The sequence below is a fragment of the Halalkalibacter kiskunsagensis genome, from assembly GCF_037027555.1.
GTDB classification, from domain to species: domain Bacteria; phylum Bacillota; class Bacilli; order Bacillales; family Bacillaceae_D; genus Halalkalibacter; species Halalkalibacter kiskunsagensis.
Map to the genome: position 1 here is coordinate 1 of NZ_JAXBLX010000016.1, position 57,671 is coordinate 57,671.

Genomic DNA, 57,671 nt, shown 5'->3' on the forward strand with positions numbered 1-57,671 from the left:
CTTGGAACAAGAGGGTTAGCTTGGTCAATTTCGTCAGCTGCTAAAAGTGGTGATTACCCAAGAAGCCCCCACTTCAAACAACCCGTAAGGGTGGTAAGTGGTGGGTAGTTCACATCGGTCATGTTCCAACCGCCATTTCTCGATACCATATGCCCTAGAAATGCCCACTGAATCTCAGGAAACTTTTGATAGAAATTAAGATATGCTTGTGTCCGTGTAAAATTATTGCTATTTCTGATTGCTGTTTGTTTGTTAATGTTATTGATGATTTTTTCTTCCTCTTTTGATATAGTTGCGGCATTAATCGAAAAATCAGGCAATCTAGTTAATTCTATTTTTAATTTCTTTAGCTCGGGAGTTATTTTTTGACTAAAGAACAACTTTTTTAATAAGCAGTTCCATCCCATTTTTTCACCTCTATAAATCGATATTTATGTAATAGAGCAGGGATTATGAGTGTAAACAAACGATTTAACTTCTAATTTAAATCTCATAGTTACTATAGAAAACTATACTTAATAACGTATGGTTAATTAATTTTATAAAAATTCACTACTTTCAGAGATATATAACAATCATCTATAATTGATTATGAAAGGGCTTTATTTGTGAAAATTAATGGGAGGTTGTTTTATGAATAAGCGAAAACTAGGTCGAACAGGCCTTGAAGTGTCTGAAATTGGATATGGTTCATGGGGAATTGGAAAAACAAGTTGGATAGGAGCTGATGATTAGGAATCATTAAAATCCTTACATAAATCAATAGACCTTGGCTTGAATTTTATTGATACAGCACTAGGTTATGGGAATGGCCATAGTGAACGACTTATTGGACAAGTGTTAAAAGACCGTTCAGAGCCAATCTATGTCGCAACGAAAATTCCTCCTAAAAATAGACAGTGGCCAGCCCAAGGAGGAGTATCTGTTGAAGAAACGTTTCGAGGAGACCATGTTATCGAAAGTACTGAGGAAAGCCTAAAAAATCTAGGGGTAGAAACGATTGACCTTCAACAATTTCACGTTTGGTCAGATGAGTGGGTCAACCAAGGTGATTGGCTTGAAGCAATTGAGAAACTGAAGAAGCAAGGGAAAATTCAGCATTTTGGGATTTCAATTAATGATTACCAACCAACCAATGCAATAAAGTTAATTGAAACAGGCCTCGTTGATTGCGTTCAAGTAATCTACAATGTTTTCGATCAAAGTCCAGAGGATGAACTTTTCCCAGCTTGTCAGAAACATAATGTTGGAGTGATTGTCCGTGTGGCACTTGATGAAGGTGGGTTAACAGGCAGGATTACCCCTGAAACGATGTTTGCTGAGGGAGATTTCCGAAACAATTATTTCAGTGGAGATCGAAAACAAGAGCTTATAAAACGTATTGAACAAATTACATCTGATTTAAATATTACAAACGAGCAAATGGCTGAAACGGCGTTACGGTTTGTATTAAGTCATCCAGCGGTATCGACCGTTATCCCAGGAATGCGTTCGATACGGAATGTAGAAAGAAATTGTCAAATTGGCGATGGACAAGGGCTTCCACAAGAACTAGTGCAAAAATTAAGAAAGCACCGTTGGGTTCGAAATTTCTATTTAGCAGATTAAGAGAATACGGTTCTGATCAATTGGTATTATTAGTGCAAAAGCATATGGAGGGATAATATGAACAATCGTTATTTAGGAAAAACAGGCTTAGCGGTAAGTGAATTATGCCTTGGTACAATGACATTCGGGCGAGAGACAAGTGAGCAAGATAGCTTTCGTATCATGGATCATTTTGTTGATGCTGGTGGGAACTTTTTAGATACTGCAAATGTGTATACAACGGGAGTTTCTGAAGAGATTGTTGGAAAGTGGCTTCAAACAAAAAAACGAGAGGATTTCGTGATTGCTACGAAGGTTCGTTTTGGGATGGGACAAGGACCAAACGAAGTCGGACTTAGTCGCAAACATATTCTGTCAGCGGTAAAAGACAGCTTACAACGATTAGGCACAGAGTATATTGACCTTTATCAAGTTCATGCATGGGACCAAGCTACCCCTCTTGAAGAAACGTTAAGTACGCTAAATGATCTAGTACGTGAGGGACTTGTTCGGTATATCGGAGCAAGTAACTTTAAAGGGTGGCAGTTGCAAAAAGCTATTGATGTAAGCAAACAGCATGGCTGGGAATCGTTTGTCAGTTTGCAGCCTCAATATAATTTGCTTTCGCGTGCAACTGAATGGGAATTAATTGATGTATGTGTGAATGAAGAATTAGGTGTCATGCCATGGAGCCCGTTACGCGGTGGCTGGCTAAGTGGTAAATTTACACGAGATATGAACAAGCCTCCAGCAGATACTCGCATTGCTCAAGCAGAAGAACATGGGTGGGGTGAATCATGGAGCAAATACAACAACGAGAATACGTGGCGAGTTCTTGATGTACTATATGATGTTGCGAAGAAAGTTGAAAAAACACCTGCGCAAGTAGCGATTAATTGGTTGCTGCAATCACGTGGGGTAACGGCTCCAATTATCGGGGCACGAACGATGGAGCAGCTTGAAGCCAATCTCGGCTCTTCTGGCTGGGCATTAACGAAGGAACAGATGGATCAGCTAAATCAAGCGAGTGACTTGTTTGTCACTTATCCATACAATCTAGAGGCTGAGGAACAACGAAGCAAAGGGAGATTTTAAAGTAGGGAGGAAAGTGAAATGTCAGTTGAAAAAATAGAGCATGTTGGAATTATGGTTACTGATTTGGAAGTGTCTATTGCTTTTTATCGTGATGTTATTGGATTAGAGTTACTTGATTCACTAACATTAGATAACGGTACCCATCTTGGTTTTCTAGGATTTGCTAATGCACAAGAAACAGTAGTTGAGTTAGTTTGTAAAACTGACAATGAACTTCTAGAAGAAGGACGAGTTCATCATCTCGCATTTACTGTAAATGGATTGGAAGCTGAAGTTGAACGTCTAAAATCTATGGATATTTCTTTTGTAAATGAAAGCATCAGTACACTTCCTAATGGATCAAAACTTATCTTTTTTTATGGACCTGATAGGGAAAGAATAGAATTTTTCGAGCCAGGAACAAAATAGGGGGAGTGTAATAATGATTGAGCACCTTGTTTTATTTCAATTTAATGAGTTGATTACTCCTGAAAAGGAAGAGGAGCTTGTACAAAAGCTCCTTTCTTTTAAAGGGCAGATTCCAGGTCTTGTTGAAATCACTGCAGGACTTAATGTAACCGAGGAAGTAGACAAAGAACAAGGGTACAGGCTGGCGCTTAGAGCAACCTTTGAAAGTCAAGAAGCGCTAAGAGAGTATGCGACTCATCCGGTTCATGAGGAATTCAAACAAATGCTAAAAGATGTAGTCGAAAATGTGATTGTAGCGGATTATCCAATTTTATAGCATCGAAAGGACCCTTGTTTACTTAAACAAGGGTCCTTAAGTATGAACAAACTCCTTTATTATTTCTTTTTAATTGTTCTTATTTCTCCATTCAGTGGCCACTTTATCTGTCTCATCAAATTTATCCATTACAACGTGTAAATAAAAAGGTTGATAGCGCTTTACATAACGTAATAGTTGTTATAGAAAATAGTAATCATTTCCTTGATACAGAATATGCTGTATCAAGGAGGAGAGGAAAATGAACCTGTTCAGGAGTTTGATAACTTGGTTTAGTGAAAGTCTGAATTCGAATGATCTTAATTATTTTGAAGTGATGCACTTCAAATCAACAGGGTATACAGAATTTCAGAAAAGTTATTTATGGAAGTAAAAAGCAGGAGCACTTCTTGGTGTTAATCATTCCTATTAATAATAGTATGTTCTAGCTTACTTAATGGACGAGTAGAGTAAGCATTTTTTGTTTGGTTGGAATTTGTTTAAAATTAAATCGAAAGGACGATAGATATGTTCGATATAAATTGGATAGATTTAGTGATTTTAATTCTTGCTTCTTATAGACTTACGCGATTAATTGTATTCGATGAGATTACTTCCTTTTTTCGCAAACCATTTTTATCTGTTACCTATCAAGAGAATGAGGCCGGACAATTAGTTGAAAGCGTTGAAATTAAAGGGGAAGGGTTACGTTATTGGTTTGGAATACTTCTTAGCTGTTACTGGTGTGTCGGTATTTGGTCCAGTCTTGGAATCGTTCTGTTATATTTTTATTTTCCTTCATTAAATATATTGCTCGTAATTCTCGCTGTAGCAGGAGCAGCAGCATTTCTCCAGTCAAAAACGGATTATTAATGAAAGTTTATAACAATAAACAAAAATAGGTTTGAATGGTTGATTTTAGTAAGCTGAAGTCTAAGCATATTATAAATTAACTGAATATGTTAAAGAGAAGAAGAAAGTCAATTGTTAGAAGATCGAATCAATTAAACTCAAAAGCTCCTGTTAAATATAGCAAGTACACTTTGAGAAATTAGGAGTGATGTAAATGAAATCTCATCAACCGATAGTAATTAATAGACCAGTAAAGAATAAAAAGAAATTAACTATGAATAATTCCAATAACGAAGTAGCTTCATCAAAAGGATACTTTAAAAAGAAAACGAAAGTAAAGGGAGGGTGTTGTTTAAAAGGAAAGCTTTCGTAAGCAGCCAATTATTCTGATTAGGGGCATAAGAAATGGAAGAAGACCTTAACCAGCGATTTGAATAAAGTGTGAAAATTAAGGTCTTCTTCATGTGAATACGTGTGTTTATTAAGATGGAAAACATAAAAATGGACAAGAGTACAAAAGTAAATGCAGTAAAATCGCTACATGGATATATTATATAAGTTTCTTAAGTGGTCAACTCAGAATCATCGGTATTTGTTTCAGTTTCTTGTTGGAAACTGCTTTGAATTTCTTCAATTTCATTCGTTAGTTCCGTTAATTTATTTTCTAGTTCATTAATGAGAAGAAATTTTGAATCTAATTGTTCCTCATAATCAAATGATTGTTCTAAGAGTTCTTTAAATTGATGTTCTACCTGTTTCAAAATATCTAGTTCATGAATATCAGTGGTATCAGTCATTAGGGAACTGTTATTTGTGAACATAGAATTAGAGTCCCAATTAGAATCATTAAATTTCACATAAAGCTCATTTAGTTGATCTTGTGACGATTGCATTTCTTGTTTAAGTTGTTCATGTGTTTCTTGCAAGGAGGAATAACTTTCACTATCTTTTTGCAAAGCTGCAATATTTTCTTGAAATTTCTGATTCAGTTTTTTATTTTCTGTTAACTCTTCCTCAAGCTGAGTGGTCTTTGAAATAAAATTACTTTTTTCTTCATTTAAGTCGGAAATTGTTTTTTCGTATTGATCATGTTGTTGTAAAGCCTCTTCTAATTGGGCTTTATATTGATTAATTTGCACTTTGAGCTCAGCAACAGTTGTTTCCTCCAGTTTTGTAATTACAGCTTTTAGTTCATTAATTTCTTCATATAAATCATGGTTTTCATTTTTGAGCTGAGTTCTAGTTTCATTCGAATTATGAAGCTCTTGATGAAGACTTTCCATTTCTTTAACGAGTTTCTTTTTTTGAGCATTTTCTGTATCTCTATCTTTAGTAAGACGATCAATTTTTAATTTCAACTCTTCTTCAATCGTTTTTCTTTCTTTTTTTAGTTTTTTAATTTCCTGTTGCTTTTCAGTTAGAGAGGAATTGAATAATTCTTCTTGCTCTGTATATGTGTCTAATTGATTTTTTAAGTCTTTAATCGTTTGTTCGTAGTCTTCTTTCATAGTTAGTAACTCAGAGGATAGATCATTCTTTTCATCTACTAATTGAAAATTCTCTTCTTTTAATTTCTTTAACTGAGAGTAGTGATAATTATTTTCATAATCTTTCACTCTCGCTTGATACTTTGCAAGTTCTGCTTTGAAATAAATAATTTTTTGTTGAAGCTGGATCGTATCGGTCATTCTAATATTAGTTGATTGCAATTTTGTAACCTCCTGTAAATACATTGTATTTCATTACAATCCGTTGCTGGAATGTACAATAATTATATGTTGAAAGAATGTATGGGTTACATGTCTATATGTCCTTATTCTTATTAGTGGATTAAAATTTAAGTACCATCTTTTAACTGGTTAATAATTTCTTCAAATTTATCTTTATTTTGGTTGATAACGGTATTCAGTTCTTCAAGAATCTCTTCTGGAACAGAGTCAATGGTAGAGCTATTTACAGATTCATTTCTGTTTTTTACATTCATATTCATCAATAAATAAACAAGCAGGATATTTAAAGTAGTGCTTTCTAAATAAACAAAACTTTTATTTTTATCTGGTTTGTTCCCCTTTAGTTGTTCAAGCTGATCTTGTAAAAAATGACGAGTTAATTGTTTGAAAATTAGTTCTTGTTCTTGATCTTCATGATTATTCATAATATTCACCTCATTTCACGAACCATTGACATAAATTTGGTTTACAGCATGAATGCCTTCTTGAAATTCATCACAATAGGTAAAACCAAATATACTTCCTGCGTATGATTCCTTTGGAAGCCATTTTACCTGGAAATTTGGAAACGAAAGGATTTCTGAAGGTTCAATCACTTTTTTGCTAATTGGTTTAAGCCAATATTCATGTTTATCCGTTTGTTCATTCAGCCTTTCCCACGTATCTGGTGTTATTGAGAGGTTTGATTTTTTGTTTACGTATTTTCCAGAAAAGGTAAAGGGAGAGTCTTGTGAAAGTTTTATACAAATATATGGATTTGAAAGTAATTTATTCCCTAAGTTCTGAATATGATAAGTACCAATAAGCAAGCTATCCTGATCGTTTTGGTGGGAGATGCTGAATGAATATGTAAAATAGCTAACAATGCTTAACTTTTGCTGTTGTTTAATAGTAGATACTAAATCCTTCATTTCTGTTAGATAAGAAGTTGTATCATTGTTTAGTTGCAAGATTAATTGCTTTAATTCAGATACATTTTTATTAGTCATTTATATCACCTCTTAAAAAAATAAATGAGAGGAGTGATTTCTCCTCTCATTATCTGTATGCTTTAGGATTAATCCTCATCACCATTAGTTGGGAAAAGAACTGGGCATTGAGGCGGAATTGTAGGAGTAGGGCATACAGGTGTAAATGGTAAAATATCTCTAGGTTGACAGAAGTCAGCTACTAACTCAAGTGTAACGTCAAATACTGATTGAATACTTTGACATAAACGAACTGTTATGCCAAGTTCTAGAGATACTCCAGGAGTTACATCTTCACAATTAAACACACAAACAAAACAATCTAAATCTGTGTAAGTTACTTCAACATCAGTGCCATCTGGAGCACATAAAATAACTTGTTCACAACGTGTGAATGATTCAGTTGCAATTGGTGCAGTAATCCCATTAACAAAAATGGATACATCAAAATTTTTCTGAATAGTCACCAATTGAAGTGTAATGGGAGAGCCATCAATCATAAAAGGTCGATCTTCACGGTTTAAAATTACAAATGGATTAACTTCATCTGGTGTAACTTCGCACGTAATGTCTAAATCATCACATGATATACCATTTGGTAGTTCTACATCATCTAAAGTTAAATTCAAATCAAACGTCGCCTCGTTAATGATCCAATCATAAACCTTTTGCGTATTAATACAAAGGAGCTCTTGGCCCCCTTTTAAATTTTTCGCTTGCATTTAGCAAACACCTCCGAATAAGATTAATTTCTTTTCACTTGTAGCATATGATAATAAATAAAGATGGTTACATGTTTAGTAGGTTTTTTGAAAAAGCTGATAATAGCCTATTTATCAGCCTCATTATAGATAAAAGCATAAAATCCAATCGAATGTTTTCTAGAACGTACAGTATTATTTTGAATTGCATACATGTACACCTTAACGTATTTTTTATTACACATTATAGAAAAAAGAAAATATTCTGGAGATACATTTCATAGGAATAATCAACAAAGCATGGTATAGGTACTTTTTGGTATGAATTGTATTGCCCACTCAGATTTGTCACGTTTCAAGAGGAAAAATCTAAAATGCTTTAGAAGGGTGATGAGTATGGAACAGTCTAGGTATAGCAGCACTCAAGATATAGATACCTTGAAGCAAAAGCTTGTTGCGTATAAGAAAACGTTAGAAGCATTAAAGGGTGGAGGTGTAATTGAAGATTATCTTCTGCCTAAAAAGGAATATGAAGAGTTAAAAAATCAAGTTTCAACATTAAAAGGAGAAATCAAAACAATGAAGGACAAACAAGATGTGCAGATTCATGAATATGAAAAGAAGGTTGAAGTTATGACAACTCATGTGGAATTAGTTAATAATACGATGCGTGACTTAAAACAGGATGTAAGTTTGTTAATGAGCAAAGTTAGTAATATTGATTTTTCGGATATATTAAAAAAAATAGATAAAATGGTTGACATTCAATATGCTTCAATCTCTTCTATAAAAGATGGAAACAATGAATTAAATGTACTAAAAGAAGAAATCGCTCAATTGAAACAACAAACTAATAATCAAGCTACAGCAAATACAGATAATGTAAACCAAAATATGAAAACAAAACCATCTAGCTATAGACAACTACAAAACATTCTTCAATCTTCTAAGAGTATTCAACCTTACTCAAATGGAGGGAATAGGATGGTACCTTTGCGTAAAGATCCTATTCAACAAATGCAGCGACAAGGAATTCCTCCTGAAGTTAAGCAGATTAAACGAGGATCAATGAATGCTGGTGTCCCGATACAACCGCGAGAGTTTAATGTGAAGAATCAATTGCAAAATAAGACTAGCAAAGGTAATAAATCTTCCTATTCAATTCCAGGACAACAAAACTCAATAAATCCAATAACTCCAAATCAAAAGGCTCATAGATCAACTAATAAAGCCAAGTCCCAAATTAAACAGACAAACAACGAAGCAATAAATAATTCTGAGAATAAAGAAGATAATTAGAGAAGAAGTAATAAACCTAACACTTTTTTCGAGGGGGAGGTTTATGGAATATGGTAAGATTATTATTCCTGCTAGCTATTATAAAGAAATAGTTGAACATGGAAAATTAAACCTTCCCTATGAAGTGTGTGGTTTATTAGCTGGAATAAAAGATAAAGTTCAGTCTGTGTGGCCGTTGGAAAATGAAATTAAATCAGATAGACGTTTTTTTGTAGGGGAGAAGAAAATAGAAGAAACTATAAAGCTCATTGAAAAGCAAGGGGAGAAGATCTTAGCTGTTTTTCATTCACATCCTACTACAGCACCATTGCCTTCAAGTTATGACATTGAAAATCATTTCGATGAACATGTACTTATGGTCATTATTTCTTATAAATCAATGAATCCAAAAGTGAAATGTTATCGTATCAAGAATGACTCTTATAAAGAATGTCCAATTTTAATAAAACCAACATCATAGTCTAACCCTTTTCGGAGAGGATGCATAAAATGAGAAATATAATGAAAAGGAGATGTTGGTTTTGAAGAAAAAAAGAGTGATTCAACAATCAAATCTTAAACCTGTGAAAACAACTATGAAACCTACTGTTATAACCTCTAAACCGAAACTACAGAAAGTGATTAAAAAAGGTGGTTGCTGCGGGCGGAGTAGCTAGATCATACCGTTAACATTCATGGAACCTTATTGAAGTCATAAATCTTACACATAGTGATAAACTTTAGAAGTATCAAAGACTTAAGTGTTCTTGGTACTTCTTTTGAATTTAAGGGAATAAAGGAAGATCAAATTTTGTAATGAAATAGCCTTTGTATCATGTAAATACCTTTAGCGCATTTATAAAATCTTGAGCAGAACGATATCTCTTTTTTTTTGTTGGTTTAATGGCAACCATTAACACTTTTTTTAGGTTTGTATTACTCATTGCAAAAGGTTTAATATTATTCGGTTTCCTCTTTTCTATAGGAACCCGTCCATTTATTAGAAAAATACACATGTGAGCTGCTTGGCGCAAATCGTTCTGTAATGTGGACTGTGTTAAAGGTTCAGCAATGCTAAAGTCAATAAGTTTAACTGTATGTGGTTGAAGGCCATTAATCATAATATTCTTTGGAATGATATCCATATGGGCATAGCCGCTCGAATGAAGACGGTTAAGTGCACGTAATATATTTATTGTAATATTAATGCTGATTTTTAATGGCCTTTTTTTCCCTTTTGATTCGAAATAGGTAGTCCCAAGTGTATTCCCACCAATATATTCCATAACAATATAAGCTTTCCTATTCATGATGAAAAAATCATAATACTGTGGAAGAAACTTACCATTACCATATTCTTTCATAATTCCAAATTCTTTTCTAGCTAATTTTATGTTTTGAAATTCCTTTATGGCAACTTTTCTAGTGTTGTAACCTACATATACTTTACCGTGAGCTCCTCGTCCTTTCATATTTGAATCTTCTATAAAACATGTCCATTGATTCTTAGTCATTTTATCAACACCTAACAAAAGTTTTCTTTTACATATTTTACGAAAATTGTATTTTATTGGTGTAGATACTTGTTAAAATAGAGGATAATAAAGAGCTATAATTTCGTAGGTTTAAAAGTTACGAACTAGGCAATGGTGAACCCTCTCTGGAACAGTTGTAAACGAATTTGCATATAAAAAAGGGAGTTGCGTATAAACGAAATTCAATCAGATTTTAGGGAAGAGGGTGCAAATAATGAGAGGAGTTATCCTGGCAGGGGGAACAGGGAGTAGATTGTCACCACTTACAAAGATAATAAATAAACATTTGCTTCCGGTAGGTCCATATCCAATGATTTATTGGTCTGTTATAAAAATGAAAGAGGCTGGAATTAATCAAATCTTAATTATTACGAATAAAGAAAGCTTATCTATGTTTATACAACTTTTAGGTGATGGTGAAGAGCTGGGAGTGCAAATTCACTATAAAGTTCAACAAGATGCTAACGGAATTGCTGATGGAATCTCATTAGCGAAGAGCTTTGTCGATAAAGATAAATTTATCGTACTTTTAGGTGATAATATATTTGAAACAGCGTTAACTCAATATATACAATCCTTCCAATATCAAGAAGCAGGTGCAAAGGTATTATTAAAAGAAGTAAGTGATCCGCAGCGGTATGGTGTAGCTGAAATTAATCCAGAAAAGAAAACTGTAACTTCCATTCAAGAAAAGCCTAACAAGCCATTAACAAACTACTGCGTTGTAGGAATTTATTTATTTGATAACCATGTATTTCAATATATTGAGAAAATTTCCCCTTCAGACCGTGGTGAATTAGAAGTGACCGATCTGAATAATATGTATATAAAACAGCAGCAGTTAACATATGATGTTCTTAGTGGATGGTGGATTGACGCAGGGACACATGAATCACTTTATAAAGCAAATACACTTATTTACCAAAAGATGGGGAAGGAGAAGTGTGAATGAATCAGGAACTCCTCGTTACCGGTGGAGCTGGTTTTATCGGCTCTAATTTTATTCGATATTTATTGAAAAATACCAATTGTCGTATTACGAATATTGACGCATTAACATACGCAGGAAATCCAAGCAATATGAGTGGTTTTGCCTCAAAAGGAAACTATCGTTTTTTTCAAGTTGATATTACAGATAAGGTTGCTTTAACTCAAGTATTTGATAGAACATATGATATCATTGTCCATTTTGCTGCTGAATCTCATGTTGATCGAAGCATTGAAAATGCAGATACTTTCTTAATAACTAATATAAACGGAACTCATAACCTGCTCGAAAAATTACTTGAAGGAAAAGCTAAGAAAATGGTTCATGTTTCTACTGATGAAGTCTACGGCTCGCTTAATCAACATGATTCTGCCTTTACAGAAGAGCATCCTGTTTCTCCAAATAACCCATATTCAGCGAGCAAAGCAAGTGCTGATTTACTTGTCCGTTCCTTTTATCAGACATTTAATCTTCCCTTGGTGATAACACGTTGTTCAAATAATTACGGACCATATCAACATCCAGAAAAGTTTATCCCAAAAGTCGTCTATAATGCAATAAATAATAAACAAATACCATTATATGGTGATGGGCTAAATATTCGCGACTGGCTATTTGTTGAAGATCATTGCAGTGCCATTTACACAGTCATGAATCATGGGAAAGCGGGAGAGGTTTACAACATTGGTGGCAGTAACGAAATGACAAACAAAGACGTCATACATTCAATTTTGAATTATTTAGGAAAAAGTAATGACTTGATTTCATATGTTACTGATCGAAAAGGGCATGATCGTCGTTATGCAATAAATTCAAATAAAATAAAAACACAGCTAGGCTGGAAACCAAATACGTCATTTGAAAAAGGATTGAAACAGACTATTGATTGGAACGTTAATAACAAAACGTGGGTTGAGGCGGCTCTAAGAAGGAGTGATCTTTCATGAAGGTTTTAATAACTGGTGGAGAAGGTCAACTAGGGAGGGCCATTTATGAGAAGATGAAAAATACCTCTGATGTTATTAAATTATCAAAAGAAAAGCTCGATATTACTAAACAACAAACAGTATATGATGTATTTCAAGATGTAAAACCTGATTATGTTTTTCATACGGCGGCTTATACAGCAGTCGATCAGTGTGAAGAAAGCAAAACAAAAGCATTTCAAGTAAATTCGATTGGGGCATTAAATGTTGCAAATGCTTCTAAAAGTGTTGGCTCAATTATGATATATATAAGCTCCGATTATGTATTTGACGGAACGAAGTCAACTCCTTATGAAGTAACAGATAGTCCCAATCCTAAAAGCGTATATGGATTAAGCAAATGGCTAGGGGAGGAACTTGTTTTAAACACAATTCCTGAAAGCTATGTTGTTAGAACCTCATGGTTATATGGTCATGGTGGGAAAAACTTTGTAAATACAGTGCTTAAGTTTGCTACATCTCAAAAAGAAGTAAAAGTCGTATCGGATCAAATTGGTTCACCGACATATGTAAATGACTTAGTAGATGTACTTTTGCAACTGATCACAAAGCCATATGGAATCTATCAGATAAGGAATGATGGGCAGTGCAGTTGGTATGATTTTGCTAAGGCGATTTATGAAAAGGTAGGTACCGATTCAAACCTAGTACAGCCGATAACGACAAAGGAATATGGTGCAGTTGCTCCTAGACCGCAGTTCTCAATATTAAATTTAAACAAATTAGAAGCTTCTAACATTAAAATACCTCGTCGTTGGGATATCGCATTAAGAAGCTATTTAACCAAGGAGGGATTCCATGATTGCTGGAGTAAAAGTAAAACGAATTACGAAGTATTGTGATGATCGTGGTTTTTTTGCAGAACTTGTGCGTGACGATGAACAGTTATTAGAACGGTTCGGGCAAGCATCGATGTCAATGAGTTATCCAGGTGTAGTCAAAGCATTTCACTATCACGAAAAACAAGATGATTTATGGTTTTTTCCTTCTGGTAATGCACAAGTGGTGCTTTATGATTTAAGAGAAGGGTCTGAAACTAAAGGAAAAACAGATGTCTACTATATGGGTGATGAAAATCAGGTACTTTTATTAATTCCAAAAGGTGTAGCCCATGGATATCGAGTTCTCGGGGAAAAACCGTGTACAATTGTTTATTTTACAACGGAATCATATAATGCAGCAGACCCAGATGAGAAAAGAATTGATTGGAATGATCCAGAAATAGGCTTTAATTGGGATACAAAAAATAGATAATTGTGTAATGTCACTCGTACTCGTAAAGTAGGTGTTTAGATGAAACCAAGAGTTTCGGTTATTTTAACAAGCTACAATAAACCACAGACTGTTGGCAAAGCAATCCAAAGTGTTTTGAGGCAAACTTTGAAAGATTGGGAATTATTTATTATGGACGATGCTTCAAATGAAGAAACAACATTGATTATAAGAAAATATTTAAACGATGAACGAATTCATTATTATAATAGTCAAATTAATAATGAAGATCGGTATAAAACAACAAGGTATGCTACATTGATAAATCAAGCCATTCCACTTACTAAAGGTAAATATCTTTCCTATTTAACCGATGATACTGAATATGTAACAACTAGACTAAAAGAAATGGTTACCTACTTGGAAAAAAATGTAAATGTGGAGGTTGTATATTCGGGTCAGATAATTCAACGTGTGAATAATGCTTTAAAAGTGATATCTAAGAATACAAGAAAAACAAGAGGTATTATAAGAAAAGCTGCAAATCGGGTCGATCATTGTTCTGTTTTGCATTCGAGAAAAATTGCAGAGAAAGTTTTTCGGAAATATCAAAGTTATTGGGATGATGACCCTAAAAACTGGCATAATGGTGATGCGGCTTTCTGGGCGAGATTAAATGAGTTTGTAGCTTTTTATCCAATAAAAAAAGAACTAGATATTAGTTACAAAACTCCAGTTTCTTTTCAAAGGTTAAATGCCTATCTTCCCTCAAAAATACCGGATGGTATTTTAGTAAAAGGGTTAGGCTCTAAAGTTTATTTAATTGATAACCAGGAAAGAAGAGAAATAATGGAAGGAATGTTTGAGCTTCTAAAATATGATCGCAATAAGATTGTTGATATACCAGATCCAGTGCTTTATAAGTTTCCACGTGGTGTTCCAATTGATGAGTTTGTCTATAAAAACCTGTCTCTTCCTAATCAAAGACTTATAAAAGCTGAGGGTAATAATGACACTTTTTATATACAAGATAATAAAAAACGAAAGATATTGGATCAAAAAACTTTACAACGTTTCCATTTTAAAATAAAAGATGTAATATCAATAGACAATGAAGTAATTGTAAAAATTCCGGATGGACCACCTATTCGATCATCTCTCTCTCCAGAGTATATTTTACCAAACGGTTTTATTTTTAAGCAAGGAACAGATTATTATTTAAGTAATCGTAATAAACTTCATTTTATTCATAAATATGTATTAAACAAATTGAAGTTCAAAGAAGAAGAGTCTGTACTGATATCAAAACAAGAACTAGTCCTTTTTGAGAAAGGTGATTGTCTTATTTTTGAATTGTTTACCGGATGAAATCAACGAATTGGCCTAATCCATTCGTTGATTTCGGATGGGATTTTAAGTGAGTTTTGAGTGACCATAAAAGTTCTCAGTTAATCTATTCAGCATCTTTTTCTTCCCATGGCTTTTTCCTTTTTCTCATTTTCGCTTGTATCCCCTTTGAATGTATTCTATGTTCATCAGTGATGAAATTTACAGGATGAAAGCTCCAATGCTTAATTAATTTTCTGAAAAACATGGCGTCTCCATTTCTCCAGTACTTTGGATCATCATCCCAAGATTTGACTAGATTAAGACAACTTCGTCTATGCATAAAAGAATTATGATCAACCCGAGACATTGGGTGTTTAGTTACGCCAATGAGAGGACGTAGACGTTTTTTTGTAATTTTTCCATTTTTAATATTCACCACACGTTGCCTACCATATACCACATAAATTTGTGGGCTACGTTGGAACACGTTCACCATTTTCTCAAAACGTTGTGGATAGTAGATATCATCATCAGTTAAATACGTAATGAGATCCCCACTTACTTGTGATAATGCAAGGTTGATACAAGTTGCATAACGAGTTGACTTTTGTCTATCCGTTTCCTTAATTCCTGATTGAATAAGTTTTAATCGGGGGTCTTTATTAACAAGTTTTTTCAGTATCTGTTTAGTGGAAATATTTGAGTTATCATCTACAATAATTAATTCCCAATTTGGATATGTCTGTCTTTGCACACTTTCAATTGCTTCACGTACTCCTTTTGGACGATTGTAGCTTGTGAGAATACAGCTTATTTTCAATGTGAATCCACCTCAATTACTTCTTTTTGGTACTATTATTTTAAACAATATTTATCTATTAATATGATATGAATGTATTCGGATAAAGCTTGTGTTCTTGTGCTATACTTTATGATTTCGAATTTATAATTTCAAATTTTAAAAAGAGAAACTGATCTGCCTAATTATTTTATTTCTCTCTGAAAATGTAGGGAATTAATTATCATAAGCTTTTTAAGATATATCTACTGGAATTTAGTGAAATGGACTAATAAATTAATCAATCTTGATGATGATGAATATATATAATGGAGAAATTGAAATTGGTTATAAGTTTCAATATATAGTATTAGTCTTAATACAAGTTAGAGGGTATGTCTAAAATAAAGTTGAATGATTTGTTAATCTTGTAAGGGGGACAATAATGAAGCTGAAAAAGGAAATGAAGTTGATCGATTATCAAGACATTTGCGATGTGAAAGATTTTAAACAATATAAAATGGGGAATTTACCAAGAAGTTGTTATTATGTAGTTCAAGGTCCTGAAAAAACAAATATAGTACGTCCTATAATTCCAGTTAAGTATGAGTCACTAAAAAAGCAAATCCCCAATGAATCTATAAGTCAAGATTTTTACCTTGCTAGTATTAAAAATGCATTATGTCTAAAAAACCAAACCGTCGTGTATAACCAACAATACCTTTTACCGGATAGCTTTAGGAATTACGATCCCTTTTTTTTTCATTTGTATCTCAAATATAATCAAGCTAGAAATCGGTTTAGTTTGAAAGAAAAATCGTCAAAAGTGATTCGACAAACGGGAGATAGTATTTTTTTAAGTGGAGAAATTTCGGGAGCCTACGGTCATTTCCTATTAGAAGTAGTTTCGAGATTATGGATTACCAAGTTTATTGATATTAGTCAATATAAATTTATAATGAATCCGAATGATACTAACCAATGGCAATTGGACATTTTACAGGCACTAGGAATAAGAAAAAACCAGATTGTCCGAATAAATCAGCCGATTGTATGTGATCGACTCCATATCCCTGTTCAAACTTTTGTTTTAAGAAAATATACATCTTCTTTTGCTAATAGTATATGGAGGAAAATAGGTGATTACTATGATGAGGGAGTAGGGCCCAAAAAAATTTACGTATCAAGAACAAAACTAAAAAACAAAAGACGATGTTTAGTAAATGAAAAAGAAGTTGAAAAACTTTTTTCTTCTTATGGGTTTACAATTATCCATCCACAAGAACTGAGTGTTATTCAACAAATAAATATCTTTAGAAATGCCAACATAATTGCTGGCCCTTCTGGATCGGCTATGTACAATTGTGTATTTCAAAACAAACCGACAAAAAAATTAATTCTTACTTCACGTCTCTTTTTTAAACAAAATGATATTTTAATTAATAGCTCAAACCAAGGGCAACTAAATTATTTTATTGGAGAAACAATTGACACAAATACTCCCGCAAATCGCGCGAGTTGGGCGGTAAATCTAAAACAGCTCAAAAAATATTTGGAAAATTTTTAAAAAGTTGTATATTAGTGAAGGAGAATCTTTTTATAAGTATTTTGAAACAAAAATAAACGAAATGGATTACTCACCATTTCGTTTATTTGTTTTTTTACGAAAAGGATCAATATTTTGTTGTGACGTATCTGTTTCACTTGAAAGGACATTAATTAATAAGCTGATTATTTGTTGGATGATTATTGCGAATGAATTGAGCCACAATTGCGGAGTTTTGAGCCATTCATTGCGGATAAAAGAGCCGCCATTTGCGGAACACAGAGCCACAGCGTAGCTGCTTGCCATTTACTGTAACGCCCGATTCTTAGTATCCGTTGGAAGGGGTCGGGGCCCCACTAGCGGATGCTTAGAATCGATTTGTCCGTGTTATCATGTTTTGAGCAGGTGTGCCTATTAGGCATTATTTATGCCACACTTGCGATAGATCCACGACACGGACAAAAGTTAAGTCAATAGTGGCGGACTAGCGGATTTACTCTACATATGGCAGTAGAGTAGCCTTTACTGATAGTGGCTCTCTTCCCCGCACTTAGTGGCTCAAACGTCCGCAAATGGTGGCTCAAAACTCCGCACTACCGGCTCATTTCGACCGCAATACTCAGTTGGATAATTTAGAGAGGAAAGCATTCAATTCCTGTTTTGAATTTTGATCTAAACTAATAAGTTTTTGTTCTAAAATTTTTTTTGCGAAATTGTATAATTCTATGTCTAATTTATTATGTTTCTCTAGCTCAATTAATGTTGAATCGGAAATTTGATTTAATGAAGGTCTTGTTTTAGTAACATTTTGTTTTTCGTAAGAAATGTCTCTCCACCCTAATTTTTTTTTCATTAAAAATAGCGATTCGTTAAACATTTCTGTTATCCCTACTACAGCGAAGTGATTTTGAATATGTTTTTTTGCTATTTCTAGATCTTTTCTTGTAACAGGACCAGTTGCTCCTGAAAGATATCTAGTTTGTAAATTTATAGATTCTGATCTTCTCAAATACTGATCTAAACTCATTTTCATTACTTGTTGATGTAATCGGTGCCGAGTTCCTCTTCGAATAAAATAGTATTCAGAAATTACTCGATCAATTGGGTCACGAAGCATTGTAATGTAATCACAGGGTTTTGACAAATATTTATGAATTCCAAAAGGAAAGTGACCTTGTATACAAGATACATTTTTTTGATTGAGGTATTTAAGTTTTCTTTTCCTCTTGGGTTCATCAAGATAAACATTATGCGAAGAATTCTTATAGTTTTTAGTTATTATCTTTCTTAACGTTGTTCCTCCCGTTTTGGGTGTGTGAAGATGTATCAATATTTTATTTATCTGCACTACTAATCACTTACCCTTCATTTAAAATTTCCTATTTTTTAATATATGGAATAAGTGTGAAAAAAGTTAATCAATGAATCTTAAATATGCGATTGTACTTGAATTAATTTCATAAAGCCTATCTAAAGAATCATACAAAGACCCAATTTTCATGTTCTCATTTTTAAAAATGGAAATTAGGCAGCTTGAATAACCCTTTTTTTAGACAAGGACTTAGCTATACGATCACACGCGAGTTTTGCTCCGTTATAAACCAATTGCGTCAAATCAAAATGAACTTTTGCTCGCTTCCCAGTTCGATAACGAACATTATTTAACTGGAAGAACTCCTTGAGATAAGCAATGACGCGTTCAACAGCACTTCGTTGCTTATAAATGGTTTTCCACGCTTTCGAGCCACGGGCTGGCGCTGTATATCTACGCAAATCAGTTGTTATTTTGACTTTATAGACCTTTTGACACAACGTATCCGATGCTAACGGACAATCTTTACACTCTTTTGTTTAACGTCTCATACGTAGAGTCGTAACTGTCATATCGATACGAATATTCTCGCACACAAGTTGGGGCAAAATATTGATCAAACCCTTCTAAGGCTGACTCATTTTTCTTATTGTAAGCAATGATAGACTGGGCACCCATTCGATGAATTTGTTCGTAAATGGCTGGATAGTCATACCCTGCATCAAGAGTACTAAAAGAAATCGGAAGCGCAGAGAGTCGCTCATGAATGCCTTTCAATAGAGGGATCGCAGCTTTTCCATCATTTAGATTTCCTGATGAAAAGAGCGATTGAAGAATGTACTGACTTTTGGTTCCGACCGCAAAATGCCCTTTATAACCAAACCAAAATGCATTCTTTCCTTCACTGTTTTTCTTGATTCCCCACTTAGGATCACGAGGGACAGATGACCGTAATTCATCTAAAGACGCATCCAGTTGAGCTTCTATCTTTTTCTCGAATAGTGGTAGAGCCGCTTCACGTTCAGCTTTTTCTTGAAGCCATTTCTCTTGTTCTTCTTTGGGCTTACGTCCGCGTTTCTTTGGCTCGGACTTAGGCTTTTCTTCTTTCACAGGTGCTTGGTCCCGTGCTTCGATGTGAGTCGCATCAAGGGCAGCCGTCTCATCCGTGATAAACCCTTCTAGAATAGCTTGAAGGATTTGAGTTTCTTTAACACGTTCAAGAACATCGGATTCAGCTAATTTGGTAAGCATTCTTGAATAAGAAGCTTCAGATGGAATCGCATCTGAAAGAAGGAATCCACAATCTAAACGAAACATATAGTCGTTCTTTAAACGTTTAATAAGATCTTTAATTGTAGGAATTCGTTCAAGAATTCTAGCCGCAAGAGAGTAGATCATGGCTGCATAATTAAGTTGAACAGGCGCACCATAAAGGGCTTTTTTAGAAACAATAACTAGAATCGGATTAATCTCAATCGTTGAAAACACCGCTTCAAAACGGTGGGTAGGTTCTAAATCGTATAAATCTTGCAGGTCAAATAGGCTTCCTTGTCGTATAATAGTCATAAGGGAGTCTTCCTCCAGTCGTTAGTTTTGTGTGGTAACTTACTAATTCGACTTTTGGGGAGGTACTCCTTTTTTGATGTCTTAAAAGCCTTGCAAGACATAGGGTTCAAATTATGAAATTGATTCAATTAAATAAAAAAACAAATTTCTTTATAAACTCAAGTGATATGACCAAGCATATATTTTTATTCGGCATATGAATATAACATAACAAAACTTTAATTATGTGGCTAAGGTGACAAAAATGAAAAGTACTCTAATTACTGGGCAAGATAGCTCATACCTAGCAGAATTATTATTAAAAAAGGGTTATAAAGTTTATGGTTTAAAAAGAAGAACAGCGACACAAAACTTTGAAAATATTCAACATATTAAAAAGGAAATTGAGTTTGTTTCAGGTGACTTACTTGACTTAGCTTCTTTAATTGATGCTGTAAAAGATGCAAAGCCAGATGAAGTTTATAACTTAGCGGCACAGTCATTTGTAGCAGATTCCTGGGAACAGCCAATATACACTGGTCAAATAACAGGTCTTGGAGTTACAAATATGCTTGAGGCAGTTCGTTTTGCAAAACCTGATGCTAGGTTTTATCAAGCTTCTAGTAGTGAAATGTTTGGTAAAGTAGTTCAGTCACCTCAACAGAATTAACACCCTTTTATCCTCTTAGTCCATATGGTGTAGCTAAAGTATATGGTCATTGGATTACAGTTCATTACCGTGAAAGCTTTAATAAGAATGCATGCTCAGGCATTTTATTTAATCATGAATCACCTCGCAGAGGACTGGAATTTGTTACACGGAAGGTTACGAGTGCTGCGGCAAAGATTAAATTAGGTCTTCAAAGTGAATTACGTTTAGGGAATTTAGATGCGAAAAGAGACTGGGGGTTCGCTGGAGATTATGTAGAAGCAATGTGGTTGATGCTTCAACAGAATACACCGAATGATTATGTTATTGCCACAGCTGGAAGCCATGGCATTTAATCTTCCTATTATTACAACACCAATATTTGGTGTCAAGGAACAGGTTGTTGAAAATCAAAATGCTTTATTTTATAAACCCGGGAATGTGATTCAATAAAAAAATATTATAAAGTTAACACAAAATAAGGTACTACGTCACAATTACGCTAGTAATTCAAATGAGATTTTCCGAAGGGAGCAATCATTTGATGAAATGTTATACAACTATGAAACGGTAATAAAGATGTATATAAATAGTTAGGTAACAGTAAAATCAAAATAGGGGGATACAATGGATTTAAGTATTATAACTATTTCAAGAAATATGGGGATGCTATCATCTTTATTAAAATCGATTGCGAATTCTAAGCACAATCTTAACCTAGAAGTGTTATGTGCATGGAATGGTAAAGAGAATATAAAGAAAAATATATCTTTGAGTTATGGTTTTCCAATAAAAATACATTATCTTAAACAATATCATTTTTCAAGTAATAATAATATTTTAGCAGAGAAAGCAAATGGAAGAGTATTACTTTTTTTAAATGATGATATTGTATTAGTTAAAGATTGTTTACAAAACGCTTGGAAAGCATTCCAATATCCTGATGTTGGAATAGTTGGAGCTAATTTAAGGTATCCTAATGGAAGGATACAACATGCTGGAGTATATTTTAGTGATGACGGAACCCCCTTTCATCAATACAAAAATAAATTAGATTATAGAGATCAAAAATTATCTATTACCAAATCTGTACCTGCAGTAACAGGGGCATTTATCTTAATTGGAAAAGAAGAGTTCCTGAAAATTAAGTTTGACGAATCATTTCGTATAGCAGGTAAAGATATTGCATTATGTTTAAAATATCGTAGTTTAATCAATAAGGAAATAGTGTATGTTGCTACTGCAAAGGCAATCCATTATGAAAATGCTACTCGTAGATTAACTAGAGAACGTTTAAACCCAAAAGAGGATTTAAATTTAATAAAAAAATTATCAAAGGTTTCAAAAAGTAGCAAAATAAATCAACGTTATCCTAAAATAAGAATTGTAACAGAGCAGTCTGGATGGATACTGCACAGAATGTCTTCAGAAATACAAAAGAATATTAAAAATGTTAAGATAAATGAAGTTTGGCCAGATGCTGATATTCATTATTATTTTAATTACGGGTATTATCAAAGGCGACATCAAATGGAATAGTTGTTGCATATTTCACTCATTTTGATCCTGATTTACACGCAGATAAGATTATCAAAGCTGCTAAAGAAGTTGATCATTGCATCACATCATCCTTTCAGACCGTTGAAGTTTTGAAAAAGTTCGGAGTTCCTAGTGAAAGAATTTCGGTTGTTATTGCAGGTGCAGATTCTTCTTTTAGGCCTATTTTAACACTAGGGATACTGAGCGATTATATCTATTTAACAGATCAAAAGATAGATAATTTTATTAAAGAAATTTTAATAGATAAAGAATGGGGTACAGTTAGTATCCGATAAGGAAGGTTATCAATTACCTGTGTGGAGATTTAAAAATAAGGCTGCTTTTTATCGAAGCATTGATTATCTGTTTATTCCGAGATTAAAAAAAGATGGGACTATTCCCATTAAACAGGCGTTAGCTTGTGGAAAATTAACCATTGCACCACATGGGATTTTAAATATTGATATTCCATACAGCCCTTTCAAAATAAAAATAGCTTATCACTAAAAAAAATAATACTTGATCTAAAAATTAATTATTTAAGACAAAAGAATCAAATTGCTTTGCCAATAAAACCATATAATTGGGAAAATTGGGTAGAGATGCATAAGAGAATATTTTTAGAATTAGTAAATCACGGATAAGTAAAATACGTGACTAAAAAATTTGTAATAATGTAAAATAGAGGGTGAGTTAAAATGCACAATAAATTACAATATTCAAATTTCCTTTAGGTTCTAAAAAGTACCTGGAATACTTTAGTGAATTTTGGATATTTTTTTAAAGCTTTGGAAACTAAGAAAGTGCCAAATCCTAGCGTAATGGAAACGTATTCGATGAATGAATCAGATTTAGCTTAGAGGTTGTAAAAAGAAAAGAGTTTGTTGATTTACCTCCATCACAAATCGTGCCAAAGTTAGCCGATCAATCCATCTACATTGCCTCTGAATCTAGCTTTTACCGCATCTTACGCGAAGAAAATATGCAGCACCATCGTGGGCGAAGCAAGAGGCCGGAACATAGATTATCAGAAAGCTATTTAGCAACATTCCAAATCAAGTGTGGACATGGGATATCATATGGTTAAAAGGGCCTGTAAAAGGGATGTTTTATCGTCTTTATATGATCATTGACTTGTTTAGTAGAAAGGTAGTTGCATGGGAAGTGTGGGAATCAGAAGAAGCTTTCCACGCTGAAGAGTTGATAAAAAAAGCAGTAGTAAGCGAGAAAATTCAAGGGGAACCGCTTGTTCTTCATTCTGATAATGGCAGTCCAATGAAGGCAGTGACCTTCCAAACATTACTTGAGAAATTGGGTATCCAGAGCTCCTATTCTAGACCAAGAGTAAGCAACGATAACCCTTATTCTGAAGCGATGTTTCGTACAATGAAGTACCGACCTGAGTTTCCTTATAAGGGATTTGAAGACTTGTCGGTAGCTCGAGAATGGACAAGTAAGTTTGTCCATTGGTACAACTGTGAGCATCAGCATAGTGGACTTGAATTCGTAACACCTGAACAAGTTCATACAGGGGGTTATATAGATGTGCTAAAAAATAGACAAATCGTTTATGAGCAAGCAAAACAGCAGCATCCTGAACGATGGTCACGGGGGACAAGAGATTGGAAGGCAAACAATTCAGTCGCATTAAATCCAATGAAAGATAACCTGTCCAAATAGAACTGAGTAACACTCTGTTCTATTTGGACAGGCTAGCAAGCGAAGCGCGGTAGAGGTAAGGTATTAAATAAGTTAAATGCGTCAACTATCTTGACAAACACCGTTATGAAAACAAATTATATACTCCTTGTATTTATCTTGCACTCGGAGTTAATCCAAACAACTATTATCCAATGGATTTGACACCTCAATTTGATATAAGCTTTATTGGAAATGCTTGGGCAACGGTATTAATGATCTTATAAAAAAATTGATTACTATTTGGAAAAGCATGATCTAAGGAAGCAAATGGCTTCAGAAGCATATAAAAGGACTGTTCGAGATCATACCTACTATGAACGGATAAATGAATTAATTAAAAGTATAGAAACAAAAATATTGCAAAAGAGACGAGGGATAAAATGACAAAAAAACAACGAGCCATTTGTATTTTAGGTATGCATAGAAGTGGGACTTCTACTGTAACTGGTTCTTTAAATATACTTGGTGTAGAACTCGGGAATGAAAAAAAGCTGTTAACACCAGCCAGATTTAACAAAAAAGGTTTCTGGGAGTATAGTGACATTACGCAAAGCCAAGAAAAACTATTAGAAATTTTAACGAGTTCCTGGGATTCAACAAAGCCATTGCCAGCTCTGTGGTGGAACGATGAAAAAATAAAACCCATTAAGAGCAAGTTGATAAATATAGTAGAAAATGAATTTATAGGAAAACCCCTTTGGGGATGGAAAGATCCTAGAAACTGTTTAACTGTTCCATTATGGAAGGATATTTTAGATGAACTGAAAATTAAATTGTCCTACTTAATAGTCGTTAGAAATCCATTAGATGTTGCAGTGTCACTTAAAAGGAGAAATAAATTCTATAAGAAAAAGTCTATTGATTTATGGAGTCTATATACTCTTTCTGCTTTGCTATGGACAGAAAAAGAGGAAAGGGAACTCATTTTTTATGACGATTTGCTCAAAGGTTGGCAGAAAGCACTGAAGCCTGTAGCTTCAAGTTTAGGTATACCGTGGTCTGAAAAAATTGCTGTTAAAGCTTCTATGGAATCTTTTATCACACCAAATCTTCAACATAGTAATTCTAGTACTGAGGACCTTCATCGTGACCAAGAGCTTCCTGAATATATTATTTCCACATATGAACAATTATTAAAGGTAAAACAATCCAAAGTCTATTTTCAATCCGAAGAGTTCTCTCACAAAATACACGAGAATTACTACCATTTAACAGGGGAACATTTTTATAGTGACCTTAAGAAACAAATTGATTAATAGAGTTAAACTGATAGGATTGGGTAAAAATTTAATTTTTTCTCGGACATATAATATAGTAAAAAAATAGCAGATTTGAAGAAACCTTGTCGAATGAGATTGCCGTATTAAATATCTCTCACACAAATTTTTTGGAAAGGAGCCATTTCTCTATAAGTAGGATTTAAGACCAATTTACGAGTTGTATGTTTTGTCACGCTCGTTTTTAGGTTGTTGGCACTACAATTGCGTAGAGCCACCAAAATACTTATACGCGCGATTGTGAGCATTAATCCATGATTGTGAATCCATTGATAAGGTTGCTTCTGCATACGATAATTGACTGCACGGCAGTGTCGCTACGAAAACATACGCCTTTACCTTCTCCCGAGTGTCTCTATCAATGACAAAGGCAGTAGATCCCGCCCCCGCCCAGTCAACTTCCATTATTTCACCTGGTTCTCTACGGATACGCAAAGTTGCTTTGTACTTGTCTGCGTATTTACTATAATGACGCAAAAAACTGCGATACGAGTACGGATTTTTTTGATTCGTTCGACATTCAGCTTCATATTCATGATGGAGAAGCGAGAGCGTAACATTTGGTTTGGCTAACTCTTCATGAATATAATCGAAGTTCAAAGGTTGTCGTCCAGAAGCCTCCAAAGTCTTCTCAGGGAAGAGAAATTCTTCTATCCATTGGTCCCATTTCTTCCTCTAACGGACAGACTACCCCCTTCTTTTCGGCAAGGTCAATGATCTCTGTTACAGTTTTGAATCGCTCGTATCACTTTCTGTTGATGTGGTAAGAGTCGTTGATTGAGCTGATAGGTATGACTATGTTGGCTAAAAATATCTTGTAGTTCAACCATTAGGAGAAACCTCTGAATCGAAATACGCAGGCAATCTGTCAAGCGGACTTTGAATACCAGATGTTACATTTGCAAGGTGCAAATATACTTTTGTAGACTGAATGCTGGCATGACCAAGCAATTCTTTAATCTGTAATAGAGATACACCATCCTCAAGTAGGTGTGTTGCGAATTAGTGTCTTAGCGTGTGAATGGAAACATTTTTTGAAATACTTGTTCTTTTTACAGCTTTATTAAATGCATCGGCTATGCCTCTAGAAGTAATATGTGATACATCGTACGTTCCAAGAAAAAGCATCCTTCGGGATGGTTAGGTTTATAAATCTTCCAATAGTCGCGCAAAACATGAAGACAAGCTTCTGAGAGTATGGTATAGCGATCTTACCTCCTTTACCATTTGCCACAAATACACGCATGTTGTTTGAATCATTATTTTGTATTTTAAGCGATGCGGCTTCACCTACACGTAAACCAGCACTATACACTAGCATCAACATCGCTTTATGTTTAATATTTTTACAATTGTTGATGATAGAAAATACTTCTTCTCGCGTCAAAACCTCTGGAAGTGTTTTGCGCTTTTTCTGACGAGGTATCTGCAGATAATTGAGAGTGCGATTCAATGTAACGGCAAAAAGGAAACGAATGGCAACACTATAAGTATTCACAGTTCCTGGTGAAACTTTTTTCTCATGAACCAGATACGATAAGAACTTGCGAATATCTTGCTCATCTAGTTGGTCTACTGGAGAATTAATGTAATCAAGAAAGATTCGTGCGTTCAATGTGTAATTCTCTAGCGTATTTTTCGACAACCCTCGATTTTGAATATCTTCTCTCATCCGTAGTAAAATTTGTTCTTTGTTATCCATGTTTTTTCTCCTCAATATTTATTAGAAGTAGTTCTACATGAAAAAATTAAGGGAATAACACGTTCAAGGATAGATGATAAATTAAGGAAATAGGGGGAGGGGGTTACATACCACCGCGCTAGCGGTTTAGTCCAACAGAAATTATGTACTGAACCAAGTTATGTGCTCAAAATATGTCTTAACATATTAGAAACAATATTTTTCGTCTAATTTCAGCACATAACAATATAAGCATTCTCCTTTGGCTAGGATAAGAATAAAAAGGAGCCAATGCTTATGTACAACGAAACGCAAATTACTTCTTTTGAAAAACATCTTGTTAAGAAAGGGTATTCCAATCTCGTTATTGGACAGTATATTCGGAAGGTAAAAGAATTTTTAAAATGCGAAGATGCGTATTCTGTCCAGAGGACAGATCATGCGGAATTAACGGAAGTTATATCGAAATATTTAGCGAATACCCCATTATCATCTCAAAAAAGTCAATTCAAGCTGCTCTACATGCTTATTATTATTTTCTTAGCGGAACCAGACTTTCTTTCGGCTAAATCTCTCGAAATTTGATGTAAATATGTCCATTGATGTTGAGATAAATAGGTTTCGAACGTATTTAACTGAAGTCTAAACTAAGCGATAATACAATTATTTCTCAATGCAGTACCGTAAAAATATTTTTATACTGCAGTTTTTCAGAAAAGGACTTTTCGCCAGAAAAAATAACTGTAGATCATGTTCGAAAATACCTAGCTGACACACTTCGTCATATCTCAAAGCGTCAAAGAAAACTATGATAGCTAGAATTAGAAGTTACGTAAGATTTCTAGAATTCACAGACGGCTTAAAATTTGAGGTTATTTTGAAATTACCAATGAATCCACCTGTTTGGAAAAAGGCTGGCATCTCAAAATATCTAACTGATTTAGAAACAGATGCTCTTTTTTCATCATATGATCAATCAAATCTAACTGGAATCCGTGACTACGCAATTGCACGATGTTTAAAAGATTTAGGTCTCCGCTGTTCAGAAGTCGCAAGACTTTCATTAGATGACTTTGACTGGTTAATGGGAACTGTAACTATTAGGCAATCAAAATCACATGCTGAAAGAAGGCTTCCACTCCATACTATTACAGGCAAAGCTATTGAAAAATACTTATTGCACTCACGTCCATCTACCGAATAGAGAATTTTATTTGTGAAATTCAAAAAAGAACTAGGACAACCAATGGGAACGTCCCAAGTTCGAAATACCGTAAGACGGGCTGCTATTAGAGCTGGATTGGAGATTTTTACAGGTACCCATATGTTAAGACATACAGCTGTAAAAGAAATGATCGATAATGGTGTTGACCTAAACTAAAGATGATTGCAGATATCCTTGGTCATAAATCTATTGAAACAACTAGTATTTATACAAAGATAAACTTTACACAGTTATAGGATAGCTGGACCTTGGCCGGAGGTGAGAATATGAATAGTAATCTCATCTCAAGGCAGGTAGAAGAATATATTTCCTTTAAAAAGGCGCTTGGATATCAGATTAAAATAGAATCTCAAGAATTAAGACGTTTTTCGGCATATATTGTATCCATAGGGTATGAAGGTTGATTAACCATAGATATCGCATTCCAATGGGCTACTCTTAAAGCAGAGTATTCACGATGGTATATGGCAAGAAGGTTGGAGACAATACGAACATTCGCAAAGTATATTTGTGTTTTGGATCCCATGGCTCAGATACCTCCAAAAGGGATGTTTGGAAAATGTCACGGGCGGACAACCCCATACATCTTCACTGAACAAGAAATATGCATTTTAATGCAAGCTTCAATGGAATTATATGTACCGGACGGTCTTAGATGTAAGACAATCTCAACTGCAATTGGCCTTTTATGGTCTACAGGGATGCGTCCAAATGAAGTATGTCAATTAATGGACGACGATGTTGATTTAAATAATGTCTTAATTACCATCGGAACCGAATAAAGCCCGTTTCAACTCGTCCCTTTTTTTGCTAGCCAGCTAATTCTTCTGGGTTATCAACTTCCTTGATGATTGCTTTAATCATAGATCGACCAGAGACACCCATAATATCCGTTGCCACTGAAGAAAGTTTAATATTAGCACCTTTTAACACCTTTTGGATTCTACTAATTTCCCTAGATCTTTCTTCAATAAGACTTCGGAGTAACGAACCAGTTCACGCAATTCCCTTTGTTCACGACTAGGAAGGTAACCAGGTTGAAGAAGACCATGACGGAGTAATTTAGCAACATTTACATCGGATTTACGACCTGGAACAGCTTTAATGGTTGGGCATTGACCACTAAAAACACGATGTCTTCACTCTCAAGTAAATTCACAATGGGATTCCAATACACACTCGTACTCTCCATGACACTGGCGTAAATCCGTGTTCCTTAATCCAGTCTAGTAGTTTCAACAAAAATACCGTTTTCGTTGGAAACGATTGAATCTCCTTTCCTTTTGGTGTGATAATACATGCAGTGATAGAATCCTTATGAGCACCATCCCGCATGCACGTTCAATGATTACATCCATTGAAACCATCCTTTCTACGACTAAAAATAATGGAGAATGGTGCAACAACAACCAGAATAGGATTAATCTACTATGAGTGCTTCCGCAAGGGAGCAACAGTCAGTGGTGCACCGTGGTCGAAGGAGTCAAACTAACGGATGGGCTCTACTGGCACCATAGTGAATCGACCTTCCTCTCCCAACCGTAGAATCAGTATTGACGGGTTTCATCCATTTTCATTCTCTGTGGTGCAACGCCGATTTTGCGCTGCATGAATGGCTAACGGGACTGGTGACAAAAATGATTATCTGGTTATAAGAATAAGCAGGGTCTTTTTACGAAGATGTGTAAATCAAAGATTATTTGGTAGTCTAAATAAATGCTACATAGTACAACCCTTCTATACTTTTTAGAGGGTAGGGGCGAATTTTCCTGGAAACATCATCACGAACTTTACAAGACCCTCAGAGATATTTATCTCCTTTTTTTCTATCCCTGATAACTTTAGCTGGTGTCCCATATGCAACTTTTGATGATTCAATGTTCGATAATACTGTTGAACCTGCTCCAATAATTGTATGAGCACCTATTTCTATTCCATGCTTCATTGTAGCGCCAATGGAAATAGCTGAATAATCACCGATTTTTACATTACCGCCGGTGGTCACACCTGGGGCTATTGAGGCACAGTATCCTAATGAATTATCATGATCAATTGAAGAATTTGTATTTACTATACAATGTTCTCCTACTACTGAATTACTATTTACTATTGCTCCAGCCATAATAACCGATCCCTTTCCGACTTTTGAGTCTTTAGAGATAAATGAATAAGGGTGAATAGCAGTAATATATTCAAAAGACGGACAAATAGATTTAACTTTTAAGACCCATTGGCTTCTTATCCAATTATCACCAATAGCAACTATTCCTCTTTTATATTGATTATTTTCTTTTTTTAGAATTGTTTCATCTCCTAAAACCGTGTAACCATGTATTATTTCGTTTGGCTTTCTAAACGGGTCAACTATTCCAATTATGGTATACCTATTCATACTTTCTAAAATGTCGATGACAACCTTAGAGTGACCGCCTGAACCAATTACGTAAATATGATTTTCTTTCGTCATTCATTTCAGTCCTTTTTGTACTATTTCTCTATGCACAAATCTTAATCTTTTCTGAAAATGACGAGAAACATGATTTAAATTTTTTTTTCGAAGAAATTTCTCAACTGTTTTTGGATTAATGAAATCCCGTTGTTTTTGTATTTGTCCTTTTGGGCCTGCATAATGCCAGACTTTAATATCCCTAAGCTCGCTTTTAGTTATATTTTTATACTTTTTTTGAAGGGGGTGTGCACATAGAAAATTGTATTTCAAGTTAACTTCATCATAGTTTATTTGATGGCGAAGAATTGCGAGTGACACAGCGACTTGACACCTTGTAGGTATTTCGACTACTTCATTTACCTTTTCCATTTCATAGAAAATAGTTGAGCCGATCTTTCTCATTATCGAACTAGGAGCTAGAAGAAATCCTAAATTAAAATATGGTGGTATACTCTCTTTCTCTGAAAATCCAGCATTCTGTAACACTTTCATCCACCAGATTTCCGGACTAAATTCCCTTGTTTTTCTCCAAAACGGATGATTTTCAGCAGGTTTTCCTATAAAACACTGTGTCCTTTGAGATCGTTCGACTATATTATCTAACAAACCAGTAATGAGCATATCGGCGTCTAGCATTAATACCATATCAGCTTCATATGAGTATCTGAAACGCTGTAAGGCCGTGGCAAAATAATTGAATTTCGCAAATAAATTCTTTTCGACCCATCTCCATTCAATTCTATAATCATTTGCCCAAGTTAGATACTTATTAAACTTCTTGTTGGGAACACCTTCTCCGACAGTAATTACAAATTTTGTTTGATTATACAACTCACCTCCTAATTGACGGAATGATTCTACTAAATAATGAACCATATTAAAAAAGTTATCAGTTGGGCTTATTGGTATATGAACTTCTAAGCAAGGTTTATTCATATATTAACCTCCTTCCAAATTAGAAAATTTCACTGATTTGTTAGATAGTCAAATTTTTAATTTGACTTTTAAGGTTTTCCTTTGCAAAACGATATAATTCCATATCTAATGTATTTTTACTTTCAATAAAAGCAATCAATTCTTTGGAAATCATTTCTTTTTTTGGACGATTTTTAGTTACATTTGCCTTTTTATAATCTATATTTTTCCAGCCAAGTTTATGACTCATTAATACTAAGGATTCATCAAACATTTCTGTGATTCCTACAACAGAGAAATGGTTCATTATTCTTCGTTTTGCTTTATCTAATGCTACATTGTCCAATTCTGATTTATCTGCAGCTAAATAACGCGTTTGCATATTTTCTGTTACGCCTTTAATAACTTGATCATTACTGTAAAGAAATTCTTCAAAGTTCATATGCTTTACTTTTTGGGCCAGAAAGTTTTTATTATTTAAGTCTTTCAGAAAATAATAGTATGAAATTACCCGATCAACCGGATCACGTAACATGGTTATATAAGTACATGAACGTGAGATATTCCTGTGAACACCAAACCACGTATGTCCCATAATACATTTAATTCTTTTTGAAGATCCAATTTTAGGAAGAACCTTTAGTTGATAGTCTAACTTTGGATGCTCCCAAAACGGTTTTGGTATTATCGGTGAAAAACCATACACCTCTCCCGCACGATACTGATCTGTTACTATTCTTTTTAAAGTAGTTCCCGCTGTTTTAGGAAGGTGAAGAAAGATTACAAGTTCTTCTACATTTTTTTGTTTACTCTTTAAAACCATTTATATTTTCCCTCCAGTAATTTAGTTGCTAAGAATAAAAGAAAATTTTTCATATTCAATAAATGAGGCAAATTAGTGTGTTGATAAATTATATTCATCCTTATGTTTTTTGATAATGGCACACACATATTTTAGCGAAGAAAAAAATTGTTAGCGAATTTGATCTAGAAGAACATATTGAACTGCTTTTACATACTTTATAGAACTGAGAAATTCGTTTTATATTTATTTTTAGAATAAGAGAATAAATAAACGATAATTCTTAATTGTTTATTAAGAGTTTTTGATAGTAACTATTAAATTTTAAGGAGTGTTAATTTTATGAAAAAGCCTTCTCTTGAAGTGCATATTCCAATAAGCCCAAATCAGCATTTTTTTACAATGAATCATTATTTGTTAGAATCTTTTAAAGTTTTTGCCGGTGATATTTACGAAAATACTAAATTTGTTTTTACTGTGGGTTCATCTGAACCGTGGAGAGATTTGTCTAATGAGCTTAATTGGGCAAAAGATTATAATGTGGAATGGAGATGGATAGATCCCAAAACCTTTAATAAATACAGTTATTTTGCAACTGCAGTAGAACGATTCAAATATAAATTTGAATCTGATATGGTGTTAATGTTAGATGCAGATACTATGATTACCGGATCACTAGATCAACTCATTCAACACTCATATGAATCTAATATATTTACGGGGCGCCTAACACCTCGTTCCCCTTTTAGGACACTGAAAAAACCAGACTATGAGTGGTGGAAAAAGGTATTTAATGAAGCGAGCATAGAGGCTAAGAAAAAGGGAGAAAAAGGAACAAAAAAATATAATGGGAGTAACTATCACTTTTTTATCCCTTACTTTAACCACGGGGTACTTTTAGCTCCGAGTAGTGAAATGAGTAAAGTAGGTTCAACAATATACGATGAAATGGAAGCAGTTGTACGGGTAAAGGAAACCGTGTACAAATGCCAAATTGGAGTATGCTTAGCTATAATGCGGCATGGTATTCTATACCAAAAACTCCCGAAAAAATTTAATTTCACATTTAATTTTGATCAATATCGTTTAATTCCTGATGATGATTTACAAGATGTGAGAATTTGCCATTATGCAGGTCGTGGTCCTATTCAAAAACGAGTTTACTTTCAAGATTCAGATTCGGTAGAAAACATGATTAAAGAAAATTTTCCACATAGTTGTGATCAATTTTTTCAACGTAAAGTTCAAGCTGTGCATAACAGTATCAAAAATCTTTAACTATCACAATCAGTTTAAAAGTAGTTATCTAAGTTAGGGAGTAATAGACATGTAGTTGCTTCGTTTTTACAATCAAATTCAAAATTAATAGTGGTTTTAAGAAGGGAAGCAATAAAATAATAAAAATGTTCTGGTTGTTAGGTCCAATCATTTTATGAATTAGTGAATTAACTGATAATATAAAAAATAAGTTCTGGGAGTGACGTGTTTTGAACCCATTATTTAAAAAACCAGTATATGTTTCTAAGCCTTTGCTTCCCCCTTTAAAAGACTATTTTAATAGATTACAATCTATTTGGGACTCTGAATGGTTAACCAACAATGGAGAGCAGCATCAAGAATTTGAGAAAAGATTAGCGGACTATTTAGAAGTTCCCTATGTTTCTCTTTTCTCGAATGGCACTACAGCTCTTACTGTTGCATATAAGAGTCTGCATTTAACTGGGGAGGTTATAACCACTCCATTTACTTTTCCAGCTACACCATACAGTTTATCCTGGATTGGCCTGAAGCCTGTCTTTTGTGATATTGATTTAAAGACAATGAATATTGATGCTAATAGAATTGAATCTCTTATTACGAAGGAGACGTCGGCTATATTAGGTGTTCATGTTTTTGGGGTTCCATGTGAGGTGAAAAAGATTGAATCGATTGCAAAAAAGTATAATCTGAAGGTTATCTATGACGCTGCTCATGCTTTTGGGGTCAAGGTTAATGGGAAACCTATAGGTTCTTTCGGTGATATTTCTATGATGAGTTTACATGCAACAAAATTATTTCATACCGCTGAAGGAGGCGCTCTTTTATTTAAAAGTGAGGAATCAAAAAAACGGGCTGATTTGATTAAAAATTTCGGTATTGAGACTGAAGATTTGGTTTCAGAAGTTGGCATAAATGGGAAAATGAGTGAATTACAAGCTGCGCTAGGACTTACTGTTCTTGAACAAGTAAAAGGGGAGCTGAAAAGAAGAGAAACTTTAACAAAGGTTTACAGAAACCTTTTAAGAGGGATTAAAGGAATTGAGTTTATAGAAGAAATAGAAGGTGTTCAATTAAATCATCAATATTTCCCTATACGTATTAATGAGAAGGTTTTTGGAAGGTCCAGAGACTATGTTTATTCTAAGCTTCGTGAAAATAATGTATATGCTAGACGTTACTTTTATCCTTTATGTAGCAACTTTCCGTTTTACAAGAAAAGTGATTCTTCAAGATCTGAATTGAAAGCCGCAGAAACGGTATCAGAGCAAACATTAATTTTACCTCTCTATGGAGAACTAACTGAAAAAGATATTGATATGATTTGTAACATTATTATTCGAGAGAAAAATGGAGCAAATTAAAATTAAAAAAGGAGACACTAGTGTTGCATTAATAAAAATTCATTATTTATAATACTCCAAATGTTCAATAAAGTTATTTTGTGCAAAGAAAAAGTCCTTTATAATGGATTAGTCAGGTGGTAACCCGTCCAAATCCACTATAAAAGGACTCACACTATGGACAAGATTACACGAAAAACGTCATTTGGACAATGGTTTTCACCATTAAATCTTCAACTTTTTGAAGAACAGGTGAAAAACATGAAATTAGATTACTATACAAAGAAATTAACGACGGAATCATTTCTTAAATTACTACTCTTTGCGCAGCTGGAAGAAATTGAAAGCCTTCACGCTCTGAGTGATTGTCTTTTTGATGATCAACTACAAAAAGGAATTGATCTTGATTCCATTAGTATTTCTCAGCTTTCACGACGATTAAATGGTATGAATCCTGATTTATTCCAAATTCTTTTCCTTGATTTGGTCGCACAAATTCATGCCAAAACACACTACACCAAACCCGTCATGCCGTTAAAAATCATTGATTCCAGTACATTACCACTTAATTTGACCAATCATAAGTGGGCAAAGTTTCGCAAAACCAAAGCGGGTGTCAAGCTGCACCTTCGCCTTATGTTCATGGAGAAAGGGATTTCCTACCCTGAAAAAGCCATGATAACAACGGCAAAAGAACATGATCGCAGTCAGCTTGAAATAATGGTTGACGACAAGGAATGCATGTATGTGTTTGACCGCGGTTACCTGGATTATGAACGTTTTGATCGCATGACAGACGATGGCTACTTTTTTCTTTCGAGGTTACGAAAAAACGCTGTCTTACGAGAAGTTTACGATTTTAAACTACCTGAAGAAACGGCTGTTTTGTCTAATCAAATGGTGATGATTGGAACGCCGCAAAACCGTGCTGAAAACTACTTTCGATTATTAAAAGTGATTGATTCAAAAGGAAATCAACTTAATCTAATCACCAATCGATTCGATTTGAGTGCCGAAGAAATTTCAGAAATGTATAAATCACGCTGGGCAATCGAATTGTTTTTCAAATGGATTAAACAGCATCTCAGCATCAAAAAGTTCTACGGCCAAAGCGAATGGGCGATCCAAAACCAAGTGTTTATCGCATTAATTGTTTTTTGCCTACACGTTCTCGTTCAACTCGAGACGAAAAGTAAGCGAAAAACCCTACAAATTAGTCGTTATCTAAGAGCTGCTTTGTGGAAGCCGACGCATATTTGGCTTCGGAAAATTGAAGGAAAAGCCATTCCTTAATAAATAAAATTGTCGTCGTCGCAACTGTCTAATTGTAAAAAAAACCCAAATGGATGGAGCCACCTTTATTGGGTATTTACCTTTTTGTCTCTAAACAGGAAGAATTATAAAACTGAAAATTCACTCAGTTTTTATGCAACACTAGTGAAAAGGAGAGTATAAATTATTTTGTGTAAATGGGAATTGCTCTAACTATGATAAATAGGCTTTACGTGGAGAGGCAGGCATGATAGGCTCGTCAGCAACGGCGATACATTTCATAAAAGTATCGTCTTATCGCCAAGTGATCCATGCCCGCAGAGGCTCATGTCAAGCCGACACCAACCAATCGCTTAAGCATATAGTTCGGGCTTTAGGCGGTCTTCGAAATGAATGGCTAGCTGTGATATACATTCTTTCCAACCTTACACCGAAATATTCCATTTTTTGAAGCTTCTATTGTAGCCCATTAGTTTTGCATAAAGTTTCTTCAAATTTGTTTAGTAGTTTTGAGTAATTTATGGTTTCAAGGCAAAAAAAACTCCTTATAATTAGGAATGGTAGTTCTGTCCAAATCCCAATTAAAAGGAACTCATCATGGACAAGAATACCATAAAATCTACAATTAATGAACTACTAAAAGGAATAGATGAACAAACTTTTTCTAAGCTGATTAACGTCATAGACCTGGATAAATATGTGAAGAAATGATCGGCATACAAGTTCTTTCAACTGCTTATTCTTTCTCAATTGGAAGAAACGGAAAGCTTAACGTTCTTATCAAAGCAGTTGAAAGACAAGAAAGCCTATAGCTTGAACTAGCGTTGGATACAATCAGTACATCACAACTTTCTAGAAAGCTTGGGAGCTTATCACCTAAAAATTTTGAGAAGATCTTTCATCACCTCGTCTTAAAGACTCAAGCGACCCCTCAAACAACCTGCGATCATTCGTGATATTGGTCGTTTATACGTGATTGATTCAACGACGATGAGTATGAGTCTTAGCCAATACCCTTGGGGATGCCGCACTTGTCTCAAACAAGAAAGGCATTTTACGATTCATTCATACAACCATGGCAAATGGCGTTCAAGTAAAGGTAGTATTTGTTCAAAACCGTAACAAAAAGAGTGGATGGCTTGCAATTTTTAGCACTGATTGTACGCTTTCTGAACAAGAAATTGTCGGTATCTACGGTATGCGCTGGGATATTGAAGTCTTCTTTAAGACGACTAAATCAACTATTTAAGCTTCAAAAAGAGTTCCAAGGGATGTCTTATGATTTACTCATCAGTCATACAACGATTGTTTTTTCTCGGTATATTGTCTTGTCCTGGCAAAATCGATGTAACACAGATCAACGTACATTAGGTGGATTCTTCTATGATCTTTGCGATGAAGTAAATGAACTTGATTGGGCTGTCGCATTACAGCAACTAATCGAGCTTCTTGAAGATACCCTAAAAAAATCAAATAAAACGGTTCAAAACTTAATTAAAAGTCAATTTCAGCAATGGATTGACGGTCTGCCTAACTATATCAAGGCTTATTTATCAATCCCAGTCTGCGAAGTTTGAGGAAATAATTAAAGAGACTTGAGTGAGACAAAAAAACTTTCACCACTTATTTCCTTTGATACGTCTAGGTGAATTGCGCTTCAGATTCTTCACTTTATATTCTTCTGAATATGGAAGGTACAACTATATGGAACAGTTGAAAATCCTATTGCATATAAAAAAAAGAGAGCTATAAAAAGGATAATTTATAGTCGAAGGAAAGAAGGTGATGAAAGCAATGAAAGGAGTTATTTTAGCAGGAGGGACAGGAAGCAGGTTAAAACCAGTAACGAAAATTATCAATAAACATTAGCTTCCGGTTGGCCCATATCCAATGATTTACTGGCCTATTATAAAATTGAAGGAAGCCGGTATTAAACAAATATTAATTATTACAAATAAGGAAAGTTTATCGTTGTTTATTCAACTTTTAGGTGATGGAACGGAACTGGGTGTTCAGCTTCAATATAAGGTTCAACAAAGTGCTGATGGCATGCAGGGGGGATTTCATTAGCGCAAAATTTTGTTGAAGAGGAAAAGTTCATTGTCCTTTTAGGGGATAATATTTTTGAAGCCTCCTTAACCCCATTTATTTACTCCTAACATAAAAGATGTACCTGTACACAGTAGTTTGAGTCACTTTCGTAAGGCAGTAACGCCAGAATTATTTTATGAAATATTGTTTGATCTCATCCGCCAAGCCTTGAAATTGGATGCTTTTTTACAAACAACCCTTGCAGGCATTGATTCGCGGCCTGTTTATGCACACGTAAATGGATACAAGAAGAAACGCTGTCGCTGTGAAAACAAAGAGAATTGTGAGTGCGAAAAAACGTATTCGGATCCTGATGCAAAAGTCGGAGTTCAACGAAATAAGGCGAATCAGAACAAATTTTTTATTGGTTACCGTAAACATTCAATAGTGTGTCCCACACCTTCAGGCCCAATCGTCCTTCTGTCGATTATTCTTCCGCCGGATACTTCTGATGTAAATGTTCTTCTCCCACTGCTTGAAAAATTCAAGCAAATGGGGGATCTAAAAGTAGAATACCTTTCGGCTGATTTGGGTTATTTTAGTGCGGAACATCAGGAAGCATCTTTGGTTGAACACGATGTTGCAGTTGTGACAGATTTCAAGAGAAATTCCACGATTCCAGAAACCTGTTCCCCAGAGGGAAAACCTGAATGTGAGGCTGAACATGAGTTAATCTGGGATGGATTTGACAGAGAAACCTATACGTCCTGGTTTAATGGGGACGAAAGCAAATGCATATCCTGTCCACTTCAGGCAACTTGCGATAAACAGTTTAGTTTCTCTTTTAAAGAAAACCCATTTTTCTATGGCCCTGTTCCACAAGATTCCGAGCCACAAAATCAAATGCTTCACTTTCGTAAGCAAGTGGAACTAGCCTTCGTTCATGAATCCAATCAATTAGACTCTATCATGCGCCACAAAAAAGTACCTGTACGAACAACAGAAAGAGTTCAGTCCTTTTTTATTATGAGAGATCTATTTCGACTGATTGAACGAATTATCAAGCATGCCAGGGATACCATTGTACCCAACGATCATGTCGAAAAAATAATGGAAATACAACAGATACAAATTGAACAGATGTCATTAAATCTAGCTGTTTAATGAACAAAAAATCGAACAAATTTTAAAAAAGTTGTTTATGTCCAAGGGGAAAGTCTGACCTTTTTTAGGTGCGAATTTAGCTTGTATGATGAAAAGAGTGTTACTGAACATTAAATTACTTTCATTTCCATTTATGGAAGTTAGGAAAATTAGCTTTTGGTTCTAAAAATTCTTTAAGACTACTTTTTGAACATCCTCTTTAATATCTAAAATGGGTATAAAATCGCCATCATATCGTTTGTGATTCAATTTATTATCTTTAATTAGAGGAAGCCTTTCATTTATATAATTCAATAGATCTGCAGCTAATAATGACATACTTTCATTATCTCTTGCTATTTTAAATTGACGTATTTCATTATAATTAAAACCAAGGATAGACAAAAAATGTCAAACTGGTCCATACTCTTTTTCTATAGCCTCTTCAAAGGTGTAAACACCCACATTTTCTTTTCCGAACACCTGAACAAATTTTTCTGTTTTATTTTTATAAAGTTTTGTAAGGCTGGCAGTAGGTTCGTTTATACTGTCTAAATAAGTTTTACCAATTTTTAACCCTTGTTGAACCTGTCTTACAGACCAAGTAACGTGATTTCTTACATATATTATTACTTTAAAAGTGATATTACTAGTTGATATCGAAATTAAGAAATTTTTGAATTCATATAAATTATTCATAGAGAGCAATGATATGCCTTCTCCAGAAATAATTAATCTAGTACTATCTCTTTTAATAATTTCTCTGTTTAATTTTTTAAAATTCCCCATATTTATTTCATTTATTTTAGAAGTACTATATCCTTTTTTATGTTTATGTGATATTTTTTAGGATTCATCACCACATTTTGTGATTAACGGAAAAGAAGAAAACACTCACAGATTCCTGGCAATAATGTTAGCGTCTACTCTTAACATAACAGGAGGTCTGAAAGTGTTTTCGATATTACTAGAATTGCCAGAATTTAAAGTTGTTAAACAAGTATTTCACCAAGAGTATTTTCATCTTTATATTGTTAAGAAAGCAACAGAAGAGCGTTGCCCTTTTTGTGGGTACATGGCTGATCATGTCCACGACTGGCGGACACGTAAAGTCCGCGATCTAAAGGTGTTAGAAAAGCTGCTCTATCTGTTTGTCCGTGTTAATAGGTTTCGGTGTTTCAATTGTCATGAAGTGTTCACCCAGACCTTTGATTCGATTAAGCCTAACAAGCATCAAACAAGCCGTTATCGAGACTACCTTTATGAGCAATGTCTGGGATCATCCATCAAATCGGTCAGTGAGAATGAGAACGTTCCTTACACGACACTAGAAAGAATCTTTTATTCGATTGCCCAAGAGAAAGAAGCCGAACAGTTAGATGAACTGCAACAGACACTAGGTGAAGAAGATCTAGTCCTTAGCCTTGATGAAGTCGCTGTTCGAAAAGGGCACCGATACGAAACGGTTCTTATGGATACCAAGACAGGACGTGTGCTAAGCATGGAGCAGAACCGCAGCTATGAATCAACTCAACTATTGTTAACAAAAAACGTTCTCTCCAATACCTCTGTGGAAACCATTGTCGTTGACATGTGGAATCCTTTTCATAAAGCCGTACATGCCGTTTTTCCAGCTGCAAGTATTGTCGTAGATAAATACCATGTCGTCCAAAAAGTTACGCAAGCAAGAGACCAAGTGAGAAAGCAGTTTCTAGCTCTCAAAAAGGGACGGTTCGCCTTATTGAAAGGCTATGAAAAGCTAAGTGAACGACAAAGACAACGGTTAGACGAACATGAAGAACTGGCCTTGGCCTATTACTTAAAAGAGTTATTTCGTCAATTCTATCAAGCGCCGGACTATGATACCGGTGAAGCATTACTAGAAGAATGGATCGACCAAGCAAAGCCCATTTCCTGCTTACCATGAGGTCGCTAAAACGCTTAATAATTGGAAGGCGCCAATCCTTCAATACTTTCTCACTTCCTATACAAACGGTAGGATTGAAGGAACTAACCATAAAATAAAAAATATCAAAAGACGAGCTTATGGCTTTCGAAATCTACAACGTTTTCGTTTACGTGTATTTTTGGAGTGTACTGGTAAAACTAATCAAAAACAAGTTGCTTAATAACTTCTTTCATCAGCTAGCCGTAGGGTAGTTGGTAGAATAAAACCCGTCAAGGAAACCATTTGACCGCTTTCATTCTACCAACTTAATGGTGGCTAAGCCAATGAAGGAGTTACACTAGATTAGTGCCTCATCTAGCTAACTTATTTCGGGGAATGTACGTGTATCACAGAATATGGTGAAGAGACTTTAAACTTAATTTTCCAAGCCTCTCATCAGCACCTCAATCACCTCACTCCTACTAAACTCCGGCGGAGGCACCTCTCCATTCCTCAACATCTCTCTTACTTTCGTCCCAGATAAAATCAATCGATCCTCTTTCTCATGTGGACATGTTTTCGTAGAAGCCATATTTCCACATTTCTTACAGTAGAAGCTATGTTCAAAAAATAGCGGTGTAATACCGAGTTCATCATCAGTAAATTGATCAAAGATTTTTTGTGCATCATAGGTGCCGTAATAATCTCCAACACCAGCGTGATCACGTCCAACAATAAAATGAGTACAGCCAAAGTTTTTACGCACAAGAGCATGGAAAATTGCTTCTCTTGGCCCTGCATACCGCATTGCTGCAGGAAAAACGGCTAAAAACACATGGTCTTTTGGATAGTAATGCTTTAAAAGCACTTGGTAACTTTCCATGCGAACATCTGCAGGAATGTCATCGGATTTGGTTTCTCCAACAAGTGGATTGAGAAATAACCCGTCTACAATTTCTAATGCCGATTTTTGAATGTATTCGTGAGCTCTGTGAACAGGGTTTCGAGTTTGAAAACCCACTACTGTTTTCCAATTTCTTTTAATGAATTCTTCTCTTGTTTGCTGAGGAGTAAGATAAAATTGTGTGAAGTTTTGTTTCTCTTGATGTTTGATAAGGGTGATTGGTCCACCAAGATATACGTTTGGCCGTTCAATAAGTTTTTTTACACCTGGATGAGCTGAGTCTGTTGTTTGAAATACGTGTTTTGCTTCAGCTTCTTTGTCTGGTGTGTATTTCTCTTCTAATTTGAGAATTCCGTATACAGTATTGTTCCGTATAAGTTTTATTGTATCTCCAATCTTTAAGGAGTTTGCAATGAAATCATTCACGGGTAGTGTAATGGGCAGACTCCAAATAAAGCCATTGGCTAATCTCATGTTTTTAACAACAGAGAGGTAATCTTCCTGATTCATAAAACCAGTAATAGGACTGTACGCTCCTGTAGCAATCAATTCTAAGTCTGATAATGCCATATTATCAATCTCAATTTCCTTTTTAATCGAGGAATAATCATAGTTATAATCTATACGGGTAATTAATTGTCCACCATGAGGCTTGCTTAAAGTCATAAATCATCGCTCCTTTCTAAAATGAAGTCGCTTCTGAATAAATAACATAATTTGCTCAACTGAATTTTCGAGAGATTGATTGGTTGTGTCGACTATAATTTCAGGATTGACAGGTTCTTCATATTGCTGTGAAACGCCTGTGAATTCTTTGATTTCTCCTGTACGAGCTTTTTTATACAAACCTTTTGGATCACGTTTTTCGCATTCCTCTATTGAACATTTTACGTAAATTTCTATAAACTGTTCATCCTTGAATTTATTTCTAGCTGCATCGCGATCATCTTTAAAAGGGGAGATAGAAGCTACACATACAACAATGCCTGCGTCTACAAAGAGTTTGCCAATTTCAGTAAGTCGTCTTATGTTTTCTTTCCGATCCTCTAAACTGAAACCTAAATTGTTATTAATCCCGTAACGAATATTATCACCGTCGAGTAAATACGTGTGAATTTTCTTTTCATATAATTTTTTTTCTAATGCATTTGCAATTGTTGATTTTCCTGAACCAGATAATCCTGTAAACCATAAAATGAGTCCTTTATGGTTCTTTAACAGCTCTCGGTCATGTTTTGTGACCGCAGTTTGATGCCATTTAATATTTTTATTCATACTTGCACCTTCCTTTGTTAGCCCCAAATATATACAGATAGAAAAACGGTAATACACATGCATAAAATACTTAATGGCAAGCCTACTTTAAAAAAGTCAGTAAATTTATAACCTCCTGGTCCATATACGAGCAAATTTGTTTGATATCCTATTGGTGTGATAAAACTACACGAGGCAGCAATAGCAATAATCATAGAAAACAGCTCAGGGTTGTATCCAAACTGAGTGGCAATTGAGAAAACAATAGGAAACATAAGAGCTGCAGCAGCGATATTGCTAATCATTTCCGTTAAAATAAGCGTGAAAAAATAGATAAGAAAACATAGAAGAATTAGGTTAACTGATTTTTCAAAGTCTAATAGGTTTGTTATAATCATTGGTATTTTAGCTGTTTCTACAGCTTTTGCAATTCCAATTGCTGAAGCAATAAGAATTAAGATTCCCCAGTCAATGGATTTTTTCATTTCGGATGCCGTAATGGATTTTGTCACAATTAAAACGATAATGCCGATAAGACTCGCATGAAGTATCGGTAATAATTGTAGTGAAGCTAGTAGAATAACTCCGATTAGTGTTGGGATTATGATTTTAGCTTTTTTTGGACGAGAAATGTCAGGTGTATTAATATCCGAAACTAAATAAAAGTGACGTGAATTGGACCATGATTTCATGAAGTCTTTTCCTGTTAAAAGAAGTAACGAATCACCAGGCTTGATAACAATATTTCCTATACCCGATGAAATCTGTTGGCTTTTTTTTCTAACTGCGACTATGACTGAATTATATTGTGCACGGAAGTTTGTATCTTTAATTTTTTGATTAACTAAAGGAGACGAGTGAGAAATAACTACTTCTATAAGATTATTATCATTATGTTTGTTGGCAATAGTTAGATCTTCTGTTGGAGTTGTCAATATGAGTCCTTTTATTTGTTGTAAGTTCATGATGCTTTCAATATTACCTGAAAAAATAAGAGTATCGTTAGCTTGAATTACTTCATAATGGGGGACAGGTGTAATGGTGTTATGATCGCGAATAATCTGGATCAAAAATACATCATGCAAGGCTCTAAGGTTTACTTTTTTTATTGTTTTTCCAATCCAAGTTGATTCGGGAGTCACTTTTACTTCAATTGTAAATTCTTTATTTGTAGCATGATAGGTTTCAATCAAGTTTTTATTATTAGGCAATTGTTTATGTCCAAATACCATCATATAAATTAGACATATTAGAAAGAGTGGAATACCGATAATTGTAAATTGAAACATTGAGAATCCTGAATGTCCTGCTTGTTGTAGTAAACCATGAACAAGCAAATTTGTAGAAGTCCCAATTAATGTAACGGTTCCTCCAATAATTGCAGCGTATGATAAAGGGATTAATAGTTTAGATGGTGAAATTTTATGTTGTATTCCCCATTTTTGGACAATTGGTGTAAGCATCGCGACAATAGGTGTATTGTTCATAAAAGCAGATAAAAACGATACCGGTAACATGATTTTTAGTAAAACAATTGAAATTCTTTTGTTATTCCCCAATAGTTTAGTAAGAACTATTGGAACCACACCACTTTTTTGAGCAGCATAGGCTATAACCATTAATAAAGCAATAGTATGGACAGCTGGATTTGCAAATCCTTCAAATGCTTCATTTAGCGGAAGAATTCCTGATAAAATAAGAATGGATAGAGCTAAAAATACAGTTAACTCAGGTGAGTACCATTCCTTTATGAGGCTAATAAACATAAGAATTAATACACCACATACAGTAATTGAGACTAGGGACATAAAAACACTCCAGCATATTCAGATTATATATATTAACTATGCATGTACTAGCGGTTCTGTTCAGTTTTTGAAGTAAATGTCTATGCCCTTTTATGAGAACATCGTGGATACTACATATGAATCTATACAAAATCTGAAGGGAGTAATAGACTATAAAAAGGCTTGATATAAAATTATTACTATTGAAAATGATTATATTCATTTGTATTAATATACTATTATGAAAATACGAAATGAGGTAGGGAAAAATGAATATCATAAAAATAATAAATGAGGGTTATTTTGATTTACATGTGCATACGAAGGCATCAGATGGTGACTATACACCAACAGAAGTAGTCAGGAAGGCAAAAGAGGCTGGCTTAAAGACAATTGCGATTACAGATCACGATACGCTTAATGGAATCGATGAAGCACAAAAGGCAGGAGAACGTCTCGGAGTTCAAGTTATCCCAGCTATCGAGTTAAGTACGAAATACAAAGGTAAAAGCATTGATATACTAGGCTATAACATTACTGCAGGAGAAGAGTTAAAAAAGATACTGTTACGTATGCGTGAAGGGCGAGAGGAAAGAGCGAAACGAATAATTGAGAAGTTTGATGATATTGGATTTACTCTTACATTAGAAGATGTAAAGGCATTTAGTGAAGATGGAGTTATTGCCAGACCGCACATCGCTAAAGCCATTGTGAAAAAAGGGTATGTCTCTGATTATCAATCTGTATTTGATGACTATTTAGCAGATGGTAAGCCTTGTGCGCTTGATAAAATGATCTTATCTCCAACGGACGGTATACGTCTTATTAACGAAGCCGGGGGAAAAGCTATTTTAGCACATCCTGTTTATATTGGAGATGATAATATGGTACGAGAATTGTTAAAGCTTGGATTTGATGGCATTGAAGTATGGCATAGAAGTCAAGATAAAACGGATAATGAGAAGTATCAAAAAATGGCGGAGGTATTCGACTTAATTATGACAGGAGGTTCAGATTTTCATCATGATGATCATCAATTAGGTGAATTTGGATTTGAATAAAAGCTATAAAAAATTTATTTCATAATCAGCAAAAGAATCGTTTTGAAATGAAACGGTTCTTTTATTGTTTTAAAAGCTAATGGTCTCTTATCAGCTTAGACTAATAATGTGTTTATTGAGAATGTGTTAGTGACCACCACGTTTGTCCAACCACAATATTTTTTTTAGCATATAAAGTAATATATCAAAAAGAATCTCTACTACGCAGATTTATTTTTGATAAATTAAAAAAGGAGAGATGTATAAATGGAATACTACCAGAATAATTTCGTAAAAAGTCGATATGGCTACAAGAGTAGTCCAGTATGTAATGGTAAAAAGGGTCATGCACCAAAAAAGCAACCTATGGTACATGAAAAGTGTCCACCACTAAAGCCGAGTGATGAAGCAAAGGTAACACATGTTAGTTGTGACGCCTTTGGTTTGGATCTAGAAGGGAATGAGTTAAATGTTCCTGTCATTAATGCATCTGTTGCACTGGCAGAAATTGAAGTAGCAGCTAATGTAGAGGCGCATATCAAACTTCCTACTCCTGCAACAGAAATTAAAAACATTCGTAAAAATGTTTCGTTAACTCAGTGTAAAGCAGTCCCATCATTTACAGGAAATGGTGATGTTGTAAGTTTATTCATCTCGGGTATTATTCACAAGAATATCCAATATTCTGATGATAGCGGTTATATTCGTGATTATGCTGCAGACGTTCCGTTTCACTGTACTCAAACAGTACCATTAGTAAATCCGGCTGATCCTGAGTTTCCTAGTGTGAAAAATACGGTAATTGAAAGAAGATTTATTAACAAAAAAGGGCACGGGGCAGACCGATGCACACATGGACAATTTAACTTCGAAGTCTTTAATGAGGCAATCGATTGTAAATTACTAGCAGCGGTTATTACTGAAGTAGATTTATTAAAAGATTTTGATAAGTTTGGACGTTTTAATAAGATTACTGAAAAAATGGAAGTTGTCTTATTCCTGAAGTTACTACAAGATCAACAAGTGGCTATCGGTGATCATGACAATGGTGGTAATGGTACTGCAGGAACGACTGTAAGTGCTCGTTTACAAGCATTAAGAAATAGATTTTAATTAGTGTTAAAGATAGGTATCTCATATTTGAGATACCTATCTTATGATAAGTGACCTTATATTTTAAATTACAACATTTAGGTATTACTAATAATATTCAGCATTTCCTGCATTCGATGTTCAAATGTATGATTATTTATTGTTTTCTCTCTAGCACTTTCAGCTATCTTATGGCGTTCTTTGTAATGGCTCATGTAATATGTCACTTTCTCTAGTAAGTCGACGTTGCTGTTGAAAGAAACGATTTCCTCCTCATTTATAAAATGCTTTGGTAAGCCTGCTTTATATTCAATTAATTGGAATCCTCCACAACTTGCAATATCAAAGGTACGGTTATTAATGCATTGATTGATGACATTTTTTTTGTTTTTATTTTGCTTTAAATTGTAGGGCCGGTGCGTATTAAGGTTGATTATCGCACTATTGTAATAGTTTTTAGCAATGGTTGGTGGCACCCAGCTAGAGTGAACACATAACCTAGATGATTGCTTCAAATTTGTTAGTTTTTTTGTCCATTGGGAACCTACAACTAGTATAGAAAAATTCGTATTTTCTGTAAGAAATTGAATCATTTTTGTACGGTTCGGATACGGATATCCTACTAGACAAATATCTGACTCAAAATCTTTAATTGGAGAAGTCGGAAAATAGATATCGGGGTCTGTTCCAAGCGGTAAGAAATGTACTTGCTTATGACCGGTTTCTTTATAAACCTCTAAAGCAGCAGTGTCGATCGTGAATACATAGTCATAGTGAGGTATTAGGTTGATGGTTCTATCGATATAATATGGATCTTCTGTCATCCAAACGGCAAGTTTTATCCCTTGATTCTTTAACCAATCAAGAACAGTTTGGGCCATTTTAAAGCCCGTCAATGTTAACGCAATATCGGGTTGAAAGAACTTAACTGCATTTTTTAAAGCTTCTTCTCCTGATGATGGAACGCATTTCACCTGGTGACCTAATTCTTTGAAAGCTTTTAGAATGGACTGATCAAACGACTGATAAATTTGCCCATAACCGGAAGGAATATATAGGATGTTCATAGGACACTCCTTTTTGCAGTGCTTGTTATTTACATAAGTATGATAACTTTGATAATTATTGATTGTTTTTGAAAACAAAATGAAGGCGCTAGCGTTTATATAAAAATTAATGAATTGGTTGTATGGAAAAATTCAAGAAACTAGGAAATCGCTCCTGTTACTTGAACTTTTTTATATAAATAATGAATTTAGTACAATTGTCTAAAAATTTTGTATAGGTACTTGCTCCATTTCTCCTTCCAAACCATAGTTTAGTTTGACAAATGAAAATTGTAAGGGGGGATTTTCCTATTCCTTACATTAGCCACTTATGGTAACTAAGGGGAATTTCTATAGGAGTTGGATGAAATCATGCAGACCATTGTGTTCATCGAGACAACAAAATCAGGTTCTAGCAGGGAAGCGATAAAAGCTGCTGAACGACTGGGTTATTTAACTGTGCTTTTAACGAGAAGAAAGAAGTTTCTCGCACAGCGAATCGAATTTCCTGATGTGCATCAAATGTATTATGTGAATAGGATCGATAGTAAGTCCGTAAAGGAGAAGCTTATTATTCTTAAACGGCAAGGCAAACAAATTGTTGCGGTACTTAGTTTTGTAGACCCATTCGTTCAGATTGCAGCTCAACTATCAAATGAATTTTGTAACTCGTCCATAAATGTAGACGCCATTTCAAAAATGGAGGATAAAATTCAGACCCGGCAAACTTTAGAAGGACAATCTTTTTCCCCATCTTATACAGTTATTGATTCATTCAATCAGCTTACAAATGACATAGGTGATTTTCCATTTATTGTGAAAGCTCCTGTATCGACAGGTTCTAAGGATGTATTGTATGTAGCAGATCATCAACAACTGAAAGCTGCCATTCAAACCATTACAGAGAAATACGATCATCAACCAGTGCTGATCGAAGAGTATTTGGAGGGGCCCCAATATTTATTAGAAGTTGTAGTACAAAAAGGGGAAGTTCATCTTATTGCGGTGATTGAACAAGAAATATCCAAACAAGATCGTTTTATTGTAACTGGCTATGGGTTACTAGCGAAAGTTGAAAAAGAAATGAAAAGTAGTCTTCAACAAGTGGTATATGGCATTGTAAAAGCATTTAACCTGAAAAGTGGGACGTTTCATTTAGAATTGAAACAGGTTAATGGTCAGTGGAAGGTAATTGAAATCAATCCAAGAATTTCAGGAGGTGTGATGAATCGGCTGATCGAAGTTGCGTTTGGGATTAACCTTGTAGAAGAAACGATCCAATTGTACAGTGGACAAAAAGCATCACTTCATAAACAACAATCAAAATTTGTTTATGCTCACTATATGACCGTCAATACAAAGGGGAGGCTGAAAAAAGTAACGGGGAAACAGCGAGCGTTACGTCATGAAGGAGTGGAAGAAGTATACATTAAACCTCGAAAAGGAGCGTTTATGACTCCTCCTTTATCGATGGGCCATAGATATGGGTATGTCTTAGCTTCAGCTGATACATTGTCTAAAGCTAAAACAATTGCTCAAAATGCTGCAAAAGAAATTCAATTTCATTTGCACCGGCTGTAGAGTGAAAGGGGGTTAATGAATATTGGTAACGGTAGGGATGCTTTCACACCGCAAAGACCCTAGAACGGTATTTAAATCCTATGCCTACGCGGCAGCAGCAAAAATGGAGGGGGTCGATTTTTACTTTTTTTCACCTGGTCGTGTCTTTTTTCATGATCAAAGTATTGAGGGGTGGATTTATGAAAAGGGACAATGGCTACAAAAACGAATGCCATTTCCTGATGTTATCTATAACTCTAGTCCTCCAATCACTGATAAACAAGAGGAAATTGTTGAGAGATTGAGTGCAATTATTCCGTTTACAAGTCACTCATTAGGAGACAAACTGGACGTTTACCAAAAAATTAAAAAAGCTAAGGTATTTGCTCAATATGTCATTCCTTTTATTGAAATTACGAAACCTAAAGAGGTGTCTGAATTCCTTAATTCTCACAGAGAAATGGTATTAAAACCTCTAACTGGTCATAAAGGCCAAGGTATTTTATTCGTGAGGACATTGGGAGAGAGCATCAGTGTTCATCAAGATAAGTCTACGACACTCATGAAAATAGAAGAATTTGAGTTGTTTATTAAGCAACTTATAAGGGATCATATATACCTTGCCCAAGCATTTGTAGAATCTAAAACGAAAGACGGTTTGTCCACTCATCTTCGGTTACATGTTCAAAAGGATGGAGAAGGCAACTGGAAATTAACATCAATCTTTCCCTGTATTGCTCGACAAGGTATTATCGCTAATTTAAACAATGGTGGCTACACAATGTTGCTTGAGCATTTTTTGAAGCGAGAATTTGATGATGATTACTACAATATGAAAAGGTATTTAGAACAGTTTTCCATTCAATTTACAAATCACTTTGACAGTTTGTATCATCATAAGTTAGATGAATTAGGAATTGATGTTGGTTTGGATAAAAATCATAAAATCTGGATTTTTGAGGTGAACTGGCGGCCTGGTACTCCTCCTACCTTTTCACTTGAGTTAGATGTAGCAAAGCAAATGATCCGATACGCACGTTATTTAGCCGAAAAGAGCTAATGCTTAGAAGGGAGATTAATAAATGATGATTACACAACAATGTGCACATTTACCTAATTGTATATGCCGGACGGTTATAAAGATTGATCGGCTTCAAAAAAAACATGAATGCTCTTCAGATAGAGTTGTTACACCCTTAATCTTATTCAATAAAGACTTTAAACCGTTTAAAGCCTTTGGAAATGTTGGAGATGTTATTGATGATTGCTTTGGATGTTTCGAGACTAGTATTTTTAAGATTGAAGAGGTTTGCAAAACGTCATGTTGCGGGAAGCTGTCACTGCTTCGTCCTATTGATGAACATGGCTGTTTAGCTAAATCAATTTGTGAAGTTTTCCGTTTAGAGGAAACTGATTTTTGTGTAGAAGTGGATTTTCATTGTTTTTGTGCTCTCCAAAGGTTATCAATGGCGCTTGTTAAAAGACCTTTTGGCGGTATTCACCCAAAATAAATATACAAAAATAGGATAGAAGAGAAGAGGAATTCTCGCTATCCTGTTTTTGTATATGTTAATATTAACCGTTTTCATTGTTGCTTAATAATTGTATACTTGGTTGAAAGTAGAACTTTATAATTATTTCGTTGAAAATTACAACGTTGTTATTTGAGTGTTACTTTTCTATCATAAACCTATCTGTTAACCAATATACTAATTAATACTAATAAGCTGAAAGGAACCTCGCTATGAACAAACCAGGAGAAGTACTCTGGAAACTAAATCGTTTAGTCTTTTCTATCACTCTAGTAGGCTACAAAGTGTGTGAAGCAACTTGGTATCATCCGCCAAGGCAGCAATCCTTTTATTCTCTTTGGTTTATTTCAAAGGGGAAGGGTGAGTTTATTATAAATGAAACAAGCTATCCTGTGGAAGCTGGGAAGTTGTTTTTCTTTGAGCCGAGTATGATTTGTGAACGATCGACGGATCTAGATGATCCGCTTGAATATTATTTTATTCGCTTTACGTATGCTGCTGCGTTTGTTGATAAAGAAAAATGGAACTTTAGTGAGGAAACAGACATTCCTTTTCCTCTATCGGGTATGTACAATATTCAAAATCCGCCGCACGTAATGAATTTAATTGAACAGATTCATACTTTGAGGAAAAAAAGAGGGGCAACAGTGGCGATGAAACGGAAATTGTTGTTTCTAGATTTGCTATTAACAATCATTCAAGATTTTAGGTCGCAGAGAATAACAGGCAATACGACAAATGCAATTGATGCAACAGTTGATTATTTAACTGCAAATTATCAAGATAATATAACAGTCGATGTTTTAGCCAAGCAAGCTGGAATGAGTGTTAGTCATTATTCTAGGCTCTTTAAAAAATATATCGGTTACAGTCCAATGGATTATTTACGTCACGTTCGAATGGACCGGGCAAAGGAGTTAATCGTTCTTTCCGATTTTCGTTTAAAAGCAATTGCTCAAAGTGTTGGTTTTCATGATGAGTTTTATTTTAGTCGGATGTTTAAAAAAGTGGTCGGAGTGTCTCCGACTGAGTTTGCCAAGAGGCATAAAACAAAGGAGACACTCCCTAAAAAATAAGTTATACCTTCGAGGAAACGATGCTGGTGTTTGCAATGGACTCTTTATTTTGTATTTGATGAAGCCTGTAATAAATTCCTTTTTGTTTCAGTAACTGGTGATGATTACCTGTTTCTTGAATTTCTCCTTTATCCATTACAATAATTCGATTTGCATGCTGAATCGTTGAGAGTCTATGGGCAACGATAATGGTTGTTCGGTTCTTTGAAATTCGTTTTAAGGCTTGCTGAACAAGCTCTTCTGTTTCTGTATCAATGTTTGCCGTTGCTTCATCTAAAATTAACACATCAGGGTTAAACGCTAATGCACGTAAGAATGACAAGAGCTGTCGCTGCCCACTTGATAAAATCACCCCTTGCTCACCGAGTAACGTTTCATACCCTTGAGGTAAGCTTGAGATAAAATCGTCAAGTCCCATTAATGTTGTCATTTTCTTCACATCATCTTCGGTAAGATTGTGATGCAGACGAATATTATGCAGAACCGTTCCTGTGAAGATAAATGGATCCTGCTGAATGACCCCAACTTTTGTTCGCAAATCTTCAACTTTGACTTGCTTTACATCCATGCCATCTACTTTAATCGTTCCTGTTTGGATATCGTAAAATCGATTTATTAAGTTAATAATGGAACTTTTTCCTGCACCAGTTGCGCCGACAAAGGCAACGGTTTCCCCATGCTTTATTCGAAAGCTAATATCTTTTAGCACCCATTCAGGTTCTTGATAGGCAAACCAAACGTGTTCAAAATCAATCTGACCATTAATTTTCTCTGGCAAAAGCTCAGCATTTGGATGATTCGTAATTTCTGGTTTTTCCTCAATCATTTCAAATACGCGTTCTGCTGAGGCAAAGGCTGTTTGGATTTGATTATAACGATCCGCAAGTGCCATTAATGGTTGGAAAAATTGACGGATATAATGAGTAAAAGCATACACAACCCCAAATGTCAGGGCGCTATCTAATACAGCGATTCCTCCGTACCAAATAATAACGGCTAGTGCAACATTTCCGAGAAATCCAATAGCCGGATTGAAAATGGAGTTCACAATGGTTGCTCGCATTCCGGCACGGTAATGTTCTTCATTTAATTGATCAAATTGTTCAATCTGTTTCTTTTCTCTCGTGAATAGCTGAATGATACGCATTCCTGATAAATTCTCTGCTAAATTTGAATTTAAGCGAGAAAGAAGGAGACGGGTATATCTATGAGCTTGACGGATAAGCTTTTTGTAAAATATAACCATGACGATCAAAATAGGGATGACGGTGAAACTAAGTAACGTAAGTTTCACACTCATGTGTAACAAAATCGCAATGATCCCAATTAAAATTAATATTTCTTTGATAAGGTTGACAATAACTTGGGAGTAAAGCTGGTTTAACGCTTCCGTATCATGGGTGACCCTTGTTACTAATCTACCAACAGGATTACGATCAAAAAATTGCATGTGCATTTTGGCTAGACGACGGAAGATCTTTTGTCTAATGTCAAAAATGATTGATTGACCGGTAAACTGTAACAATCTGTCTTGAAAATAGGTTAGGAGCGCAGCGCACACAACAGTTAGTAAGAAGACAACAGCAATTAATATAAATCCTTGAAAACTGTCTTGAATGGACGTTTGAACGGTTAAATACTCGTCAATCGCTACTTTAATCAAATACGGCTGAGCTAACGTGGCACCAACAAATAAAGTTGCCAACAAAAAGGAAAATGCAATTTTCTTTCGATAAGGCTTTGCAAAGGCTAATAGCTTCATTAACAATTGACGATCGACAACTCGCGCGGTCTGTTTCTCCTCATGTATGTTCACCAGTTACCTCCTAATTCTTTTTATTTTGAACTGGGGTAGCTTTCGTTTTGATTCTTCTAGATGTGGCAATGTTTGTTTTGCGTACATGCTATAATAAATTCCTTGTTTTTGAATCAGGCTTTCGTGTGTACCACGTTCAATAATTTGTCCCTGATCCATGACGATAATTTGGTCAGCGTTTTTAATAGAAGAAATTCGATGACTAACGATGATCGTTGTACAGCCGCGAGTTTTTTGTTTCATTCCTTGCAAGATTTTTTCTTCTGTTTCAGCATCGACAGCTGATAAACTATCGTCAAAAACAAGGATGGAAGCATCTTTTATAAGTGCTCTAGCGATACTGATTCGTTGTCTTTGTCCACCTGATAAGGAAATTCCTCGTTCTCCTAAAGCGGTTTCAAATTGGTTAGGGAATTCAATAATGTTGTGATGAACTTGAGCAAGTTTTGATACTTCGACAACTTGGTTATTTGTATAGGGGGACGGGTCAAAGGCAATGTTTTCTCCAATTGTTGATGAAAAGAGAAAGTTCTCCTGTGGAACGATCCCAATTGATTTTCTCAGTGTTTTTAATGGAATTTGAAATAAATCATGTCCATCAATGAAAATAGTCTCTTTTGGAGGGTTATACATTCGTAATAGCAGGTTCACAAGTGTTGTTTTACCACTGCCAACTCTTCCTACAATCGCAAGACTGCTTCCTTTGGGGACGTCTAAGTTAATATTTTTTAGAGTTATTTCATTACTTCCAGGATAAGAAAAGCTGAGATTTTGAATGCGAATGTCGCCTTCAATGGCTACAGACGGAATGTCTTTCTCATCTTTTACTTCAGACTCAGTAGTTAAGATTTTTCGTAATCGAAAATTAGCTGCCCATCCACGTTGAAGTATATTAATCACTTTCCCAAGATTTTCAACGGGAGCAATAAGCAAAGATAAATACGTATTAAAAGCGACAAATTCTCCAAGTGAAATGGTGTTATTCATAACAAGCATTCCCCCGAAGAAGATAGAGATCAGATAGCTTACACCAACAATCGCGATACTAACAGCATTAAAAAGGGAATTGGTTTGAATTAATCGTTTATTCGCATAAACATTTTTATCGTTGTCTTCTTCAAACTTCGCTAATTCGTGCTTTTCTTGACTATACGCTTTCACCACTCGAATTCCGGAGCAAAATTCTTGAACTGTACTCGTCAAATTGCTGATCGCTTCTTGAACTTTTGTTGAACGATCTTGAATTTGATAGCGAAATTTATAGGCTAAGTACGTTAATCCTGGCAGTGGAAGGATAACAAGCAATGTTAACCAAACATTGATCGAAAAAGCCATCGCTGTAACAGCAACAGTAATAAGGATGACTACCTCAATGGATAGAAAGACCCCTCCCATAGCTACTTCGCGAATGATGTTGACATCGTTGATAGCATGAGACATTAAATCACCAATTCGCTGTTTGTTATAATATTGCGAAGGCAGTTTCATCCAATGTGTAAAAAGACGACGTCTCACGCGTTTTTCTAAAATTCTAGATAACCGAAAAATATAAATCCGACTGCACGTGCGAAAAAAAGCGACACCGAATCCTACAGCAATAACACTTAAAGCTAATGTAAGGAGGAGATCTGTTGAGAGGGTAAAATCTTGAATACTATCTGTGAATCGCTCCAAAAGAACAGGGATAAGGAGTTGAAATAAACAAGAGATGGACAATAAGATCACACCAAGCAAATACTGCCATTTATGTTTGACAATGTGCTGCTTTACAATTGAACTAGACTCCAAGCGACATTCCTCCTTTTCATTTTTCGGATTATTGAGTGTTTATTAAGAATAAATGGAAATCTTTAATGAAACCATGGATTTCTTTATCAGCTTACATGGACTTTCCTGCTATTTGATTAATAGGCATATGGCAATTTGTTGCAGTGTGATAGAATACATATAAATGCATCGGGTATCGAAGTGTCCGAACGAGTTCGGTTTTTGGTTTGTCTTAATATTCATGGTTAAGGGGAATTGAGAGATGCTCTATAATAAATGCTTCTTGTAACAACGTTGTTAGATGAAGGGAAGCATGATTTTACTAATTTAATAGAAAGAAGATGGGAACTATGGGTGAGCAGCTAGAGAGAGGACTTTCCACGAGAAACATTTTATTGTTTTTTGTTCCACTTGGTTTGTCGGCTATTTTAGTCACGTTATCTCATATGATTATCAATGGGACATTAACGAGGGGAGAAAATGCGGAAACGATTATTGCAAGTTATGCGATTGCCATGAGTTTATTTGCGATTATGGAACGTTTAGGAGTGTTATTGCGTAATACATGTTCGGCATTAGTACGTGATAAAGTTTCATTTAAGGCAATGTCTATGGTGGCAATTTATGTTGTATCTGGACTAATGATGATCTCGGCAACCATTGCCTACACACCTATTGGGAGGTATATCTTCTCTCATGTATTCGGTGCAGATCCTGCTATGATTGATCAGATTGTCAACGTTTATCAAATACTTATCATGGTCACTTTTTTTTCTGCCATTCGTTGTTTGTTTCAAGGGGTTATTATTTTAAATAAGCAAACAAAGTGGTTAACGATTGGCATGGCAATTCGGTTAATTGTTATGTATTTATTATCATTAATGTTTATCCGGATAGGTTACATTACGGCTCAGACTGGTGCAATTATCTTTTTGGCCGGGATGATGGTAGAGAGTTTAATAAGTTTTTTAGAGGGGCGTGTGCTGGTCAAGAAAATGGTTCAGAAAGATAAGAGCCATCCGATTACGAAAAAAGCACCTATTTTTCGTTTTTATACCCCATTAATTTTATCTTCGCTTATCATCGTTATGGTTGGTCCTTTGATTAATGTGTTTTTAGGGAAGACGAATGAAATTGAATTAGCAATTGCTTCTTATGCAATTGCATTGAGTATTACACAGTTATTTTTAAGTTTTTTTACTTACACACATCAAATCGTGCTTGCTTTTTACAAAGAATATCCTCAAAAGGTAAAACAATTTACGATGATAATCGGATTTCTTCCAACGATCATATTAGCCATTTTTTGCTTTACTCCTTTAGGTGGATTTTTCATCGAGGTTGTTCTAGGGGCGAATGACCGATTAGTTGAAGCGAGTTTACAGAGCCTTAAAGTGTTTATGTTGATGACACTTGTATTTCCTTTTGTTGACTTTTGTAATGGATTGTTAATGTTACGAAGTCAAACAAAAGTGATGGT

At 34.9% G+C, this 57,671-nt stretch carries 53 protein-coding genes and 9 pseudogenes (1 of these 62 running past the window's edge); 38 read left to right on the forward strand and 24 right to left on the reverse strand.

The genetic code is table 11. The features are described 5' to 3' along the window. Positions 1–110: 110 nt before the first annotated feature. Positions 111–290, reverse strand: a pseudogene (locus tag SLH51_RS10910) (DUF2515 family protein); the annotation flags it as partial. Positions 291–750: 460 nt separating this feature from the next. On the opposite strand from SLH51_RS10910, the pseudogene SLH51_RS10915 reads away from it, so the two are divergent. The 6 genes and pseudogenes from SLH51_RS10915 to SLH51_RS10940 form a co-directional block, all read left to right on the forward strand. Next, positions 751–1,608, forward strand: a pseudogene (locus tag SLH51_RS10915) (aldo/keto reductase); the annotation flags it as partial. Between the two features lie 57 nt (positions 1,609–1,665). Next, a complete protein-coding gene (locus tag SLH51_RS10920; protein ID WP_335961298.1) occupies positions 1,666–2,682 on the forward strand; it encodes an aldo/keto reductase in 1,017 nt (338 codons plus the stop codon). An 18-nt stretch (positions 2,683–2,700) separates the two neighbouring features. Continuing rightward, positions 2,701–3,090 carry a VOC family protein gene (locus SLH51_RS10925; RefSeq protein WP_335961299.1) on the forward strand — a complete coding sequence of 130 codons (390 nt, stop codon included), beginning with the start codon at positions 2,701–2,703 and terminating at the stop codon, positions 3,088–3,090. A gap of 13 nt (positions 3,091–3,103) precedes the next feature. Further along, positions 3,104–3,406 (forward strand): Dabb family protein, encoded by a 303-nt coding sequence (locus tag SLH51_RS10930; protein WP_335961300.1) that lies wholly within the window; start codon positions 3,104–3,106, stop codon positions 3,404–3,406. A 507-nt stretch (positions 3,407–3,913) separates the two neighbouring features. Beyond that, on the forward strand, positions 3,914–4,258 hold the full coding sequence (locus SLH51_RS10935) for a DUF1360 domain-containing protein (protein ID WP_335961301.1): 345 nt from the start codon (positions 3,914–3,916) through the stop codon (positions 4,256–4,258). 193 nt (positions 4,259–4,451) lie between these two features. Next, a complete protein-coding gene (locus SLH51_RS10940) occupies positions 4,452–4,610 on the forward strand; it encodes a hypothetical protein (RefSeq protein ID WP_335961302.1) in 159 nt (52 codons plus the stop codon). 190 nt (positions 4,611–4,800) lie between these two features. On the opposite strand, the gene SLH51_RS10945 is transcribed toward SLH51_RS10940, so the two are convergent. The 4 genes from SLH51_RS10945 to SLH51_RS10960 form a co-directional block, all read right to left on the reverse strand. Beyond that, complete coding sequence (locus SLH51_RS10945) at positions 4,801–5,946, reverse strand: hypothetical protein (protein WP_335961303.1); 1,146 nt, start codon at positions 5,944–5,946, stop codon at positions 4,801–4,803. 128 nt (positions 5,947–6,074) lie between these two features. After that, positions 6,075–6,392 (reverse strand): hypothetical protein, encoded by a 318-nt coding sequence (locus tag SLH51_RS10950; protein WP_335961304.1) that lies wholly within the window; start codon positions 6,390–6,392, stop codon positions 6,075–6,077. 15 nt (positions 6,393–6,407) lie between these two features. Next, on the reverse strand, positions 6,408–6,956 hold the full coding sequence (locus SLH51_RS10955; RefSeq protein WP_335961305.1) for a hypothetical protein: 549 nt from the start codon (positions 6,954–6,956) through the stop codon (positions 6,408–6,410). Positions 6,957–7,024: 68 nt separating this feature from the next. After that, positions 7,025–7,657 carry a BMQ_0737 family morphogenetic spore coat protein gene (locus tag SLH51_RS10960; RefSeq protein ID WP_335961306.1) on the reverse strand — a complete coding sequence of 211 codons (633 nt, stop codon included), beginning with the start codon at positions 7,655–7,657 and terminating at the stop codon, positions 7,025–7,027. Positions 7,658–8,032: 375 nt separating this feature from the next. On the opposite strand from SLH51_RS10960, the gene SLH51_RS10965 reads away from it, so the two are divergent. Both SLH51_RS10965 and SLH51_RS10970 read left to right on the forward strand, forming a co-directional pair. Next, the gene (locus SLH51_RS10965; protein WP_335961307.1) at positions 8,033–8,935 is read left to right on the forward strand and encodes a hypothetical protein; all 903 of its coding nucleotides are present in this window, start codon (positions 8,033–8,035) and stop codon (positions 8,933–8,935) included. Positions 8,936–8,978: 43 nt separating this feature from the next. Continuing rightward, positions 8,979–9,395 carry a M67 family metallopeptidase gene (locus tag SLH51_RS10970; RefSeq protein WP_335961308.1) on the forward strand — a complete coding sequence of 139 codons (417 nt, stop codon included), beginning with the start codon at positions 8,979–8,981 and terminating at the stop codon, positions 9,393–9,395. Between the two features lie 352 nt (positions 9,396–9,747). On the opposite strand, the gene SLH51_RS10975 is transcribed toward SLH51_RS10970, so the two are convergent. Beyond that, the gene (locus tag SLH51_RS10975; RefSeq protein ID WP_335961309.1) at positions 9,748–10,428 is read right to left on the reverse strand and encodes a protein kinase domain-containing protein; all 681 of its coding nucleotides are present in this window, start codon (positions 10,426–10,428) and stop codon (positions 9,748–9,750) included. 235 nt (positions 10,429–10,663) lie between these two features. Between SLH51_RS10975 and SLH51_RS10980 the strand changes: the two genes are divergently transcribed. From SLH51_RS10980 to SLH51_RS11000, 5 genes are read left to right on the forward strand one after another with little or no spacing between them, the layout of a single operon-like run. Beyond that, a complete protein-coding gene (locus tag SLH51_RS10980) occupies positions 10,664–11,401 on the forward strand; it encodes a sugar phosphate nucleotidyltransferase (RefSeq protein WP_335961310.1) in 738 nt (245 codons plus the stop codon). Beyond that, the gene (gene rfbB / locus SLH51_RS10985) at positions 11,398–12,384 is read left to right on the forward strand and encodes a dTDP-glucose 4,6-dehydratase (protein WP_335961311.1); all 987 of its coding nucleotides are present in this window, start codon (positions 11,398–11,400) and stop codon (positions 12,382–12,384) included. The genes SLH51_RS10980 and rfbB overlap by 4 nt, the downstream gene beginning before the upstream one ends. Then, positions 12,381–13,265 (forward strand): dTDP-4-dehydrorhamnose reductase, encoded by an 885-nt coding sequence (gene rfbD, locus SLH51_RS10990; RefSeq protein WP_335961312.1) that lies wholly within the window; start codon positions 12,381–12,383, stop codon positions 13,263–13,265. The genes rfbB and rfbD overlap by 4 nt, the downstream gene beginning before the upstream one ends. Then, positions 13,222–13,677, forward strand: coding sequence for a dTDP-4-dehydrorhamnose 3,5-epimerase family protein (locus tag SLH51_RS10995; protein WP_335961313.1), 456 nt, complete (start codon positions 13,222–13,224; stop codon positions 13,675–13,677). Before rfbD ends, SLH51_RS10995 begins: the two co-directional genes overlap by 44 nt. A gap of 39 nt (positions 13,678–13,716) precedes the next feature. Continuing rightward, a complete protein-coding gene (locus tag SLH51_RS11000; protein WP_335961314.1) occupies positions 13,717–15,003 on the forward strand; it encodes a glycosyltransferase family 2 protein in 1,287 nt (428 codons plus the stop codon). A gap of 85 nt (positions 15,004–15,088) precedes the next feature. Here the strand turns inward: SLH51_RS11000 and SLH51_RS11005 are convergent, their stop codons facing one another. Continuing rightward, positions 15,089–15,784: a glycosyltransferase family 2 protein gene (locus tag SLH51_RS11005; RefSeq protein ID WP_335961315.1), complete on the reverse strand. Its 696-nt coding sequence runs from the start codon at positions 15,782–15,784 to the stop codon at positions 15,089–15,091. A 403-nt stretch (positions 15,785–16,187) separates the two neighbouring features. Here SLH51_RS11005 and SLH51_RS11010 point away from each other — a divergent pair, with 403 nt between their 5' ends. Further along, positions 16,188–17,309 carry a glycosyltransferase family 61 protein gene (locus SLH51_RS11010; protein ID WP_335961316.1) on the forward strand — a complete coding sequence of 374 codons (1,122 nt, stop codon included), beginning with the start codon at positions 16,188–16,190 and terminating at the stop codon, positions 17,307–17,309. A gap of 66 nt (positions 17,310–17,375) precedes the next feature. On the opposite strand, the gene SLH51_RS11015 is transcribed toward SLH51_RS11010, so the two are convergent. The 3 genes and pseudogenes from SLH51_RS11015 to SLH51_RS11025 form a co-directional block, all read right to left on the reverse strand. Then, the gene (locus SLH51_RS11015; RefSeq protein ID WP_335961317.1) at positions 17,376–17,594 is read right to left on the reverse strand and encodes a hypothetical protein; all 219 of its coding nucleotides are present in this window, start codon (positions 17,592–17,594) and stop codon (positions 17,376–17,378) included. A gap of 313 nt (positions 17,595–17,907) precedes the next feature. Next, complete coding sequence (locus SLH51_RS11020) at positions 17,908–18,636, reverse strand: sulfotransferase family 2 domain-containing protein (RefSeq protein ID WP_335961318.1); 729 nt, start codon at positions 18,634–18,636, stop codon at positions 17,908–17,910. Between the two features lie 176 nt (positions 18,637–18,812). Next, positions 18,813–20,166, reverse strand: a pseudogene (locus tag SLH51_RS11025) (IS1182 family transposase). A gap of 244 nt (positions 20,167–20,410) precedes the next feature. On the opposite strand from SLH51_RS11025, the pseudogene SLH51_RS11030 reads away from it, so the two are divergent. The 6 genes and pseudogenes from SLH51_RS11030 to SLH51_RS11045 form a co-directional block, all read left to right on the forward strand. Next, positions 20,411–21,147 (forward strand): annotated as a pseudogene (locus SLH51_RS11030) (GDP-mannose 4,6-dehydratase); the annotation flags it as partial. Further along, positions 21,140–21,247: a glycosyltransferase family protein gene (locus SLH51_RS24450; protein ID WP_390183790.1), complete on the forward strand. Its 108-nt coding sequence runs from the start codon at positions 21,140–21,142 to the stop codon at positions 21,245–21,247. The pseudogene SLH51_RS11030 and the gene SLH51_RS24450, both read left to right, overlap by 8 nt. 174 nt (positions 21,248–21,421) lie before the next feature. Continuing rightward, positions 21,422–22,333: a glycosyltransferase gene (locus SLH51_RS11035; RefSeq protein WP_335961319.1), complete on the forward strand. Its 912-nt coding sequence runs from the start codon at positions 21,422–21,424 to the stop codon at positions 22,331–22,333. Between the two features lie 1,047 nt (positions 22,334–23,380). Next, positions 23,381–24,013: a DDE-type integrase/transposase/recombinase gene (locus SLH51_RS11040; protein WP_335961389.1), complete on the forward strand. Its 633-nt coding sequence runs from the start codon at positions 23,381–23,383 to the stop codon at positions 24,011–24,013. Positions 24,014–24,262: 249 nt separating this feature from the next. Further along, positions 24,263–24,418, forward strand: a complete 156-nt coding sequence (locus SLH51_RS24455) for a glycosyltransferase family protein (RefSeq protein ID WP_390183796.1) — start codon at positions 24,263–24,265, stop codon at positions 24,416–24,418. Continuing rightward, positions 24,415–25,290, forward strand: coding sequence for a sulfotransferase family protein (locus SLH51_RS11045; RefSeq protein WP_335961320.1), 876 nt, complete (start codon positions 24,415–24,417; stop codon positions 25,288–25,290). The genes SLH51_RS24455 and SLH51_RS11045 overlap by 4 nt, the downstream gene beginning before the upstream one ends. 219 nt (positions 25,291–25,509) lie before the next feature. Here SLH51_RS11045 and SLH51_RS11050 read toward each other — a convergent pair whose 3' ends face one another. From SLH51_RS11050 to SLH51_RS11060, 3 genes are all read right to left on the reverse strand, one after another. Further along, complete coding sequence (locus tag SLH51_RS11050; RefSeq protein WP_335961321.1) at positions 25,510–25,911, reverse strand: hypothetical protein; 402 nt, start codon at positions 25,909–25,911, stop codon at positions 25,510–25,512. A 222-nt stretch (positions 25,912–26,133) separates the two neighbouring features. Continuing rightward, on the reverse strand, positions 26,134–26,271 hold the full coding sequence (locus SLH51_RS11055) for a hypothetical protein (RefSeq protein ID WP_335961390.1): 138 nt from the start codon (positions 26,269–26,271) through the stop codon (positions 26,134–26,136). Positions 26,272–26,395: 124 nt separating this feature from the next. Further along, positions 26,396–27,013, reverse strand: coding sequence for a tyrosine-type recombinase/integrase (locus SLH51_RS11060; RefSeq protein ID WP_335961322.1), 618 nt, complete (start codon positions 27,011–27,013; stop codon positions 26,396–26,398). A 276-nt stretch (positions 27,014–27,289) separates the two neighbouring features. On the opposite strand from SLH51_RS11060, the gene SLH51_RS11065 reads away from it, so the two are divergent. From SLH51_RS11065 to SLH51_RS11080, 4 genes and pseudogenes are all read left to right on the forward strand, one after another. Beyond that, complete coding sequence (locus tag SLH51_RS11065) at positions 27,290–27,577, forward strand: hypothetical protein (protein ID WP_335961323.1); 288 nt, start codon at positions 27,290–27,292, stop codon at positions 27,575–27,577. 304 nt (positions 27,578–27,881) lie between these two features. Next, positions 27,882–28,373 (forward strand): annotated as a pseudogene (locus SLH51_RS11070) (tyrosine-type recombinase/integrase). Between the two features lie 110 nt (positions 28,374–28,483). Continuing rightward, positions 28,484–28,621 carry a hypothetical protein gene (locus tag SLH51_RS11075; protein WP_335961324.1) on the forward strand — a complete coding sequence of 46 codons (138 nt, stop codon included), beginning with the start codon at positions 28,484–28,486 and terminating at the stop codon, positions 28,619–28,621. A 120-nt stretch (positions 28,622–28,741) separates the two neighbouring features. Next, on the forward strand, positions 28,742–28,999 hold the full coding sequence (locus SLH51_RS11080; RefSeq protein ID WP_335961325.1) for a site-specific integrase: 258 nt from the start codon (positions 28,742–28,744) through the stop codon (positions 28,997–28,999). Between the two features lie 34 nt (positions 29,000–29,033). Here SLH51_RS11080 and SLH51_RS11085 read toward each other — a convergent pair. The 4 genes and pseudogenes from SLH51_RS11085 to SLH51_RS11100 all read right to left on the reverse strand — a co-directional run. Further along, positions 29,034–29,575 (reverse strand): annotated as a pseudogene (locus SLH51_RS11085) (IS110 family transposase); the annotation flags it as partial. Between the two features lie 443 nt (positions 29,576–30,018). Next, the gene (locus SLH51_RS11090) at positions 30,019–30,684 is read right to left on the reverse strand and encodes an acetyltransferase (protein ID WP_335961326.1); all 666 of its coding nucleotides are present in this window, start codon (positions 30,682–30,684) and stop codon (positions 30,019–30,021) included. Beyond that, positions 30,685–31,602: a hypothetical protein gene (locus tag SLH51_RS11095; RefSeq protein WP_335961327.1), complete on the reverse strand. Its 918-nt coding sequence runs from the start codon at positions 31,600–31,602 to the stop codon at positions 30,685–30,687. A 40-nt stretch (positions 31,603–31,642) separates the two neighbouring features. Further along, complete coding sequence (locus tag SLH51_RS11100) at positions 31,643–32,404, reverse strand: sulfotransferase family 2 domain-containing protein (protein WP_335961328.1); 762 nt, start codon at positions 32,402–32,404, stop codon at positions 31,643–31,645. 321 nt (positions 32,405–32,725) lie between these two features. Between SLH51_RS11100 and SLH51_RS11105 the strand changes: the two genes are divergently transcribed. The 6 genes and pseudogenes from SLH51_RS11105 to SLH51_RS11130 all read left to right on the forward strand — a co-directional run bounded on the left by SLH51_RS11105 (position 32,726) and on the right by SLH51_RS11130 (position 39,450). Continuing rightward, positions 32,726–33,661 (forward strand): hypothetical protein, encoded by a 936-nt coding sequence (locus SLH51_RS11105; RefSeq protein WP_335961329.1) that lies wholly within the window; start codon positions 32,726–32,728, stop codon positions 33,659–33,661. A gap of 209 nt (positions 33,662–33,870) precedes the next feature. Beyond that, complete coding sequence (locus SLH51_RS11110) at positions 33,871–35,004, forward strand: DegT/DnrJ/EryC1/StrS family aminotransferase (RefSeq protein WP_335961330.1); 1,134 nt, start codon at positions 33,871–33,873, stop codon at positions 35,002–35,004. Positions 35,005–35,160: 156 nt separating this feature from the next. Then, a complete protein-coding gene (locus tag SLH51_RS11115; protein WP_335961331.1) occupies positions 35,161–36,276 on the forward strand; it encodes an IS4 family transposase in 1,116 nt (371 codons plus the stop codon). Positions 36,277–37,291: 1,015 nt separating this feature from the next. Beyond that, positions 37,292–37,832 (forward strand): annotated as a pseudogene (locus SLH51_RS11120) (IS4 family transposase); the annotation flags it as partial. 217 nt (positions 37,833–38,049) lie between these two features. Next, positions 38,050–38,402: pseudogene (locus SLH51_RS11125) on the forward strand (sugar phosphate nucleotidyltransferase); the annotation flags it as partial. A gap of 40 nt (positions 38,403–38,442) precedes the next feature. Then, positions 38,443–39,450, forward strand: coding sequence for a transposase (locus tag SLH51_RS11130; RefSeq protein ID WP_335961332.1), 1,008 nt, complete (start codon positions 38,443–38,445; stop codon positions 39,448–39,450). A 390-nt stretch (positions 39,451–39,840) separates the two neighbouring features. Here SLH51_RS11130 and SLH51_RS11135 read toward each other — a convergent pair whose 3' ends face one another. Beyond that, positions 39,841–40,218 carry a hypothetical protein gene (locus SLH51_RS11135; protein WP_335961333.1) on the reverse strand — a complete coding sequence of 126 codons (378 nt, stop codon included), beginning with the start codon at positions 40,216–40,218 and terminating at the stop codon, positions 39,841–39,843. 163 nt (positions 40,219–40,381) lie between these two features. Between SLH51_RS11135 and SLH51_RS11140 the strand changes: the two are divergent. Next, positions 40,382–41,558 (forward strand): annotated as a pseudogene (locus SLH51_RS11140) (ISL3 family transposase). Between the two features lie 195 nt (positions 41,559–41,753). Here SLH51_RS11140 and sat read toward each other — a convergent pair. Genes sat through SLH51_RS11155 form a run of 3 tightly spaced genes read right to left on the reverse strand, consistent with a single transcriptional unit; the run spans position 41,754 to position 45,283 of the window. Further along, the gene (sat, locus tag SLH51_RS11145; protein WP_335961334.1) at positions 41,754–42,887 is read right to left on the reverse strand and encodes a sulfate adenylyltransferase; all 1,134 of its coding nucleotides are present in this window, start codon (positions 42,885–42,887) and stop codon (positions 41,754–41,756) included. A gap of 3 nt (positions 42,888–42,890) precedes the next feature. Further along, positions 42,891–43,496: an adenylyl-sulfate kinase gene (cysC, locus tag SLH51_RS11150; RefSeq protein ID WP_335961335.1), complete on the reverse strand. Its 606-nt coding sequence runs from the start codon at positions 43,494–43,496 to the stop codon at positions 42,891–42,893. A gap of 17 nt (positions 43,497–43,513) precedes the next feature. Then, positions 43,514–45,283 (reverse strand): SLC13 family permease, encoded by a 1,770-nt coding sequence (locus SLH51_RS11155; RefSeq protein ID WP_335961336.1) that lies wholly within the window; start codon positions 45,281–45,283, stop codon positions 43,514–43,516. A gap of 248 nt (positions 45,284–45,531) precedes the next feature. On the opposite strand from SLH51_RS11155, the gene SLH51_RS11160 reads away from it, so the two are divergent. Together SLH51_RS11160 and SLH51_RS11165 are read left to right on the forward strand one after the other, a co-directional pair. Then, a complete protein-coding gene (locus SLH51_RS11160) occupies positions 45,532–46,323 on the forward strand; it encodes a PHP domain-containing protein (RefSeq protein ID WP_335961337.1) in 792 nt (263 codons plus the stop codon). A 246-nt stretch (positions 46,324–46,569) separates the two neighbouring features. Beyond that, positions 46,570–47,415 (forward strand): CsxC family protein, encoded by an 846-nt coding sequence (locus SLH51_RS11165; RefSeq protein WP_335961338.1) that lies wholly within the window; start codon positions 46,570–46,572, stop codon positions 47,413–47,415. Positions 47,416–47,492: 77 nt separating this feature from the next. On the opposite strand, the gene SLH51_RS11170 is transcribed toward SLH51_RS11165, so the two are convergent. Beyond that, complete coding sequence (locus tag SLH51_RS11170) at positions 47,493–48,461, reverse strand: CgeB family protein (protein WP_335961339.1); 969 nt, start codon at positions 48,459–48,461, stop codon at positions 47,493–47,495. A gap of 351 nt (positions 48,462–48,812) precedes the next feature. On the opposite strand from SLH51_RS11170, the gene SLH51_RS11175 reads away from it, so the two are divergent. From SLH51_RS11175 to SLH51_RS11190, 4 genes are all read left to right on the forward strand, one after another. Beyond that, complete coding sequence (locus tag SLH51_RS11175) at positions 48,813–50,021, forward strand: ATP-grasp domain-containing protein (protein ID WP_335961340.1); 1,209 nt, start codon at positions 48,813–48,815, stop codon at positions 50,019–50,021. Between the two features lie 22 nt (positions 50,022–50,043). Continuing rightward, on the forward strand, positions 50,044–51,060 hold the full coding sequence (locus SLH51_RS11180; RefSeq protein ID WP_335961341.1) for a YheC/YheD family endospore coat-associated protein: 1,017 nt from the start codon (positions 50,044–50,046) through the stop codon (positions 51,058–51,060). Positions 51,061–51,082: 22 nt separating this feature from the next. Next, positions 51,083–51,511 carry a CotY/CotZ family spore coat protein gene (locus SLH51_RS11185; RefSeq protein ID WP_335961342.1) on the forward strand — a complete coding sequence of 143 codons (429 nt, stop codon included), beginning with the start codon at positions 51,083–51,085 and terminating at the stop codon, positions 51,509–51,511. A gap of 233 nt (positions 51,512–51,744) precedes the next feature. Further along, complete coding sequence (locus SLH51_RS11190) at positions 51,745–52,608, forward strand: AraC family transcriptional regulator (protein ID WP_335961343.1); 864 nt, start codon at positions 51,745–51,747, stop codon at positions 52,606–52,608. A 1-nt stretch (position 52,609) separates the two neighbouring features. Here SLH51_RS11190 and SLH51_RS11195 read toward each other — a convergent pair whose 3' ends face one another. Then, positions 52,610–54,424: an ABC transporter ATP-binding protein gene (locus SLH51_RS11195; protein WP_335961344.1), complete on the reverse strand. Its 1,815-nt coding sequence runs from the start codon at positions 54,422–54,424 to the stop codon at positions 52,610–52,612. Positions 54,425–54,427: 3 nt separating this feature from the next. Continuing rightward, positions 54,428–56,212 carry an ABC transporter ATP-binding protein gene (locus tag SLH51_RS11200; protein ID WP_335961345.1) on the reverse strand — a complete coding sequence of 595 codons (1,785 nt, stop codon included), beginning with the start codon at positions 56,210–56,212 and terminating at the stop codon, positions 54,428–54,430. A gap of 329 nt (positions 56,213–56,541) precedes the next feature. Between SLH51_RS11200 and SLH51_RS11205 the strand changes: the two genes are divergently transcribed. After that, positions 56,542–57,671, forward strand: partial view of a multi antimicrobial extrusion protein MatE gene (locus SLH51_RS11205; RefSeq protein WP_335961346.1) — the 5' portion only. 217 nt of this gene lie beyond the right edge of the window; 1,130 of the gene's 1,347 nt are visible here — the first part of the coding sequence; the start codon lies at positions 56,542–56,544; its stop codon lies off the right edge, out of view.

Coding starts and splice junctions, on each gene's coding strand:
- SLH51_RS11185 (WP_335961342.1), top strand. CDS start 51,083: ATGATGATTACACAACAATGTGCACATTTACCTAATTGTATATGCCGG.
- SLH51_RS11010 (WP_335961316.1), top strand. CDS start 16,188: ATGAAGCTGAAAAAGGAAATGAAGTTGATCGATTATCAAGACATTTGC.
- SLH51_RS10925 (WP_335961299.1), top strand. CDS start 2,701: ATGTCAGTTGAAAAAATAGAGCATGTTGGAATTATGGTTACTGATTTG.
- SLH51_RS11175 (WP_335961340.1), top strand. CDS start 48,813: ATGCAGACCATTGTGTTCATCGAGACAACAAAATCAGGTTCTAGCAGG.
- SLH51_RS11170 (WP_335961339.1), bottom strand. CDS start 48,461: ATGAACATCCTATATATTCCTTCCGGTTATGGGCAAATTTATCAGTCG.
- SLH51_RS10980 (WP_335961310.1), top strand. CDS start 10,664: ATGAGAGGAGTTATCCTGGCAGGGGGAACAGGGAGTAGATTGTCACCA.
- SLH51_RS10935 (WP_335961301.1), top strand. CDS start 3,914: ATGTTCGATATAAATTGGATAGATTTAGTGATTTTAATTCTTGCTTCT.
- SLH51_RS11000 (WP_335961314.1), top strand. CDS start 13,717: ATGAAACCAAGAGTTTCGGTTATTTTAACAAGCTACAATAAACCACAG.
- SLH51_RS11080 (WP_335961325.1), top strand. CDS start 28,742: ATGGCTCAGATACCTCCAAAAGGGATGTTTGGAAAATGTCACGGGCGG.
- SLH51_RS11165 (WP_335961338.1), top strand. CDS start 46,570: ATGGAATACTACCAGAATAATTTCGTAAAAAGTCGATATGGCTACAAG.
- SLH51_RS11190 (WP_335961343.1), top strand. CDS start 51,745: ATGAACAAACCAGGAGAAGTACTCTGGAAACTAAATCGTTTAGTCTTT.
- SLH51_RS10965 (WP_335961307.1), top strand. CDS start 8,033: ATGGAACAGTCTAGGTATAGCAGCACTCAAGATATAGATACCTTGAAG.
- SLH51_RS11075 (WP_335961324.1), top strand. CDS start 28,484: ATGAATAGTAATCTCATCTCAAGGCAGGTAGAAGAATATATTTCCTTT.
- SLH51_RS11095 (WP_335961327.1), bottom strand. CDS start 31,602: ATGAATAAACCTTGCTTAGAAGTTCATATACCAATAAGCCCAACTGAT.
- SLH51_RS10960 (WP_335961306.1), bottom strand. CDS start 7,657: ATGCAAGCGAAAAATTTAAAAGGGGGCCAAGAGCTCCTTTGTATTAAT.
- SLH51_RS10955 (WP_335961305.1), bottom strand. CDS start 6,956: ATGACTAATAAAAATGTATCTGAATTAAAGCAATTAATCTTGCAACTA.
- SLH51_RS11135 (WP_335961333.1), bottom strand. CDS start 40,218: ATGGGGAATTTTAAAAAATTAAACAGAGAAATTATTAAAAGAGATAGT.
- SLH51_RS11155 (WP_335961336.1), bottom strand. CDS start 45,283: ATGTCCCTAGTCTCAATTACTGTATGTGGTGTATTAATTCTTATGTTT.
- SLH51_RS10930 (WP_335961300.1), top strand. CDS start 3,104: ATGATTGAGCACCTTGTTTTATTTCAATTTAATGAGTTGATTACTCCT.
- SLH51_RS11090 (WP_335961326.1), bottom strand. CDS start 30,684: ATGACGAAAGAAAATCATATTTACGTAATTGGTTCAGGCGGTCACTCT.
- SLH51_RS10995 (WP_335961313.1), top strand. CDS start 13,222: ATGATTGCTGGAGTAAAAGTAAAACGAATTACGAAGTATTGTGATGAT.
- SLH51_RS11100 (WP_335961328.1), bottom strand. CDS start 32,404: ATGGTTTTAAAGAGTAAACAAAAAAATGTAGAAGAACTTGTAATCTTT.
- rfbD (WP_335961312.1), top strand. CDS start 12,381: ATGAAGGTTTTAATAACTGGTGGAGAAGGTCAACTAGGGAGGGCCATT.
- SLH51_RS10920 (WP_335961298.1), top strand. CDS start 1,666: ATGAACAATCGTTATTTAGGAAAAACAGGCTTAGCGGTAAGTGAATTA.
- SLH51_RS11060 (WP_335961322.1), bottom strand. CDS start 27,013: ATGGATAACAAAGAACAAATTTTACTACGGATGAGAGAAGATATTCAA.
- cysC (WP_335961335.1), bottom strand. CDS start 43,496: ATGAATAAAAATATTAAATGGCATCAAACTGCGGTCACAAAACATGAC.
- SLH51_RS11045 (WP_335961320.1), top strand. CDS start 24,415: ATGACAAAAAAACAACGAGCCATTTGTATTTTAGGTATGCATAGAAGT.
- SLH51_RS11065 (WP_335961323.1), top strand. CDS start 27,290: ATGTACAACGAAACGCAAATTACTTCTTTTGAAAAACATCTTGTTAAG.
- SLH51_RS10940 (WP_335961302.1), top strand. CDS start 4,452: ATGAAATCTCATCAACCGATAGTAATTAATAGACCAGTAAAGAATAAA.
- SLH51_RS10970 (WP_335961308.1), top strand. CDS start 8,979: ATGGAATATGGTAAGATTATTATTCCTGCTAGCTATTATAAAGAAATA.
- SLH51_RS11015 (WP_335961317.1), bottom strand. CDS start 17,594: ATGGCAAGCAGCTACGCTGTGGCTCTGTGTTCCGCAAATGGCGGCTCT.
- SLH51_RS24450 (WP_390183790.1), top strand. CDS start 21,140: ATGGCATTTAATCTTCCTATTATTACAACACCAATATTTGGTGTCAAG.
- rfbB (WP_335961311.1), top strand. CDS start 11,398: ATGAATCAGGAACTCCTCGTTACCGGTGGAGCTGGTTTTATCGGCTCT.
- SLH51_RS11035 (WP_335961319.1), top strand. CDS start 21,422: ATGGATTTAAGTATTATAACTATTTCAAGAAATATGGGGATGCTATCA.
- SLH51_RS11115 (WP_335961331.1), top strand. CDS start 35,161: ATGGACAAGATTACACGAAAAACGTCATTTGGACAATGGTTTTCACCA.
- SLH51_RS11105 (WP_335961329.1), top strand. CDS start 32,726: ATGAAAAAGCCTTCTCTTGAAGTGCATATTCCAATAAGCCCAAATCAG.
- SLH51_RS10950 (WP_335961304.1), bottom strand. CDS start 6,392: ATGAATAATCATGAAGATCAAGAACAAGAACTAATTTTCAAACAATTA.
- sat (WP_335961334.1), bottom strand. CDS start 42,887: ATGACTTTAAGCAAGCCTCATGGTGGACAATTAATTACCCGTATAGAT.
- SLH51_RS10975 (WP_335961309.1), bottom strand. CDS start 10,428: ATGACTAAGAATCAATGGACATGTTTTATAGAAGATTCAAATATGAAA.
- SLH51_RS11160 (WP_335961337.1), top strand. CDS start 45,532: ATGAATATCATAAAAATAATAAATGAGGGTTATTTTGATTTACATGTG.